At 67.4% G+C, this 54,878-nt stretch carries 55 protein-coding genes, 1 tRNA gene and 3 pseudogenes (2 of these 59 running past the window's edge); 25 read left to right on the top strand and 34 right to left on the bottom strand.

Translation table 11 applies throughout. The features are described 5' to 3' along the window. Positions 1–222, bottom strand: partial view of a DUF7090 family protein gene (locus BMY29_RS17035; RefSeq protein WP_049989476.1) — the beginning only. It extends 357 nt beyond the left edge of the window; 222 of the gene's 579 nt are visible here — the first part of the coding sequence; the start codon lies at positions 220–222; the stop codon falls past the left edge of the window. Positions 223–582: 360 nt separating this feature from the next. On the opposite strand from BMY29_RS17035, the gene BMY29_RS17030 reads away from it, so the two are divergent. Beyond that, complete coding sequence (locus BMY29_RS17030) at positions 583–1,263, top strand: class I SAM-dependent methyltransferase (protein WP_049989477.1); 681 nt, start codon at positions 583–585, stop codon at positions 1,261–1,263. A gap of 274 nt (positions 1,264–1,537) precedes the next feature. Here the strand turns inward: BMY29_RS17030 and BMY29_RS17025 are convergent, their stop codons facing one another. Continuing rightward, the gene (locus BMY29_RS17025) at positions 1,538–2,119 is read right to left on the bottom strand and encodes a DUF1684 domain-containing protein (protein ID WP_049989478.1); all 582 of its coding nucleotides are present in this window, start codon (positions 2,117–2,119) and stop codon (positions 1,538–1,540) included. Between the two features lie 197 nt (positions 2,120–2,316). Further along, positions 2,317–2,556 carry a DUF7127 family protein gene (locus BMY29_RS17020; RefSeq protein ID WP_049989479.1) on the bottom strand — a complete coding sequence of 80 codons (240 nt, stop codon included), beginning with the start codon at positions 2,554–2,556 and terminating at the stop codon, positions 2,317–2,319. A 236-nt stretch (positions 2,557–2,792) separates the two neighbouring features. Between BMY29_RS17020 and BMY29_RS17015 the strand changes: the two genes are divergently transcribed. Beyond that, a complete protein-coding gene (locus BMY29_RS17015; protein WP_049989480.1) occupies positions 2,793–5,165 on the top strand; it encodes an ATP-dependent DNA helicase in 2,373 nt (790 codons plus the stop codon). A gap of 165 nt (positions 5,166–5,330) precedes the next feature. On the opposite strand, the gene BMY29_RS17010 is transcribed toward BMY29_RS17015, so the two are convergent. From BMY29_RS17010 to BMY29_RS16990, 5 genes are all read right to left on the bottom strand, one after another. Further along, positions 5,331–5,531 (bottom strand): hypothetical protein, encoded by a 201-nt coding sequence (locus BMY29_RS17010; RefSeq protein ID WP_049989481.1) that lies wholly within the window; start codon positions 5,529–5,531, stop codon positions 5,331–5,333. Positions 5,532–5,608: 77 nt separating this feature from the next. Beyond that, complete coding sequence (locus BMY29_RS17005; RefSeq protein WP_049989482.1) at positions 5,609–5,920, bottom strand: hypothetical protein; 312 nt, start codon at positions 5,918–5,920, stop codon at positions 5,609–5,611. 80 nt (positions 5,921–6,000) lie between these two features. Next, a complete protein-coding gene (locus tag BMY29_RS17000) occupies positions 6,001–7,176 on the bottom strand; it encodes an ABC transporter ATP-binding protein (protein ID WP_074854828.1) in 1,176 nt (391 codons plus the stop codon). Then, positions 7,173–9,113, bottom strand: coding sequence for an ABC transporter permease (locus tag BMY29_RS16995; protein ID WP_081985476.1), 1,941 nt, complete (start codon positions 9,111–9,113; stop codon positions 7,173–7,175). The genes BMY29_RS17000 and BMY29_RS16995 overlap by 4 nt, the downstream gene beginning before the upstream one ends. Next, the gene (locus BMY29_RS16990) at positions 9,070–10,149 is read right to left on the bottom strand and encodes a thiamine ABC transporter substrate-binding protein (protein ID WP_049990680.1); all 1,080 of its coding nucleotides are present in this window, start codon (positions 10,147–10,149) and stop codon (positions 9,070–9,072) included. The genes BMY29_RS16995 and BMY29_RS16990 overlap by 44 nt, the downstream gene beginning before the upstream one ends. A gap of 178 nt (positions 10,150–10,327) precedes the next feature. Here BMY29_RS16990 and BMY29_RS16985 point away from each other — a divergent pair, with 178 nt between their 5' ends. Beyond that, on the top strand, positions 10,328–10,939 hold the full coding sequence (locus tag BMY29_RS16985; protein WP_049990681.1) for a DUF5518 domain-containing protein: 612 nt from the start codon (positions 10,328–10,330) through the stop codon (positions 10,937–10,939). Between the two features lie 47 nt (positions 10,940–10,986). Here the strand turns inward: BMY29_RS16985 and BMY29_RS16980 are convergent, their stop codons facing one another. Further along, complete coding sequence (locus BMY29_RS16980; RefSeq protein WP_049990682.1) at positions 10,987–12,360, bottom strand: ABC transporter permease; 1,374 nt, start codon at positions 12,358–12,360, stop codon at positions 10,987–10,989. Beyond that, positions 12,357–13,175, bottom strand: a complete 819-nt coding sequence (locus BMY29_RS16975; RefSeq protein ID WP_049990683.1) for an ABC transporter ATP-binding protein — start codon at positions 13,173–13,175, stop codon at positions 12,357–12,359. Before BMY29_RS16975 ends, BMY29_RS16980 begins: the two co-directional genes overlap by 4 nt. 179 nt (positions 13,176–13,354) lie before the next feature. On the opposite strand from BMY29_RS16975, the gene rpiA reads away from it, so the two are divergent. Then, positions 13,355–14,062 carry a ribose-5-phosphate isomerase RpiA gene (rpiA, locus tag BMY29_RS16970; RefSeq protein WP_049990684.1) on the top strand — a complete coding sequence of 236 codons (708 nt, stop codon included), beginning with the start codon at positions 13,355–13,357 and terminating at the stop codon, positions 14,060–14,062. Here the strand turns inward: rpiA and BMY29_RS16965 are convergent. The 3 genes from BMY29_RS16965 to BMY29_RS16955 form a co-directional block, all read right to left on the bottom strand. Continuing rightward, on the bottom strand, positions 14,056–14,490 hold the full coding sequence (locus BMY29_RS16965; RefSeq protein WP_049990685.1) for a hypothetical protein: 435 nt from the start codon (positions 14,488–14,490) through the stop codon (positions 14,056–14,058). The genes rpiA and BMY29_RS16965 overlap by 7 nt on opposite strands. A gap of 61 nt (positions 14,491–14,551) precedes the next feature. Beyond that, complete coding sequence (locus tag BMY29_RS16960; protein ID WP_049990686.1) at positions 14,552–14,980, bottom strand: hypothetical protein; 429 nt, start codon at positions 14,978–14,980, stop codon at positions 14,552–14,554. Positions 14,981–15,130: 150 nt separating this feature from the next. Continuing rightward, positions 15,131–15,298, bottom strand: coding sequence for a DUF1931 family protein (locus BMY29_RS16955; protein WP_008013450.1), 168 nt, complete (start codon positions 15,296–15,298; stop codon positions 15,131–15,133). 300 nt (positions 15,299–15,598) lie between these two features. Here BMY29_RS16955 and larB point away from each other — a divergent pair, with 300 nt between their 5' ends. From larB to BMY29_RS16940, 4 genes are all read left to right on the top strand, one after another. Continuing rightward, positions 15,599–16,357 carry a nickel pincer cofactor biosynthesis protein LarB gene (larB, locus tag BMY29_RS16950; RefSeq protein ID WP_049990687.1) on the top strand — a complete coding sequence of 253 codons (759 nt, stop codon included), beginning with the start codon at positions 15,599–15,601 and terminating at the stop codon, positions 16,355–16,357. 115 nt (positions 16,358–16,472) lie between these two features. Then, positions 16,473–16,622 carry a DUF7563 family protein gene (locus BMY29_RS21250; protein ID WP_173424916.1) on the top strand — a complete coding sequence of 50 codons (150 nt, stop codon included), beginning with the start codon at positions 16,473–16,475 and terminating at the stop codon, positions 16,620–16,622. A gap of 84 nt (positions 16,623–16,706) precedes the next feature. Then, a complete protein-coding gene (locus tag BMY29_RS16945) occupies positions 16,707–16,955 on the top strand; it encodes a GIY-YIG nuclease family protein (RefSeq protein ID WP_049990688.1) in 249 nt (82 codons plus the stop codon). Positions 16,956–17,061: 106 nt separating this feature from the next. Continuing rightward, on the top strand, positions 17,062–18,033 hold the full coding sequence (locus tag BMY29_RS16940) for a DUF8054 domain-containing protein (protein WP_173424920.1): 972 nt from the start codon (positions 17,062–17,064) through the stop codon (positions 18,031–18,033). Between the two features lie 60 nt (positions 18,034–18,093). On the opposite strand, the gene BMY29_RS16935 is transcribed toward BMY29_RS16940, so the two are convergent. After that, a complete protein-coding gene (locus BMY29_RS16935; RefSeq protein WP_049990690.1) occupies positions 18,094–18,699 on the bottom strand; it encodes an NADPH-dependent FMN reductase in 606 nt (201 codons plus the stop codon). 166 nt (positions 18,700–18,865) lie between these two features. Between BMY29_RS16935 and BMY29_RS16930 the strand changes: the two genes are divergently transcribed. Both BMY29_RS16930 and BMY29_RS16925 read left to right on the top strand, forming a co-directional pair. Then, complete coding sequence (locus BMY29_RS16930) at positions 18,866–20,260, top strand: phosphoglucomutase/phosphomannomutase family protein (RefSeq protein ID WP_049990691.1); 1,395 nt, start codon at positions 18,866–18,868, stop codon at positions 20,258–20,260. Between the two features lie 115 nt (positions 20,261–20,375). Next, the gene (locus BMY29_RS16925; protein WP_049990692.1) at positions 20,376–20,750 is read left to right on the top strand and encodes a hypothetical protein; all 375 of its coding nucleotides are present in this window, start codon (positions 20,376–20,378) and stop codon (positions 20,748–20,750) included. 79 nt (positions 20,751–20,829) lie between these two features. On the opposite strand, the gene cysE is transcribed toward BMY29_RS16925, so the two are convergent. The 4 genes from cysE to BMY29_RS16905 form a co-directional block, all read right to left on the bottom strand. Continuing rightward, positions 20,830–21,345, bottom strand: coding sequence for a serine O-acetyltransferase (cysE, locus tag BMY29_RS16920; RefSeq protein ID WP_049990693.1), 516 nt, complete (start codon positions 21,343–21,345; stop codon positions 20,830–20,832). Positions 21,346–21,580: 235 nt separating this feature from the next. Further along, positions 21,581–22,249, bottom strand: coding sequence for a metallophosphoesterase family protein (locus BMY29_RS16915; RefSeq protein ID WP_049990750.1), 669 nt, complete (start codon positions 22,247–22,249; stop codon positions 21,581–21,583). A 94-nt stretch (positions 22,250–22,343) separates the two neighbouring features. Beyond that, positions 22,344–22,748 carry a hypothetical protein gene (locus BMY29_RS16910; RefSeq protein WP_049990694.1) on the bottom strand — a complete coding sequence of 135 codons (405 nt, stop codon included), beginning with the start codon at positions 22,746–22,748 and terminating at the stop codon, positions 22,344–22,346. A gap of 62 nt (positions 22,749–22,810) precedes the next feature. Beyond that, entirely contained in the window at positions 22,811–23,401 is a 591-nt protein-coding gene (locus BMY29_RS16905) for an IMP cyclohydrolase (protein WP_049990695.1), read from the bottom strand. A 124-nt stretch (positions 23,402–23,525) separates the two neighbouring features. On the opposite strand from BMY29_RS16905, the gene BMY29_RS16900 reads away from it, so the two are divergent. Both BMY29_RS16900 and BMY29_RS16895 read left to right on the top strand, forming a co-directional pair. Continuing rightward, a tRNA-Gln gene (locus BMY29_RS16900) sits at positions 23,526–23,598 on the top strand. Positions 23,599–23,726: 128 nt separating this feature from the next. Then, positions 23,727–24,485 carry a rhodanese-like domain-containing protein gene (locus BMY29_RS16895; protein ID WP_049990751.1) on the top strand — a complete coding sequence of 253 codons (759 nt, stop codon included), beginning with the start codon at positions 23,727–23,729 and terminating at the stop codon, positions 24,483–24,485. A 3-nt stretch (positions 24,486–24,488) separates the two neighbouring features. Here BMY29_RS16895 and BMY29_RS16890 read toward each other — a convergent pair whose 3' ends face one another. Further along, positions 24,489–25,907, bottom strand: a complete 1,419-nt coding sequence (locus tag BMY29_RS16890; protein WP_049990696.1) for an oxidoreductase — start codon at positions 25,905–25,907, stop codon at positions 24,489–24,491. Positions 25,908–25,997: 90 nt separating this feature from the next. Between BMY29_RS16890 and BMY29_RS16885 the strand changes: the two genes are divergently transcribed. Further along, the gene (locus tag BMY29_RS16885) at positions 25,998–26,207 is read left to right on the top strand and encodes a hypothetical protein (protein WP_049990697.1); all 210 of its coding nucleotides are present in this window, start codon (positions 25,998–26,000) and stop codon (positions 26,205–26,207) included. 104 nt (positions 26,208–26,311) lie between these two features. Here the strand turns inward: BMY29_RS16885 and BMY29_RS16880 are convergent, their stop codons facing one another. After that, on the bottom strand, positions 26,312–27,355 hold the full coding sequence (locus BMY29_RS16880; protein WP_049990698.1) for an NAD(P)-dependent alcohol dehydrogenase: 1,044 nt from the start codon (positions 27,353–27,355) through the stop codon (positions 26,312–26,314). Positions 27,356–27,526: 171 nt separating this feature from the next. Between BMY29_RS16880 and BMY29_RS16875 the strand changes: the two genes are divergently transcribed. Beyond that, positions 27,527–28,591: an amidohydrolase family protein gene (locus BMY29_RS16875; protein ID WP_049990699.1), complete on the top strand. Its 1,065-nt coding sequence runs from the start codon at positions 27,527–27,529 to the stop codon at positions 28,589–28,591. After that, positions 28,591–29,430, top strand: a complete 840-nt coding sequence (locus BMY29_RS16870) for an iron-sulfur cluster assembly protein (RefSeq protein ID WP_049990700.1) — start codon at positions 28,591–28,593, stop codon at positions 29,428–29,430. Before BMY29_RS16875 ends, BMY29_RS16870 begins: the two co-directional genes overlap by 1 nt. A 52-nt stretch (positions 29,431–29,482) precedes the next feature. Here BMY29_RS16870 and BMY29_RS16865 read toward each other — a convergent pair whose 3' ends face one another. The 3 genes from BMY29_RS16865 to BMY29_RS16855 all read right to left on the bottom strand — a co-directional run bounded on the left by BMY29_RS16865 (position 29,483) and on the right by BMY29_RS16855 (position 33,659). Further along, the gene (locus tag BMY29_RS16865; RefSeq protein WP_074854827.1) at positions 29,483–30,637 is read right to left on the bottom strand and encodes an LEA/WHy family protein; all 1,155 of its coding nucleotides are present in this window, start codon (positions 30,635–30,637) and stop codon (positions 29,483–29,485) included. A 95-nt stretch (positions 30,638–30,732) separates the two neighbouring features. Further along, positions 30,733–31,293, bottom strand: coding sequence for a KEOPS complex subunit Cgi121 (gene cgi121 / locus BMY29_RS16860; protein WP_049990701.1), 561 nt, complete (start codon positions 31,291–31,293; stop codon positions 30,733–30,735). Then, positions 31,293–33,659, bottom strand: a complete 2,367-nt coding sequence (locus BMY29_RS16855) for an ATP-dependent DNA helicase (RefSeq protein ID WP_049990702.1) — start codon at positions 33,657–33,659, stop codon at positions 31,293–31,295. The genes cgi121 and BMY29_RS16855 overlap by 1 nt, the downstream gene beginning before the upstream one ends. Before the next feature lie 331 nt (positions 33,660–33,990). Here BMY29_RS16855 and BMY29_RS16850 point away from each other — a divergent pair. Both BMY29_RS16850 and BMY29_RS16845 read left to right on the top strand, forming a co-directional pair. Continuing rightward, a pseudogene (locus BMY29_RS16850) lies at positions 33,991–35,245 on the top strand (eCIS core domain-containing protein). Between the two features lie 2 nt (positions 35,246–35,247). After that, positions 35,248–36,162 (top strand): DUF7958 family protein, encoded by a 915-nt coding sequence (locus BMY29_RS16845; protein WP_049990703.1) that lies wholly within the window; start codon positions 35,248–35,250, stop codon positions 36,160–36,162. Positions 36,163–36,178: 16 nt separating this feature from the next. Here the strand turns inward: BMY29_RS16845 and BMY29_RS16840 are convergent. Next, positions 36,179–36,562 (bottom strand): annotated as a pseudogene (locus BMY29_RS16840) (DUF6498-containing protein); the annotation flags it as partial. A 251-nt stretch (positions 36,563–36,813) separates the two neighbouring features. Here BMY29_RS16840 and BMY29_RS16835 point away from each other — a divergent pair. Next, a complete protein-coding gene (locus BMY29_RS16835) occupies positions 36,814–37,266 on the top strand; it encodes a universal stress protein (RefSeq protein WP_049990705.1) in 453 nt (150 codons plus the stop codon). A gap of 14 nt (positions 37,267–37,280) precedes the next feature. On the opposite strand, the gene BMY29_RS16830 is transcribed toward BMY29_RS16835, so the two are convergent. Further along, positions 37,281–38,489: an inorganic phosphate transporter gene (locus BMY29_RS16830; protein ID WP_049990706.1), complete on the bottom strand. Its 1,209-nt coding sequence runs from the start codon at positions 38,487–38,489 to the stop codon at positions 37,281–37,283. Positions 38,490–38,696: 207 nt separating this feature from the next. On the opposite strand from BMY29_RS16830, the gene BMY29_RS16825 reads away from it, so the two are divergent. Together BMY29_RS16825 and BMY29_RS16820 are read left to right on the top strand one after the other, a co-directional pair. Then, the gene (locus tag BMY29_RS16825) at positions 38,697–40,247 is read left to right on the top strand and encodes an alkaline phosphatase (protein WP_049990707.1); all 1,551 of its coding nucleotides are present in this window, start codon (positions 38,697–38,699) and stop codon (positions 40,245–40,247) included. A gap of 226 nt (positions 40,248–40,473) precedes the next feature. Then, the gene (locus tag BMY29_RS16820) at positions 40,474–40,719 is read left to right on the top strand and encodes a ferredoxin (protein WP_049990708.1); all 246 of its coding nucleotides are present in this window, start codon (positions 40,474–40,476) and stop codon (positions 40,717–40,719) included. 218 nt (positions 40,720–40,937) lie between these two features. On the opposite strand, the gene mdh is transcribed toward BMY29_RS16820, so the two are convergent. Next, on the bottom strand, positions 40,938–41,852 hold the full coding sequence (mdh, locus tag BMY29_RS16815; RefSeq protein ID WP_049990709.1) for a malate dehydrogenase: 915 nt from the start codon (positions 41,850–41,852) through the stop codon (positions 40,938–40,940). Between the two features lie 183 nt (positions 41,853–42,035). Here mdh and BMY29_RS16810 point away from each other — a divergent pair, with 183 nt between their 5' ends. Further along, positions 42,036–42,482, top strand: coding sequence for a TIGR00725 family protein (locus BMY29_RS16810; protein WP_049990710.1), 447 nt, complete (start codon positions 42,036–42,038; stop codon positions 42,480–42,482). Positions 42,483–42,552: 70 nt separating this feature from the next. Next, positions 42,553–43,332 carry an Sjogren's syndrome/scleroderma autoantigen 1 family protein gene (locus tag BMY29_RS16805; protein ID WP_049990752.1) on the top strand — a complete coding sequence of 260 codons (780 nt, stop codon included), beginning with the start codon at positions 42,553–42,555 and terminating at the stop codon, positions 43,330–43,332. A gap of 47 nt (positions 43,333–43,379) precedes the next feature. On the opposite strand, the gene BMY29_RS16800 is transcribed toward BMY29_RS16805, so the two are convergent. Next, positions 43,380–45,905: a DEAD/DEAH box helicase gene (locus BMY29_RS16800; RefSeq protein ID WP_049990711.1), complete on the bottom strand. Its 2,526-nt coding sequence runs from the start codon at positions 45,903–45,905 to the stop codon at positions 43,380–43,382. Positions 45,906–46,062: 157 nt separating this feature from the next. Between BMY29_RS16800 and BMY29_RS16795 the strand changes: the two are divergent. Beyond that, positions 46,063–46,563: pseudogene (locus tag BMY29_RS16795) on the top strand (TspO/MBR family protein). Positions 46,564–46,650: 87 nt separating this feature from the next. Here the strand turns inward: BMY29_RS16795 and BMY29_RS16790 are convergent. The 3 genes from BMY29_RS16790 to BMY29_RS16780 form a co-directional block, all read right to left on the bottom strand. Then, on the bottom strand, positions 46,651–47,235 hold the full coding sequence (locus tag BMY29_RS16790) for a diacylglycerol/polyprenol kinase family protein (protein WP_049990712.1): 585 nt from the start codon (positions 47,233–47,235) through the stop codon (positions 46,651–46,653). 100 nt (positions 47,236–47,335) lie between these two features. After that, positions 47,336–49,114, bottom strand: coding sequence for a glycine--tRNA ligase (glyS, locus tag BMY29_RS16785; RefSeq protein WP_049990713.1), 1,779 nt, complete (start codon positions 49,112–49,114; stop codon positions 47,336–47,338). Next, positions 49,107–49,961, bottom strand: a complete 855-nt coding sequence (locus BMY29_RS16780) for a CBS domain-containing protein (RefSeq protein ID WP_049990714.1) — start codon at positions 49,959–49,961, stop codon at positions 49,107–49,109. Before BMY29_RS16780 ends, glyS begins: the two co-directional genes overlap by 8 nt. Before the next feature lie 133 nt (positions 49,962–50,094). Here BMY29_RS16780 and BMY29_RS21245 point away from each other — a divergent pair, with 133 nt between their 5' ends. Both BMY29_RS21245 and BMY29_RS16775 read left to right on the top strand, forming a co-directional pair. After that, complete coding sequence (locus BMY29_RS21245) at positions 50,095–50,256, top strand: DUF7556 family protein (protein WP_173424917.1); 162 nt, start codon at positions 50,095–50,097, stop codon at positions 50,254–50,256. A gap of 141 nt (positions 50,257–50,397) precedes the next feature. Continuing rightward, the gene (locus tag BMY29_RS16775) at positions 50,398–50,910 is read left to right on the top strand and encodes a DUF7974 family protein (protein WP_049990715.1); all 513 of its coding nucleotides are present in this window, start codon (positions 50,398–50,400) and stop codon (positions 50,908–50,910) included. Positions 50,911–51,069: 159 nt separating this feature from the next. Here the strand turns inward: BMY29_RS16775 and BMY29_RS21240 are convergent, their stop codons facing one another. From BMY29_RS21240 to BMY29_RS16760, 4 genes are all read right to left on the bottom strand, one after another. Continuing rightward, positions 51,070–51,225 (bottom strand): hypothetical protein, encoded by a 156-nt coding sequence (locus BMY29_RS21240; RefSeq protein WP_173424918.1) that lies wholly within the window; start codon positions 51,223–51,225, stop codon positions 51,070–51,072. A 230-nt stretch (positions 51,226–51,455) separates the two neighbouring features. Then, positions 51,456–52,796: an ABC transporter ATP-binding protein gene (locus BMY29_RS16770; protein ID WP_049990753.1), complete on the bottom strand. Its 1,341-nt coding sequence runs from the start codon at positions 52,794–52,796 to the stop codon at positions 51,456–51,458. Next, positions 52,789–53,952 carry an ABC transporter ATP-binding protein gene (locus tag BMY29_RS16765; RefSeq protein ID WP_049990716.1) on the bottom strand — a complete coding sequence of 388 codons (1,164 nt, stop codon included), beginning with the start codon at positions 53,950–53,952 and terminating at the stop codon, positions 52,789–52,791. The genes BMY29_RS16770 and BMY29_RS16765 overlap by 8 nt, the downstream gene beginning before the upstream one ends. Before the next feature lie 3 nt (positions 53,953–53,955). Next, positions 53,956–54,878 carry the 3' portion of an ABC transporter permease gene (locus tag BMY29_RS16760; RefSeq protein ID WP_049990717.1) on the bottom strand. It continues 109 nt past the right edge of the window, so the window shows 923 of its 1,032 coding nt (coding positions 110–1,032); its start codon lies off the right edge, out of view; it ends in the stop codon at positions 53,956–53,958.

The following is a 54,878-nucleotide window of genomic DNA, read 5'->3' as shown; positions in this document are numbered from 1 at the left end:
GAGAATTTCCGCGCGGTCCTCATCGACGTCGTAGTGCTCGAGTTTTTGTCTGACTTCGCGGGCGGTGGTTCGCGTGGAGACGACGAGGAAGTTGTCGGTGTCGGCTTTGAGGAAATCGGTGTCGATGCGGTCCGTCTCACCGGTGCTCGGATGGAGGAGGAGAACGCCGGTCCCGCCGGGTACCGTCTCCGGGGTCCCGTCGATTTCGAGCCTGTAGTCCATACTGGCGAGAACAACTTTCGGCACTCCCTTAAGCGTGCGGATGTCTCTCTCGGTCGGAACGGTCATCGAACCGTGGAAGAAGGGTCTGAAAACTGGTAAGAGGTGGGACAGTACGACTCACCGAGCGGGGACCTGCATCCGGATGCCCACGGAGTTCGGTCCACGACGACCCTTCACTTCGTATAATTTAGGCCAGCCTAAAGTATCTGTCGGTGGTTCCTGCCCCAGTGAGAATGATCGGGCGAACGCAAGCCAGAGGGGCGGAAGCCAAGCGGACGGGAGCCGAGGGACGGGAGCCGAGAGCGGACCCGGACGGAAACATGCGAACGCGTTTAGTCTTGCGGCCCGCATCGCTCGGACATGAGCGTCCGAGAGGAGTTCGACGACTGGGCAACGAGCGGCCGCGACAAGGGAATGGAAGAGCGCCACTGGCACACCGCCAAACACGCGCTCGCGCGGATGCCCGTCGAACCCGGCGACGTCGTCCTCGATCTGGGCTGCGGGAGCGGCTACGCTGGCCGCGCGCTCTGCGATACCAAGGGAGCAGGCCGGGTGTACGGCCTCGACGGCTCGCCCGAGATGGCCCGCAACGCGGCGGACTACACGGACGACGGCGACGTCGGCTACGTCGTCGGCGACTTCGACGACCTCCCCTTCGCCGACGATTCGATCGACCACATCTGGTCGATGGAAGCCTTCTATTACGCCGCCGATCCCCACCGCACGCTCGCGGAGGTCGCCCGCGTGCTCCGGCCAGGCGGTACCTTCTACTGCGCCGTCAACTACTACGAGGAAAACGTCCACTCCCACGAGTGGCAGGAGTTCATCTCCGTCGAGATGACCCGCTGGGACCGCGAGCAGTATCGCCAGGCGTTCCGCGACGCGGGACTGCACGTCGCCGAGCAGGACAATATCCCGGACCGCGAGATCACGATTCCGAGCGAGGCCGAGTTCCCGACGGAGGACTGGGACACCCGCGAGGAGATGGTCGAACGCTACCGCGAGTTCGGTACGCTGGTGACCGTCGGCGTAGCGCCGTAATCGGCTTCCGCCTCTTCCGCTTTCCCGTTTCTCCGCGCTCCGCGCCGTCCCAACCCCCTCATTTCTACTCGAGCCCGCTGTTCCGGCCGGACAGCCCCTCGCGAGCCGATTGACTCGACTCGAAACGCACCTTTTCGATTCCTGAAATTTACTCGGATCGGTGTGTCGATACCTGAAGGAGGTAGCGGCCGCGGCGATACGCCGTGAGCCACGGTCTCACGTTCAGGTGAAATGACCGCTATCGATCACGAAACCAGGCGGTCGGAAGCCGAAATCACTCGTGCCGTTCGCCGGCCGGAATCGCGACTTCGAGCCAGTTCTCTTCCGGCGGGAGCGGACAGTCGAAGGTTTCGCTGTAGGCGCAGAAGGGGGTGTACGCCAGGTTGAAGTCGACGACGATTTCGTCGCCGTCCGCGAGTTCGTCCTCCGGTGCGAGTTCCATGTACCGACCGCCATCGTAGGTCTGCTGGCCGGTCGTCTTGTCCCGGAAGGGGACGAACAGCGGCTGCTCGTTCGGGCTCTCCTGCTGGTAGGCCGCCAGTTCGAACGTGCCGTCCGCCAGGTCCTCGTCGTCGCGGTCGAGTTCGAATTCGAGGGTCGCAGTTCGGAGGTAGCGCATCTCCCGGCCCGCGGTGGTGTCTACCAGCACGACTTCGGGGTCGTCGTGGACCGTCGCGGTCGCGGTTACTCGGTAGTCCGAATCGGGGTCGAAGTACTCGAGGCCGTCGAAGTCGTCGCGGTCCTCCGGCGGGATCGGCGACTGCGGGTGATCGGCGAAGAACTCGTCTTTCTCGGCGCGTTTCGACTCGAGTTCCGCGCGCCAGCTATCGACGTCGATGGAGTCGGTATCGCTCATATCCGTGTTAGTCAGCGGACCGTGGAAGGCGTTGTGCTTCCGGTCGGTCGTCGAGGATGTCGTATCCGCCGGGAATAGACCGCCAATCGGCAGGGACGACCGATACGACCGTTGCAGGTGAAACGGCGGGCGAACCGACCGGAGACCGTGCGCGCCTGCGAAGCGGTGCGGCCGCTCCGCTCGACCGGCGGTGACCGCTACTCTTCGATCGTGAGCACGCCGTTGCGCGCGACGACGTTGCTCGCTTCGGGCGGGAGTTCGAACTCGAACTGCTCGCCGCCCGCGACGATGATCGCGGTCGAGCCGAGGACGTCGACCTCGATGTCCGCGGCCGCGTTGCCGAAATCGACCGCGATGACGCTGCCGTCGTCGTATTCGAACGTGCGGACGACCAGATCGTCTCGATCAGCGTTTTCGAGAGAGGTGGGGACCTTCATACCGTCGATAGGTGCCCGATCAAGTAAAGGCACACGCTGGCAACGGCCGACCGGTCCCCGCCGTCGGGAGCCCGCCGGTATTCCAGCTCACAACCGCTGTGTACCCGTATTACGAGGGCAATCAGTTCGAGCGAGCGACCGCGCCGCCGTCCGATAACGGCCGCACGTTTTTGTACCGGGACGCGGCCACTCCAGTCCGTCAACGCTATGGACGACCGACGATGAGTACGGCAGGAATGACGAACTGGCGGACGGTGTTCGGCCACGAGCACCCGTACGACCCGCAGGTCGACGGCATCGAGACCGCTATCGATACTGCACGGGACGGCGGCTACACCGTCATCGAGGGGGCCTGTGGCACCGGGAAAACGATGATCGCGCTGACCGCGGGGATCGACCTCGTACGCGATCCGGACACCGACTACGAGCGCGTGCTGGTGCTGACGAGCGTCAAACAGCAACTGCACCAGTTCGAGGCCGACCTCGAGACGATCAACGAGAACCTGCCCGCCGACTGGGACCCGGTCTCGGGATTGACCCTCGTCGGGAAGGCCGACGTCTGTCCGTACAACCGCGAGGGCGCGGCCGGAATCGACGACGGCAACGTCTACGACCGCTGCGAGACCCTGCGGGACCGCACCCGCGACCTCACCGGCGAGGGCGGCGACACGACCGCACAGAATCTGGCTGCCCGCGCCCGCAGTCAACAGATCGGCCTGGCCGACAGCGGCGACCGGTCCCGAAGCACCTTCCTCGAGACCGCGGGCGAACCGACGCCCTACCCGCCCGACTTGCCCGAGTACGGCGAGGGCGGGCCCGTCGGCGCCGAGACCGAGTACTGTCCGTTCTACGCGCAGTACCTCGAAGACCTGCCGGACGACGAGGAGGGAGACGCGGTGGAAGCGGTCCCGTACGACTTCACCGACGCCGGCATGGTCACGCCGGAAGAGCTGGTCGCCCGCTCGGTGAAACACGGCACCTGTCCACACTCTGTGATGGGTGCGGCGCTGGGCCACGTTGAGGTCGTCATCGGGAACTATTACCATGCGTTCGATCCGCGGACCGTGGGCTCGTTCACCGGGGCGCTGCTCGACGACTCCACGTTCGTCGTCTGCGACGAGGCCCACATGCTGGAACCGCGCGTCCGCGATCTGGTCAGCGAGGGGGTCGCCGACACGACGCTCCGGGACGCCGAGACCGAACTCTCGCGGGTCATCCAGCCGATCAAGGACGAGCGCGAGGGCCGGCAGGTGGAGGGCGGGTCGAAGACCGCCGACGCCGACCTGGTCCGCGGAGAATTGAACGACAGCGACGTTTCTTACGAAGAACTCAACCGAACGCTCGAGTTCGTCCGGGATCTCCGAGCGGAACTCGACCGACGAGTCACCGCCCACCTCGACCGGAACTACAGGGGGTGGCAGTCGAATCTGAACGACCTCGAAGACGAGGAGCTCCCTCTCCGTGATCCGAAAGCACCCGCCGAGGACGAACTCACCGAGTGGGCCCGAAATGCGGGCTACGGCGACGCCGACTGGGTCCGCGCCGAGGCCGTCGGCGCGGTCGTCCAGCGGGTGTTAAACGAGGCCGAAGACGAGGACCGGACCCGTGCCGCGCCCGCCGTCGGCCGCGTGCTCGGCGAGTGGTACCGCCGCGGTCACACCGACTACTTCCGGGAGATCGAACTCGAGCGCACCTGGGACGACACCGAACCCGCCGACTCGTGGCGACGGGCCTACAACGCTCGCCTCTCGCTGCACAACTGCGTCCCAAGCGACGCCATCGGCGATCGCCTCGGGACCTTCGGCGGTGGCATCCTGATGAGCGCGACGCTCGAGCCGATTGACGCCTTCACGGAGGTCACGGGCCTCCAGTACCTCGCCCGCGAGGAGGACCGGCCGGTCGTCGAGCGCCGGTACGGGCTCCACTTCCCCGCAGAGAATCGCGAGAGCTTCGCAGTCGCCGCGCCGAAGTTCACCTACGATAACCGAGGCCGTCCCGGCGAGGAGAACCCGACCAGAACGCACTACGCCGACGCGATCGCGACGGTCGCTCGCCTCCCCGGTAACGTCCTCGTCGGCATGCCGAGTTACGCCGAGGCCGAGTGGACCGCCGGCGTGCTCGAGGACCGCGTCGAGAAGCCGGTTCTGTTGGACGCCGCCACCGACGACGAGACCACCCAGTCGCTCAAAGCCGAGTTCTTCGCCGGCGGCGGGAAGGTGCTCGTCACCAGCCTGCGGGGCACGCTGACCGAGGGCGTCGACTACAGCGGCGACCGCCTGGCCGCCGCGGTCGTCTGCGGCGTCCCGATCGTCAACACCTCGAGCCCCCGCACCGAGGCCGTCCGCCGGGCCTACGACGACGCGTTCGGCGACGGCTTCACGTACGCGCTGACCATCCCCGCGGTCCGGAAGGCTCGCCAGGCGGTCGGGCGCGTCATCCGTTCGCCCGAGGACGTCGGCGTGCGGGTTCTGCTCGACGAGCGGTACGCTCGCGAGAGCTGGGACTCCGTCCGTCCGTACCTGCCCGATGACGGGGAGTTCCAGGCCGTCAGTCCCGACATGCTCGACGTCGGACTCGAGCGGTTCCGATCGCGGCTCTCATCGCAGTAACGAGTACCGGGGTGTCTCCGATTCGTCTACGGGCCGGAGGACACGTTCGCGGGCTTCGTTCGGATCGCCGCGCCGCTGCAGCTGCTGTCGATCGTGACCGTGCTCGGAATCGCGTTCTTCTGGAGGACTTCGAGGACCGTCCCGATCAGGAAAAGGGAGAGCAGACTACTCGTCCGCGTCCGCTTCCAGTTCTCCGTTCGTTTCGACGTCGACCAGGTCGCCCGCGTCCGCATCGACGGCCTCGGTGCGCAGCTGGTCGGGCTCGGGTTCGTCGCGCCGTTCGAGCGCCTCCGCGAGTTCCCGCTCTCGCTGGCGGCGCTCGGCGTCGTGAGCCTTTTTCGTTCGACCGGATTTCGTGTGTGCCATCAACTATCACATTACGGCGACCGGGATAATTCTATGCCCGGTCAGTGCCACTGTCACTCGCCTGTCGGATCGGTCCGTCACCGCGAGCCGGCCAGGCGATACGGACGGAGCGCGGCCTTGTTCGGGACGACCCGGACGAGCGTCGACGCCGGCTTGTACGCGACGCGCTCGGTCGGTGACTTTGCCGCGACGAGCTTCCAGAAGCCTGGCGAGTTGAATCGGAATCGGCACAGCCCCCGCTCGTCCGTTCGCGCCGATTTCGACTGCGTCTGGACGATGGCCCCCTCGACGGGCTGCCGTCGGTTATCCCGAACGCGGACGGTGATTTCGTCCCCGACCGCCACCTCTCGCCGTTCGACGTCGATCCGGAGCCGTCGGGTTACATGCATGCAGATAACTACCACGACCGGGTCGAAAAGCAACGACTTGCGCATTCTGGCTTGCTGGATCAACCAGCTCGCCCGGCGGGCTACCGGGTCGAGACGACGTGGACGTCCTCGGGCGCGAACCCGACCGTTAGTTCGTCTCCGTCGGGCACGTCCGGCAGCCGGAGGGCGATCTCGCTGCCGTTCCACCGGCCGTTGACCCGAACGGTCTCGCCGAGGAACTCGGTGGTCTCGACGGTCACCGTCAGCCGGTTACGGTCGGCGGTCGGAGAGAGCGCGCCAGGCCGCACGCAGAACGTGACCCGCTCGGCGTCGCCGACGTCGGGCAGCGCCGGCAGCGCGAAGGGCTCGCCGTCGACGGCGACTCGCGCGTACTCGCCGTCGCCGGTCGCGAGGCCGCCGTCACCGTCGCCGTCACTGTCGCCCCCGTCGCCGTCGCCGGTCGCGAGGCCGCCGTCACCGTCGCCGTCACTGTCGCCCCCGTCGCCGTCGCCGGTTCCGTGGTAACTCCGTCCTCGATCCCGCACGCGGCCGTCGAAGACGTTGTTGTCGCCGACGAACTCGGCGACGAACCGCGTCGCGGGCTCGCGGTAGATCTCCTGGGGCTTCCCGACCTGTTCGATCCGGCCGTCGGCCATCACCGCGAGCCGATCCGAGATCGCCAGGGCCTCCGCCTGGTCGTGCGTGACGTAGATGGTCGTGATGCCGAGTTCCGACTGGATCCGCGTGACCTGCCGACGCAGCGATTCCCGGAGCCTGGCGTCGAGCGCGCTCATCGGCTCGTCGAGCAAGAGGAGGTCGGGGGCCGGCGCGAGCGCGCGGGCCAGGGCCACCCGCTGGCGCTGGCCGCCCGACAGCCGTTCGGGATCGCGGTCGCCCATCCCCTCGAGGTCGACTAACGCGAGCAGTTCGGCGACGCGCTCGTCGACGGTCGTTCCCTCTGGGGGCTCCCGGAACCGCAAGCCGTAGCCGACGTTCTCGGCGACGCTCATGTGTGGGAACAGCGCGTAGCTCTGGAAGACGACGCCGACGTCGCGCCGCTCGGGCGGCACGCCGGCCATCTCCCGGCCGTCGAAGCGCACGTCCCCCGCGGTCGGCTCCTCGAAGCCGGCGATCGTTCTGAGGGTGGTCGTCTTGCCGCACCCGGAGGGGCCGACGAGGGTGAAGAACTCCCCGTCGCGGACGGTGAGGTCGACGTCCGCGAGCGCGACGGTGCCGTCGTATCGCTTCGAGACGCCGTCGAGGGTGAGTCGGGTCACCGCTCGAACCTCCCGCCGACGCGGTCGACGACGACGAAACTCGCGGCCGTGACGACGAGCAAGAGGGTCCCCATGGCGATCGCGGGCCCGGAGCGGCGACCCAGGTAGCGCTCGACGGCGACGGGCATCGTGTACGCGTCGCTCCCGCTGGCCAAAATCACCGTCGAAGAGAACTCGCCGATCGAGATGGCGAACGCGAATGCGGCCCCGGCGACGATCCCGCTCGCTACCAGCGGTAGTTCAATATCGACGAGCGCACGGTACCGGGAGGCCCCCAAGGCGCGAGCCGATTCGACCATCGCGGGGTCGAGGCTCGACAGCAGCGGCGAGACGTTCCGCGTCACGAACGGGTAGGCCGCGACGGCGTGGGCGGCGACGATCGCGACCGTCCCCGTCACCTGGAACTGCCAGCCGCCGGGCAACGAAATCCCGAACACCAGGCCGCGGAGCAGTCCGATCCCGAAGACGACGCCGCTGACCGCCAGCGGGAGCATCGCTACGGTGTCGACGAGTGCTCCCCAGCGGCCGGCGCGGGCCGTCACCACCGAGACGACCACCCCCATCGGCACCGCGACGGCGAGCGTCGCGACCCCGAAGAGCAGCGAGTTTCGGATCGCGACCCACGGCAGCGTCTGGTAGGACGCCCCCTCCAACTGGCGCTCGAGCAGGAACGCGTAGTGGCGCAGCGTCAGCCCGCCGCCGTCCGTGAAACTCCCGGCGACCAGGCTGGCCATCGGGCCGACAAAGACGACCAGGGCGACCAGCCCGTAGCCGACGATCGCAAGCCGGCGCGGCGACAGCGCGGTCCGGAGATCGGGAAAGAGCGGGTCCCGCGGCGGCGGGGACGCCGCCCGCGCCAGGCCGGACTGCGCGGACTCGTAGCGGAGGTAGGCGTAGGTCAGCGCGAGCGAGAGGAGCGTCTCGAGGACGGCCAGCGTCGCGGCCTCGCCGTAGGCCAGCTGGCGGACCCGGTCGTAGATCCAGACCTCGACGGTCGCCAGCTGGAGTCCGCCCAGCGCGAGCACGATGGGGAACGTCATGAACGTGAAGATGAAGGTCAGCAGCGCGCCCGTGAAGACGGCCGGCAGCAGCTGCGGGACGACCACGTCACGGAACGCGCGGCGGGGACTCGCCCCCAGACTCCGGGCGGTTTCGACGGTCCGGACGTCGACGGACTCCCAGGCGGCGACGGTCACACGCGCGACCAGCGGCGCGTTGTAGAAGGCGTGGGCGACGATCACGATCGCGAGCGGATTCCACTCGACGAAGGGGTACGGGCCGAGTCCGACGAGTCCGAGCACCCCGTTGAGCGTCCCCGCGCGCCCGAACATCGCGTAGAAGCCGACCGCAACCATGATCCCCGGCAGCACGAACGGGAGGATCGTCAGCGAGCGCAGTATCCGCCGCCCGCGGAACTCGTAGTTCGCCAGGATAGAGGCGGCCGGCAGCCCGAGCGCGACGCTCGCGATCGTCGACAGCGCGGCCTGGTAGGCCGTGAAGCCGAACAGCCCCTTGCGGACCGGCGGCGCGTCGACGTGCACCCACGGAACCGGCAGGTCGAGCCCGGGAACCGGCGACTCGAGCGAAATCGAAATCGAGACGGCGGCGAGCCAGGCCGCGAGCGCCTCGAGGTGGCTGCGGATCGCGAACGGCTCCGCGATGACCTCCGCGAGCACCCCGAAGTAGAACGGGTCGGTGAGGACGTCGGCGAAATGTGTCAGCGTCACCGCTCCCTCGGCGCGGACGGCGTCGACGAAAACGGCGCCGACCGGAAGGTAGAGCATGACCGCGAGGACGGTCGCGGTGGTCAGCGCTGTCAGAGCGAGCGCGTGGCGCTCGAACCAGGCGCTCGCAGGGACGCCGACGCGGAACCGATCCGAAGTCGCCACGGTCCTACTGGCCGGCGAACTCCCGCGCCCACTCGTCGACCCATTCATCGACGGTCCCCCGGAGCTGATCGTAGCCGACCGTCACCGCCTCCGACGGCTCGTGGGCGTATCGATCGAACTCCTCGTCGAGGTCGACGTGGTCGTCGGCGACCGCGGGGAACTGGACGTTCCGCTGCGCGATTTCGGCCTGAGCGTCGTCCGAGAGGACGAAATCGAAGAACTGGTAGGCTCGATCGACCGCCGCGGCGTCCTCGAAGATCGCCATCCCCTCGGGATTGGCGTACCCCTGCCCGTCGGGGAACGCGATCTGGTGGCGGCCCATGTCGTAGTCCGCGGCGCTGGCGAACACCTGGTCGGTCGAGTAAGAGACGACCATCGGTCGCTCTTCCTCCATGTAGGCGCTGTTGTAGGACTCGTCCCAGTCGTCGAGAATCCGGACGCCGTTGGCGTCGAGATCGCGCCAGTAGTCGAGGTAGCCGTCCTCGCCGTAGGCGTCGATCGTCCACAGTAGGAACGCGCGGCCGGGGTCCGAGGATTGGGCGTTCTGTGCGAGCAGCGCGTCCTCGTAGGCCGGCTCGGTCAGGGCGTCGAGCGACTCGGGTTCGTCGACGACGTTCTCGTCGTAGACGAGGCTGATGTACCCCGTGTCGTAGGCGAGGACGCGGTCGTGGGGATCGCCCATGTCGAGGCCGTCGCGAATGCGGTCGGCCCGGTCGAGCCGGTCGCGATCGAGTTTCCGAAAGAGCCCCCCTTCGCCGAGAGCGTCGTCGATCCGCGCGAGTTCGTCGACGTTGAGGCCGAGGTAGACGTCGGCGTCCGGCGCTTCCCCGCTTTGCTCGCGCTGGATGAAGCGGTTGGTGCCGTTTTCCGGCGTCTGCCACTCGAGTTCGGCGTCGGGGTACTCTTCCTCGAAGGCCTCCTTGAGCCACGGTCCGGCGGGATCGTTCCCGTCGACCATCGAATCGTAGGTAGCGACGCGGAGCGTATCCTCGTCACCGCCGCGTTCACCGTCCCGAGTCAGACAGCCGGCGACTCCGGCGAGTGCAGTGCCGCCGAGCGCACCGACGAAGGTTCGTCGTCTCATTACACGGTGGTTACACTGGGTGGTCTTAAGCGGCGTGATCGGTCGGCGCGACCGCCGGGCGGCGAATCGCGGCTCGCGGCCGACTGAACCGGTGCGTTCGGAGGTCATCGGTCGCGGACGCCGCGGTCCGAACCCATAGACCACAGACACTTTTCTCCCCGCCGCCCGTTGGGTCACTATGGTCCGTGGCCGAACCATCGTCAACGCGGTGATTGGCGCCGTCGTCGGCGTCGTCCTCTCGTTCATCCCGTTCTCGACCGTGCTCGGCGGCGCCGTCGCGGGGTTCCTCGAGGGCCCGAACGAGCGGGCCGGCGCGGTCGCGGGCGCCCTGGCCGGCGCGATCACGTTCGTTCCGTTCGCGGGGATCGGCTTTCTCGCGCTCGGCTTCCTCGGACTCGGCCTGGCCGGCGGCGTCCCCTTCGAGGGGGTCGCGGTACTCTCGTTCGTGATCGTCGGCGCCGGACTCTTCATCCTCCTCTATACCGTCGGCCTGTCGCTGCTCGGCGGCTATCTGGGCGCGTACCTCGCGCGCGAGTACCCCGATTACCACCGGCGGAGCCGGGAGACCGTCGGATTCGGCGCGGAGTCGGATCGAACCACCGACACGACGCCGACGCGGGACCGCGAGTTCGGCCGGGAGTCCGACTCCGTGTCGGAACTGGACCGTACGAACTCGATCGACCGCGAGGACGACCGCTACGGAGGGCGGGACCGAAATCGGGAACGGGAGCGAGAGCGGGATCGAGATCGGAATCAGGGCCGTGATCGCGGTTCCGATCGCGAGACGTAATCTTCTCCGCGTCGAGACGCCGCCGCGGAGTCCGACCGCCAGGCCGGTCACTCGTACCGGAGCGCGTCGATCGGATCCGTCCGCGCCGCCCGCCAGGCTGGATACAGCCCGGCGAGGATCCCGACGACCATCCCGACGACGATCGCGAGGGCGACGTACTCGAGGGGATAGACCAGCGGGAGGTCGACGTACTGCGCGCCGAGGTAGCCGGCGAGCAGTCCCAGGCCGGTTCCGAGAATCGAGCCGATTACGCCGAGGATCACCGACTCGGTGAGAAACAGCCCGAGCACGTCGCGGTTCTGCGCGCCGACGGCTTTCATGATGCCGATCTCGCGGGTTCGCTCGGTGACGCTGACGAGCATGATGTTCGCGATGCCGATCGAGCCGACCAGCAGGGAGATGGCCGCGATTCCGACGATGAAGTTCCGTAGGAGGTCCAGGACGTCCTCGAGTTGCTGGAGCAGTTCGGTGCTCGTCTGAAACTGCACTTCGAGGTCGTCGCCCATCAGGTCGCTCGCATCGGATTCGTCGCTCTCGAGGTAGGTCGTCGCGCTCTCGCGGGCGGCGTCGACGTCCGCCTGGTCGGCCGACTCGGCCTCGATGATGATCGCGAGGAAGCGCGCGTCGTCGTTGGCGCCGTCTCCGTCGCCGCCATCGCCGTCGGCGTTGCCGCCGGATTCGGTGGTGCCGTCGCCGCCACCGCTGCCGTCACTCCCATTGCCGCCGTCACCACCGTCACCCCCACCACCGCCGTCGAACCCCAGCCCCGTCGCCTGCTCCGTGTAGTAGGGATCGGTCGGCACGTAGACCCGCGGCGAGGACTCGAACCCCTCGAACGGGCTCAGCCCCTCGCTGGTATCGGTGATGCCGACGACCTCGACGGTCGCGCGCTCGCCGCCGAGCAGCGTCACCGTGAGCTCGTCGCCGACGGTGGCGTTCTCCTCGAACTGGTTCGCCGCGGCGGGGTTGAGCACCGCCTCCCGTTCCCCCTGCTCGAATTGCCTGCCCTCGGCCAGGCGATCCTCGCGGATGTACGACGGCCCCGAGGCGACCAGCCCGTTCCCTTGGGCAACCTGCTCCTCGCCGTTCGAGATCGCCTGCGTCTGGAGCGTCGCGTAGCCGTAGGCCGCCTCGACGTCTTCGAGGTCCTCGACGGCCTCGAGATCGTCGTTCGTGAACACGGGCTGTGCGCCCGCCAGCGGCCCGCCCTCGGCGTTCGGTTCGGCGGCCCAGCCGTAGACGTTGCGCTGATCGTCGGGGCTGATGTCCCCGATGACGCCCGCTTGCAGGCTCGCACCCAGCGTGACGAAGGCGATCACCGCCGCGATGCCGATCACGATCCCCAGCGTCGTCAGCGCCGACCGGAGCTTGTGCCCGCGGATGGATCGCCAGGCGAGTCGAAGGCTCTCGAGGAGATTCATTCGGCGTCGCCTCCGCCGCCGTCACCGTCTTCGTCTCCGCTCCCGCGTCCCGTTTTCCGGTCCGGTGGCGGTCCCGCCTGCGTCCCCGAGCCGCCGGTCCCGGGTTCGGCCGCGGTCCCGGCTCCGTCGAGGGTCTCAATGCGCTCGATCGTCCCGTCGAGTAAGTGGACGATCCGGTCGGCCCGCTCGGCGACGTGGCGCTCGTGGGTGACGACGAGCATCGTCGTCCCGGCGCTGTGGAACTCGTCGAAGAGGTCCAGGATGTCCGCTTCGGTGTCGGTGTCGAGGTTGCCGGAGGGTTCGTCGGCCAGCACGATCGCGGGGTCGTTGACCAGCGCCCGAGCCAGCGCCACCCGCTGGCGCTGGCCGCCGGACAGTTCGTTGGGCAGGTGGTCGGCCCGATCGGCCAGGCCGACGCGTTCGAGGAGGGACCGCGCCCGCTTTCGGCGCTCCGTCCGGCCGACGCCCTGGAACAACTGCGGTAAGGCGACGTTCTCGAGGGCGTTCAGCCGCGGCATCAGGTTGAACGTCTGGAAGACGAAGCCCACCTCGGTCCCCCGAAGGCGGGTCCGTTCGCGGTCGCCGAGCGTCCCGACCTCGCGTCCGCCGACGACGACGTCGCCCGCGGTCGCCGTGTCCAGACAGCCCACGAGGTTCATCAGCGTCGACTTTCCGGAACCGCTGGGCCCCATGATCGCGGTGTACGAGCCTCGGGGGACCTCGAGCGAGACGCCGTCGAGCGCGTGAACGGGTTCGCCGAGCTGGTAGGTCTTGCGGACGTCCGAGAGGGAAACGGCGGTACCCGAACTCGCCATGCGCGTTCGACGACGGACGCTCCAAAAAAGGTTCGGCGCGCCGTCGACCCGTCGTCTGCACCCCGAACGAAATCGACCGGGTCGACGGCTCCTCTCCACCCCGCGGCGGTCCGGGCGCTGTCCCGTTCGGCCGCGGACAAGCTACAACGTTTTTCCCGTCGCCGCTCGCTTGCACACGCATGAAGACGGCGGGCGGCTCCGACGCGGCGAAACGACAGGCCGGCGAACGCGCTGCCGAAGCGGTCGAAGACGGCTTCGTCGTCGGTCTCGGTACCGGCTCGACGACCGCCTACGCGATCGAAGCGATCGGGCGGGCGGTCGACGACGGCCTCGACGTCCGGGGGATTCCGACATCCTTCCAGTCCCGACAGCTAGCGCTCGAGGTCGGAATTCCGCTGACCGACCTCGATGCGGTCGACGGCGTCGACCTGGCGATCGACGGCGCCGATCAGGTGGTCGACGACGCGGACACGGCGACCGACGGCGCGCTGATCAAGGGCGGCGGCGCGGCCCATGCGCGTGAGAAACTCGTGGATGCGGCGGCCGACCGATTCGTCGTCGTCGCCGATCCCTCGAAGCTGACCGACCGACTCGACCGCTCCGTGCCGGTCGAAGTGCTCCCGGACGCACACACCGTCGTGGCCGACCGCGTTCGGGAGTTGGGCGGCGAGCCGACGCTCCGCGACGCCGAGCGCAAGGACGGACCGGTCGTGACCGACAACGGCAACCTGGTGCTCGACTGCGCGTTCGGCCCGATCGGCGACCCCGACGACCTGGCGACGCGTCTCTCGCGAATTCCGGGCGTCGTGGAACACGGGCTGTTCGTCGGCCTGGCGGACGCGACGTACGTCGGAACCGACGACGGGGTCGAGGTTCGGACCTACTGAGCGCCGAGACCGGCGTCGAGGCCGCTCGCACCGTCGTCGGTCGGCGCGTCGGCGGTCGCGGCGAACAGCCCGAGGGACAGGTACACGGCCCCCAGGAGACGCGTCGCCGGAACGACCCACGACTTCACCTCGAGGTCGTCCGGATTCTCGTAGGCCGATTCGAGGCCGAACGCGAGGGCGGCTCCGGGCGCCAGGGCCATCGCGACGCCGAACACGCCCAGCGGGACCCGAAGCTCCGCCAGGCTCTCGTCGTCGCGACCGAGCAGCCAGAGGAAGAGGAGGGCTTCGAGTCGGGCCATCGGAACCGTCCAGGCCCGCAGTCGCCCGGCGTCGGGATTCTCGAAGGCGAGGCGTTCGCCGGGTTCGATGATCCGTCGCGGTGCGACGAGCTGCAGCAGTCCGAAGCCGATCGCCAGCGCTCGGTTCATACGTGCCATTCGCTCACGTCGATCAAAAGTCTCGCCCCCGGCGGACGACCGCGAGCGGTGCTTACGACGGCAGATCAGCGGCCGCGTCGTCGTCACCCTTCGACGCGTCGTCCGTCGAGCGCGAGAGCAGCGTGACGGTCAGGTAGAGCACCCCCAGCAGCCGCGCCGCGGGCACGACCCACGGCTGCAACTCGAGATCGTCCGTGTTCGCGTAGACCAGGTGCTGGCTGAGTTCGATGATCGGCCGCGGGACCAACACGAGGACCAGGCCGGCGAGTCCGAGCAGCGTGCTGACGAGCGTCGACCCCTCCCGGCCGCGGACGAGCAGCCAGACGAAGATCAGCCCCTCGATGCGGGCGCCGGTCAGCGCCAGCGGTCGTCGCTGGGTCTCGTCTGGGTTTCGCAGGCCGATCCGTTCGCACATCCCGATCACCGGCTCCGGTTTCACGATCTCGAGGAGGCCGAAGCCGATTAGGAGTCTGCGCAACATACCCCGCCGTATCACAGCGAGTGGCAAAAAACTCGAGCCGGCACACGGTCAGTTGCCGACCGGAACCGATCTCGGTATCGATAGCGGACGGGGATCGCTAGCTGCGCCGCTACCGAGTAGCGGCCGAAAAAATCGTTCAGGTGGCGTCCCTTACAGGTCGCGGGGCTGGACCGTCTTCCGGTCGTTGGCCTCCGCGCGTCGGGCGGCATCGTCGAGCAGCTCGGAAACTTCCTCGTCGAGTGCGTCGTAGAAGTCCGAGGCAACGTTTTTGTCATCGAGCGCTTCCTTCACGGCGGCTTTGACAATAAGGTCTGCCATACGGTGTACCCGTTTCGCGTTACCCCATATAAGGGCTTTGGTTGTGGACGGAAATACGGGGGTTGCAGGGGTTGATTCGCCCGTTTCGGAGGCCATAATCACCGGAAAGTATATGACCGATGAATCGCCGGCAATGATTTCACCCGATACGAGAGGGGAAATTTGGCTCGCGCGCGGTGTTGGACGGGTCGCGCGCATGTTCGACGGTCCAACCGTCGACGCATCGCGCCGATCTCCGCTCGATCTCGAACTGATCTGCCAGGGCGACGGATTCGAGTACGTCGCCCCCCGAGGTCGGGTATGCGCGAACTCCTCAAGGCCGTCGCCGACGGCTCGTTGTCGCCGGCGGAGGCCGAAGCCGAACTCAGAGGATACGTAACCGGCGACGCGGGTCGGTTCGACGCAGCCCGCGATCAGCGCCGCGGCATTCCGGAAGCGATCTTCGCCGAAGGGAAATCCGATGCGCAGGTCGCTGCCCTCGCCGAGACTGCACTCGAAACGACGGGGCGGGCGCTGCTTACCCGCGTCTCCGAGTCGCACGTCGAGGTGCTCGAAACGCACCTCGCGGACGCGTTCCCCGACGCGGCGATCGATCGCCGTAGCACGACAGTCCGCGTGACCGCGGCCGACTACGAGCACCCGTCGCTCGACGCGACGGTCGCCATCGCCACGGGCGGCACGGTCGACGGGCCGGTCGCCGACGAGGCGGAACTGGTCTGCGTGGACGCGGGCACGACCGTCGACCGGATAGACGACATCGGCGTCGCAGCCCTCGACCGGACCCTCGACCAGGCGGCTCGACTGCGCGAGGCGGATGTGGTGATCGTCGCCGCCGGCCGGGAGGGGGCCCTCCCGACGGTCGTCGCCGGCCTGGTCGACACGCCGGTCATCGGGGTGCCGGTCGCGAGCGGCTACGGCCACGGCGGCGACGGTGAAGCGGCACTCGCCGGACTACTCCAGTCCTGTACCGTGCTATCGGTCGTCAACATCGACGCAGGGTTCGTCGCGGGCGCCCAAGCGGTCCTGATCGCGCGTGCCATCGACGCCGCTCGCGACTGAGACCTCTTTCTGAGAAAAATACTTTTCACAATCGAAAAACCCAAACAGCGTGTGGAGAAAGTTATTTATCCTGCCGCGCAATAGCTTTAGGTACCGGCTCCGGCCGGTGTGACCAATGCCCAAGTGTGACCACTGCGGTGCGCACGTCTCCGAACGGTTCGCGCGCGTCTTCGCCGACGAACGCGGTGAGATTCACGCGTGTGTCAGCTGTTCGGCGAACGCCGGAATCGCTGAAGCCGCGAGAGAGCGCGCTCGCGGTGCCTGACGCATCGTACCTGACGACCACACGCCCCGCTGGGCGCCCACTGGGACGTGACGCTTTTTGCGGTTCCCCGTTATCCAACGGCCGATGGCCGATCACGTCGTCTACGTCCTCGAGTGTGCCGACGGCTCGCTGTACACCGGCTACACGACCGACCTCGACCGCCGCGTCGCGGAACACGACGCGGGGGAAGGCGCGAAATACACACGCGGGCGCACGCCGGTCGACCTCCGCTATCACGAGCGGTACGACTCCCGGTCGGCCGCGATGTCCCGTGAGTACGAGATCAAGCAACTGAGCCGCGCCGAGAAGGAACAACTCGTCGGCCTCGAGTGACCGACCGACGGGATGCGTGCGAGTGCCGCGGCTCCCAACCGCCGCTATTATCTCGCCCATCATGCCCGAAAAATAGATGTGTGTTGGACGTGATACCAATCTCGAGATGCAACCCGACGTCGTCGACGATCTCAAGGACCCCGAATATACCGGAGAGAACCGGTGTGAACCCTGTACCGTCCTGAACCTCGGCATCGCGGCAGTGGTCAGCTCCGCCGTCGCGCGCAAGTCTCGACTCGGCGGCCTCTTCGCCGCCGGCGTCTCGATCGCGCTGATCTACCTCCGCGGCTATCTCGTCCCGGGCACGCCGACGCTGACCAAGCGTTACCTTCCGCCCGAAGTCCTGCGCTGGTTCGGCAAGGACCCCGTCCCTGACGTCGCGAGCGGTCTCGGCGCCGTCGATACTGCGTCGGCAGCTGCTACCGGATCCGACCGCGACCGGTCCGAATCCGATCGGACGGCCGGCACGGGCGAGGACGACGAGACCGTGGCAGCCGGCGACGGTGCCACGTTCGACGAGGCCGCCGTCGATACCGCCGAGCCCGACGAGCGAGCGGCCCTCGACCTCGAGACGTTCTTCCTTGAGCAGGACATCCTCGAACCCTGCGACGATCGGGACGACCTCTGTCTCACCGACGACTTCGAGGCCGCCTGGTTCGACGAGATCGAGCCCCTCGACGAGTCGGGCGTCGATGTCGCGGCGGCCGTCGACGCGTTCGGCTTCGACGCCGACCCCGACGAGTTCGAACTCGATGAACGGGACGACGCGCGACACCTGCTGTCCCAGTCGGGGGCGGCGGGCCGGTGGCCCTCGCGGGCCGCGCTGCTGGCGGACGTCGCCGCCAGCCGCGCGCTCGCCTCGTGGGTCGACGACTGGAACGCCGCCGATCCCGAAACGAAAGGCGAGGTGCTCAACGGGCTCCGGATGTTCCTCGAGACGTGCCCGTCGGGCGGCGACGTCCGGATGGGCGAGGAGGTCGTCGAGTCCTGCTGTAGCTCCCACGAGGTCGTCGCTATCACCTGCGAGGAGACGGGCGAACGGCTCTTCGAGCAGCGCCTGGCCGACGTCGACGCCTGATCGCCGCCCGAGGCGCTACCGGCCATCGGCACTAGAACCGGACCAGTACCGGACGGACGCTCAGTCGTCCGCGTCGGCCGCCGCGGACCGCGAGGAGGTCACGCTGGGGTCGATGAACGCGTACTCGGCGATCATCCGACCGAGTTTCTCGACGCGCTCGCGCAGCGCCGGATCGCGGAACCGACGGCCGTCGATCGCGTCGGGGTCGCGCTCGAACTTCTCGGACGCGCTTCTGAGCCCGACCTGGTGGGGAAGGACCCAGCCGTGGACGCCGCGGACGGTGATTCGCAGGTGATCGAGCGTCGACCCGTAGCTCCCGCCGCCGGCGGTTGCGAGGAGACCGACGGTCGTGTCCTCGTACTCGTCGAACCCGCAGTAGTCGTGAAAGTTCTTCAGCGCCCCCGAGTACGAGCCGTGATAGACCGGCGTCCCGAGGATGACGGCGTCGCCCTCGCGAACCAGGCGCGTCGCCGTCTCGGCGTCGCCCTGTTCTCGATCGTCGACGTCGGGGTCGTAGACGGGGAGATCGTACTCTCGCAGGTCGAGCAGCGTCGTCTCGGCGCCGGCCTCGTCGGCCGCTTCGAGGGCGTACTTCAGGGCCGTCCGCGTGTAGCTCTTTTCGCGGAGGCTGCCGCTGACGGCGACGACGGAGGGAGCGGGTGTCATATAATCGACGTACGCAGCCGATTCGGAAAACGTCGTTGCTCGCACCGCTGACAGAAATTAGCGTTGGAAACAGAAGCGAACAGCAGCGTCCTCGGGCCGGGCCGCCCCGCCGTCTTCTCCGCCCGCCAGCGTCGCTTTTTTCGCGCCGGGTGTCGACCACCGCACCATGGAGACGATCAGCTTCGGCACCGACGGCTGGCGGGCGACGCTCGACGAGTTCACGGCGCCCCGCGTTCGAATGGTGGGCCAGGCGGTCGCGACGTACCTCTCCGACGAGGGACTCGAGGGGCCGGTCGCGGTGGGGTACGACGCTCGAGAGACCTCTCGCGGGTTCGCCGAGGAACTGACGCGGGTGCTGTGTGCCAACGGCTTCGACGTCCTGCTCTCCGAGCGGGACCGGCCGACGCCGCTGATCGCCCACGCAATTGTCGATCGGGACCTCGCCGGCGGCCTGGTGATCACGGCCTCGCACAACCCGCCGGAGTACAACGGCGTGAAGTTCATTCCCGAGGACGGCGCGCCGGCTCTGCCGGACGTGACCGACGCCATCGCAGAGCGCCTGGCCGAACCCGAATCGCTTCCCGAGGAAGAACACGGTACGGCTCGCGAGGTCGATTTCGCCGAGTCGCACGCCGACGCCGCCCTCGACTTGGTCGAGTCGATCACCGGCAGCACCGACCTCTCGGGGCTGCCCGTCGCCTACGACGCCATGCACGGCAGCGGTCGCGGGACGACCGACGCTCTGCTCGAGCGCGCGGGCGCTGACCTCGATCGGTTCCGGTGCGAGCGGGATCCCGACTTCGGCGGCGGAGCGCCCGAACCCGCCGCCGAGAACCTCGAGGCCCTGATCGAGGCCGTCACGGGCGACGACGGCGCGGTCGATCTCGGGATCGCCAACGACGGCGACGCCGACCGCATCGCCGTCGTCACACCCGAACGGGGCTATCTCGACGAGAACCTCTTCTTCGCCGCGCTCTACGACTACCTGCTCGAGAGCGAGTCCGGCGCGGCGGTCCGCTCGGTCTCGACGACGTTCCTCATCGACCGGGTCGCCGAGGCCCACGGCGAGTCCGTCCGCGAGGTTCCCGTCGGCTTCAAGTGGGTCGCCGAGGCGATGGCCGACGGCGACGCTCTGGTCGGCGGCGAGGAGTCCGGCGGCTTCACCGTTCGGGGTCACGTCCGTGAGAAGGACGGCGTCCTTCTGGCCGTGCTCGCCGCCGCGATGCACGCCGAAGAGCCGCTGGACGACCGGGTCGACCGGCTGCTCGACGAGCACGGCACCGTCGTCCAGGACAAGATCAGCGTCGCCTGTCCCGACGACGAGAAGGGGCGTGTCCTCGACGAACTGGAAGGGGAAATCCCCGAGACCGTCGCGGGGACCGACGTCGAGGGCGTCAACACCGCCGACGGCTTCAAACTCCAACTCGCCGACGGCTCGTGGCTGTTGATCCGCCCGAGCGGGACCGAGCCCGTCCTGCGGGTCTACGCCGAGGCCGCCGACGAGGACCGGATCGGCGACCTCCTCGCGGCTGGCCGTGACCTGGTCGAACCGCTGGTCTGAATCTCGACGCGGTCGCTGGCGGTTCCCCTCGCGTTTATCCAGGTCCGATGGGAACCTACGCCACGTTGCGTTTTCCGGGCCGGCCTTTATTCCGGCCGCTGTCGACGGGACGGGCATGAGCGGACGCGATCGATCCGAGGACGCGGCCTACACCGAACTGACGCCCGACGCCTGGCACCAGGACGACGAGGGCAACTACTACATCGACTGTCCGGAGTGCGGTTCCGCGGCGACGCTGATGAACGTCGTCAAACACGGCCGGTGCAACGGCTACCTCGACCAACAGGAGGGCGAGACCGAACTCGACGAACAGGCGATGGACTGCACCGCGAAGCTCTGGTTCGAACTCGGCTACGTCTCGGACCCCGACGCGGAGATGACCGACGACGCCGTCGGCGAGTCCGCCAGCGAGGCCGAGACCGAGGAGGGTGTTCCCGCGTCGGAGCAGCCGCCGGGAACCGACGGGACGGTGAGCGACGACCAACAGTAACAGTACGAAACCAGCAATAGCGACGGCGACGAGGACGATCCGCACGGGTCGGTCGAGCGCCGATTTCGCCTCGTCCCCGTCAGTCGACTCGCTCCGCCGGGACGCCGATGACGGTCGCGCCCGGCTCGACGTCGCCGGTGACGACCGAGCCGGCGCCGACGGCCGCGTCCTCGCCGATCGTGATATCGCCCAACAGCGTCGCGTTAGCACCTAACTGGGCGCCGTCCTCGACCGTCGGATGCCGCTTGACGGGTTCGTTGGTGTCCCCGCCGAGCGTGACGCCGTGGTACATGTGCACGTCGTCGCCGATCTCGGCTGTCTCGCCGATGACGACGCCCGTCCCGTGATCGATCGTCACGCGTCGGCCGAGCGACGCGCCCGGATGGATCTCCACGCCGGTCAGCCAGCGCATCAGGTGCGAGATCAGGCGGGCGACCAGGCGACCCCCGCGGCCGCGATTCCACAGCCGGTGAGCGAGCCGGTAGCCCCAGACGGCGTGCAGGCCCGGATAGCACAACAGGACTTCCAGCAACCCCTTGGCCGCGGGGTCGCGCTCGTACATCGCTCGGATATCCTCACGCACGCGTGTAAACATCTGTATCGAAGCTCCTCGCGGCAGCGGTCTCGACGCGACGCCGGTGCGGTCTCCTCGACAGCGACGGGAACGCACGCGCCAGCGAGCGACACCACCGGCCCACGGCGTGCCGAGGACAGTTCCGGACGGTACACGCAGTGGCACCGGTGCGTACCATATCCGACCGTAGCGGCGGGTGCGGTGTAAAAGGATTCGTTTTCGGCGCCGCTCTCCGCTTGGTTGCCCACCTCGCGGCTCACTTCCCGCGGGCCAGGCGGGTCCCGATGCGCGTCGGCAGTCCCGCGTCGTCGACGGCGTCCTGAACCGCCTCGACGTCGTACTCGACGCGGTGGGTCTCGACGGTCAGCGCGTCGAGGTCGAGCACCGCGTACCCCGCTCGCGGGTCCCCGTCGCGGGGCTGGCCGACACTGCCGGGATTGACGACGATCCCCTCCGCGAACCGTTCGACGCCCTGGACGTGGGTGTGACCCAGCACCAGCACGTCCTCGTCGCCGAGCAGTCCCGGCGAGAATTCCGACGGATAGGTGTATCGCGCGTAGCGATCCGGATCGTCCGGATGGCCGTGGACGAGTTTTACCCGGCCGTCGCAGGCGGTGCGCTCGGCGGGCAGCGACTCGAGCCAGGCCAGTTGCTCCTCGCCAAGCCGTCGCTTCGCGTGCTCGACGCCCGCGCGAGCCATTCCGTTGAACCGGAACGGCGTGTCCTCGACGACTGCGGCGTCGTGGTTGCCCATCACCGTCGGCACCGCCCGCTCCCGCAGTTCGTCGACGCACTCCGCGGGCCAGGGGTTGTAGCCGACCACGTCGCCCGCGCACAGCAGTCCGTCGACCGGCGGCATGTCCTCGAGAACGGTCTCGAGGGCGACCAGGTTGCTGTGGACATCCGAGATGAGTCCGACCTTCATGCGCATGAGTAACAGTCGCGAGGGGTTTGTAGGTTGGCCGCCGACGACGGCAGTGCGCGATGTACGACCCGCAATCCGCGGCGGTCTACGGACGCTAGTCGGACGCAGTCACGAAATGCGATCGGCCCGTCTCGACGGCGACGACTGCAATCGTTCCGAGCACGCCGCCACAGGCGAAACTGATCCCCGTCGTCGTCGACACGTGCAGGGACACGAGAACGGCCGAGACGAAAAACACGAACGCGACGATGGTAGCCGCCCGCCCCGTCTCTCCGATCGCGCGAACCCAGGCCCCGATTCGCGAGCCGATCGACGTGGCGGCGGCCGGCCCCGTCGCGATCGAGAACCCGACGAATCCGACGGCGACCGCTCCCCAGACGACCGTTTCGGCGGTCCCGAGCTTCCAGATTGCCCACGCGGCGAGCGCTACCGCGAACGCGACACGACGTCGCGTCGGCGTCTCGTCGGCTGCCCGGCCGGAGGTGATCGTGGCGGCCATCACGCAAGGAATAGATAACCAGCTGAATAAAAGCGGTGCTCGTTCCGACCTCGACCGCAGTCTCAATCGCCGTTCTCGATCGCCGTCTCGAACCCGTCGTCGGTCCTGGCGATGCCGGCCGCACAGACCGCGTGTTCGAACTCGTAGTCGTAGACTTTGCTCGCTGCGGCCGCCGCGCTTTCGGCATCGAGTTCGAACGGCTCGGGGGCGTTCTTCTCGTAGGTCGCGACCAGCGTCGGCTCGTCGACGGTCTCGACGAGCAGCGCGTCCTTCCGGACCGTGCCGATCAGCGCCTGGCCGTCCGACCCGATCGTCGCCGCGATCCGGGGCGTGTCGTAGTCGTCTTTCTCGTAGTCCAGCGCCAGCAGGCTCTCCGCCAGGGCGTCCCGGGCGGGGTAGCCGAGTTCGAGCTTCTCCGCGATCGGATCGACATGCGAGCCGTTACCGAACGCGGCCGTCTCGCCCGTCGGGGTGTCGACGACCCGGAGGCAGTTGTACGAGACGTAGGGGTTGTCGGTCTCGGGGGCGTCCTCGGTGGGACCGACGGTGAGCGCCTCGTCTCGGGCAGTGATCTCGCGGTTCGGGAACGATCGTGAGGAGACGCGGTACGCGCCGACCTCGGGGCCGACGACGACGAATCGTCCGACGTACATACTCGACGATGCTCCCGGTCGGCGCAAGTAGGTGTCGGTCTCTCACGGCGGTGTGGGGGGCCGTTGCAGACCGCGGTAAACTCGCAACGCTTACAAGGGGCAACCGTCTATCGTCGAGTGCAGCAGTCCCATGGGGTAGCGGCCAATCCTGAAGCCTTCTGGGGGCTTCGACCCAGGTTCGAATCCTGGTGGGACTACTCCTCCCGTTCTTTCGATTCGAGTTCTGGCTGACCGCTGTCGCTCGGTTTCCAGTTGAAACGAAGGGGTTCGGCTAACGGCGACGTCACCAGAAACACTATCTCTCCGTCGTCGCTAGATGGAGTATATGAACCGACGGACGTTCCTCGCTGTCGGAGGAACTGCGACTTTCGGAGCCATCGCCGGCTGTCTCGGCGGTATTGGCGGCGACGCTGGTGGAAACGCTGACGGATACGGTCCGGAACCGGAGACGGCGCCCGAAGAACGCTCGATCGACACGAGCGCCTACGAGACGCAGGCGTTCGACGGCGTCGACGTTCCGTTGGCCCCGATCGACGACGTCTTCTACTGGTATCAGCGTCAGGAAGCACGAGTGGCCGACGCTCGCGGATCCAGTCAGTACGAGAACGCTCATATCGCCGGCGCTGCGCTGAGCACCGCACCGCCGCGGACTCCCGACGACGATCCCATCGACGACTGGTCCAAGAGCGATCGAATCGTGACCTACTGCGGCTGTCCACACCACCTCTCCGGGTTGCGTGCCGCGGCGTTAATCGACGACGGATACGAGGAAGTGTACGCGCTCGACGAGGGATTCCAGGCGTGGATCAACCGCGGCTACCCGCTGGAAGGCTCGGAAGTCGACGAGGACCGGGCGACCTACGAGATTCAGGGCCGGTCCAGTCCCGATTACGCCGGCGAGATGGTCCGACTCGAGCAAGTCGACGTGGAGCGTCTGGAAGCCGCCCCGATCGCCGACGACGGCTCGTACACGCTCCAGCTTCACTACTCGGGCTCGACCGATTCCCGGTTCCGCGTCGAGGCGCCCGATTACACGGTCGAGGGAACGCTCGAGGAACTGACGAGCGACGTAGTCACCGCCTAAGTCTCACGCGTTCTCCCGTTCGGAGGACCCGTACGCACCGTTTCGTTCGAGCTCGCCGCGCTTTCGCAGGACCTCCGGCGTGCGACAGATTCCCGGCGCGCCCGTCACTTGCGGCACCGTACAGTTGTTGCAGCTCTCGCAGAGCACCCGCGGACTTTCGCGCTCGCGCTTCCGTTCGGACTCCGATCCGTTTCCGGGTTCGGTCTCGTTTCCACCTCCGAGCAGTCGCGCCCCCAGGCGCGGCTCGGCGTAGAAGGGCCTGGCCAGGCCGACCATGTCGCAGGCCGCTCCTTTGTTCCCATCGCTTTCCTCGACCCCGCCGCTCGCGCCGAGCAAGCGATCCATCTCCGCCCGTTCCCGGATCCCGCCTTCCGCGAGGACGGGGATCGACACCCGGTCGCGGACTCGTCGGCAGAAGTCCTCGTTCCAGGCCGGCTCGAAGTCGTACTGAAATGATTGGAGTCGGTTCGCCAGGGCGACCAGCCGTCGCCTGGTCGGTCCCCCGAAGGCCGCGTCGTACTCCTCGCGAAGCGCCTCGTTCGCCCAGGCGCGCTCGGGGTGCTCGCCGCGGACGATGCTCATGTCCCAGACGACCGAGGTCTGGACGGGGACGACGGCGTCGTAGCCGATCCTCTCGAGCCGGCGGGCGATCTCGACTCCGTCGTCGAGCGAGAGCTTCCGGCGGACGATCGGCGAGGGCGGCGCCGGCGTCTCGGCCGGCACCTTGGTCAGCAGGGGCACGTCGCCCGCGCGGTCGCGGATCTCGTCGTGGACCAGCGCGAGGAACTCGAGGCGGGCCTCGGGGGAGCCGCCGAACTCGTCGCCTCGCCGGTTGTAGAACGGCGACAGGAACTGCTGGACGATTCCCATGTTCGCGCCGGCCAGGTGGATCCCGTCGTAGCCGGCGTCGACGGCGTTCGCCGCCGCGCGACCGAAGTCCGCGGCCAGGTCGTACACCTCCGCGGTGGTGAGGACGTGCGGGTCGTAGTCGAGAAAGCCTAACCGATCGAGCAGTCGTAACTGCCGCGGCGGCTCTGACACCGCGAGCTGTTCGAGATCCGGATGGGCCGCGCGGTACTCGGCGTGCCAGGTCTCCATGCTCCGAAGGCCGCCGTGTTCGAGTTGGAGGACGATCCGGCTCCCGTGGTCGTGGATCCGGTCGGTCAGTCGCGAGAGCCGATCCACGAACTCGGGGTCGTGGACGCGGGTCATCCCCGGCGCGGCACAGCCACCCTCCCCGCGGACGATCGTCGCGCCCTGGCAGACGAGTCCGACACCCGACGCCGCGGCGGGTTCGAGGTCGTCGATCAGCGTGTCGACCGCGTCCGGCCCGTTGCCCGCACACTCGAGCAGCGGTGCGCGGTAGAGCCGGTTGGGGACCGTCATCCCGCTGATTTCGAGAGGATCCTCGAGGGTGACCATGCAGGGCGTATCACGCGCCCTCACAAGAGCGTAGCGCCGGTCGGGAGGAACGGCTAAGTAAGTGGGAAGGTAACACACAACATTGAGGAGATGTCCGCCGAAAACGACCCCATCACGGATCCGCCCGCGTGTTCGGGCTGTGGCACCGAGATGGAACTCGCCGCCGAGGGGACCATGAAGACCGTCCCGGTCATCGGCGACGAGGTCGAGTTCCAGCAGTTTAGCTGTCCCCGGTGCGGTCAGGGGACCCGGTTCGAACGGAGCGGTCCCGACGACGAGTGGTCGCGACCCGTCGGCTGAGCGGTGACGAGACGCGTCGGCTCCCGAACGCCGTCGGGCGGACGTATCGTCCGAAAACAACGCTGTCTTTTTCCGAACCGGCGAGCCGCTCCGGTTCGGTCGCGTCAGGGCGGGAGGACGACCGCGCGGCCTTCGATCTCGTTGTGCTCGAGTCGTTCCGCGACCGTGTTGATCTCGTCTAAGTCGTGGCGCTCGGTGCGCAACTCGACGTCGCCGCGATCGACGAGCGCGACGAGTTCCTGTAGTTCGGCGTACTTCCCGACCAGGGTCCCCCGGAAGGCGAACTCGCCGTCGACCAGCGCCTGGCTCGGCTCGTGGATGTGCCCGCCGTAACCGACGATGTGGTGGTCGCCGCCGGCGGCGACGATCTCCGGCGCCAGGCCGGTCGTCTCGTCGCCCCCGACGAAGTCGACGACCTGCTGGGCGCCCTCGTCGTCGGTCAGGTCGGCGACGATATCCGGGAGGTTCTCCTCGGCGGAGTTGACGGTGTGTCGGGCGCCCAGGTCTTCGGCCAGGTCGAGCGCCTCGTCCTTGATGTCGACGGCGACGATGTCAGCGGCGCTCATCGCGTCGAGACACTGGAGACCGATGTGGCCGAGGCCGCCGACGCCGATGACGACGCAGGTGTCGCCGGGGTTCAGTTCGTCGACCGCCTTCTTGACGGCGTGGTAGGCCGTGATGCCCGCGTCGGCGTGGGGCGCGATCTCAGTCGGGTCGACGCCGTCGGGCAGCGGGATCACCGCGCGCTCGTTGGTCTGGAGGAACTCCGCGAAGCCGCCGTCGGTCGTGAGACCGTTGAACGCGCTGTTCTCGCAGTACATGTCCTCGCCGAGCCGGCAGGGCCGGCAGATGCCACACGTCTGAACGGGGTGGCAGATGACGGGGTCGCCCTCCTCGACTAAGGTCACCTCGTCGCCGGTCTCGACGACGATCCCCGCGTTCTCGTGGCCGAGCGTCATCGGCAAGTCCTGGGGCGCGTAGTCGGCCCACATCCCCTCGATGATGTGGTTGTCCGTCTGGCACCACCCCGCACCTTCGACCTCAACTAGCACCTGGTCGGACCGCTCGAGATCCGGACGGTCGACCTCGTCGATCGAGAGCGCGTCGCTCATCTCCTCGGTGTACTCGTGGAGCCTGGCTGCTTGCATGGTAACACACCTCACTTCACCGTAGGACGTGATAACGTTCCCCCAGGGTATCGCATCGCGGACACGTTCGATGCGAGACCGCCCGTATTGAGCCGTAACGGTAACTCTCCGTGGAAGTCTACCTATCTATAAGAAAGAATCATGTGGGATGGTATTGATTCCCACGATGGGATGTACCAGCACAACGGAGAGGAGATCTTCGTCATCGACGGCCACGTGCACCTGTGGGACGCTACGGAGGAAAACATCGACCACCGAGGCGGCGAGGAATTCATCCAGTGTTTCTACGACTACCACACGACGTTCACCCCCGAGGAACGCCAGTGGAGCCTCTCGGAGTACCGGAAGTACGGCGCCGATCGGATGGTCGAGGACCTGTTCGCCAACGCGGCCGCCGACATGGCGATCTTCCAGCCGACGTACCTCACCGACTTCTACGCGGAGGGGTTCAACACCACCGAACAGAACGCCGAACTCGCCACTGAGTACCCCGAGCGGTTCGTACTCAACGGCACCTTCGATCCTCGCGACGGCGACGAGGGCCTCGCGTACCTCGAGGAACTCCACGAGAAATACGACGTTCCCGGCGTGAAGCTCTACACCGCCGAGTGGCGCGGCGACTCGAAGGGGTGGCGCCTCGACGACGATGCAGCCTTCGAGTTCCTCCAGAAGTGTGCGGACCTCGGTATCGAGAACATCCACGCCCACAAGGGCCCGACGATCCGGCCGCTGAACCGCGACGCCTTCGACGTCGCCGACGTCGACGACGCCGCCTCGTCGTTCCCAGAACTCAACTTCATCGTCGAACACGTCGGCCTTCCGCGACTCGACGACTTCTGCTGGATCGCCGCCCAGGAGAACAACGTCTACGGCGGCCTGGCCGTCGCCGCGCCGTTCGCCCAGAACCGACCGGGCAAGTTCTCGGAGATCATGTCCGAACTCCTGTGGTGGCTCGGTGAGGACCGCGTGCTGTTCGGCTCGGACTACGCGCTGTGGAACCCCGACTGGCTCGTCGAGGAAGTCATCGAGGCCGAGTTCCTCCAGGAACACCGCATGGAGTACGGCGTCGAATGGGACGTAGAAACCAAGAAGAAGGTCATGGGCGAGAACGCCGCCGAGCTCTACGACATCGACATCGAGGCGAAGCGCCAGGCGTTCCAGGACGACGAAATCAGCCAGGAGTTCGGGCTCGAGGACCACTACGCGAGCGAGGAACCCGCGCCCGCGGACGACTGATGACCGCACGCGACTCCGACGGCTCCGCCCCGAGCGCTCCCCCCGCGCGGGCGGCCGTCCGCGACCGATTGGACCGCGTCACCGATCCCGAACTCGACCGCTCGATCGTCGCCTTAGAGTACGTCGACGCGATCGAGATCGAGGGCCGACGCGTCAGCGTCGACCTCACGCTCCCGACCGCCTGGTGCTCGCCGGCGTTCGCCTGGCTGATGGCAGTCGACGCCCGCGACGAGGTCGAATCCCTGCCGGCGGTCGAGGAGGCGCGGATCACGCTTCACGAGCACATGCACGAGGCGGAGATTACCCGCGGCGTCAACGAGCGCCTCTCCTTTGCCGAGGCGTTTCCGGACGCCGACGGCGACGTCGAGGCGGTCCGGGCGGAACTCGACGAGAAGGCCCGCGTCGCCCGCCAGTACGACGCGGTCGAGGCCCTCCTCGATGCCGGCCTCGATCCGGCGGCGATCGTTTCGCTCCGACTGCGCGACCTCGGAACCGACGAGACGACCGACGCGCCTGACGCGACCGACGCAACCGATACGGCCGACGGGAGCGAGACGCTCGCCGTCTACGTCGCCGATCGCTCGTTCGCCGTCACCGTTCCGACGGCGCCGATCGAGCGCTACTTCGAGAAGGCCTGCGAGACCGACCTCGTTACGGGACTGGACGACGTTCTGTTCCGGACGCCGGAGGGCGAGCCGATCGATCCCGACGACTTCGAACTCGTCCACCAGCGTGGCCGACTCGCGAAGGTCAACATGTCGAGCCAGGGCGGTATCTGCGACGGCCTCCGCGAGGCCAGGGAAGGTCGGCTCGAGGGCCCCGGCACCGCGGACGACTAACCGCGCGTCCGCGGACGCGGTCCGTCTCGTTTCTTCGTCCGATCGGGACGAGTTACGACGCTCGGGACGCGACCGTCGCCAGGCCGTCGCTCGACTCCGTCGATTCGGACTCGGTCTCGGCGCCGGCCCGATCGTCCGTCGAATCCCGATCCTCGAACGCCGCGTCGTCGGGCGCGGCCCACGGAGCCAGCGTACAGTCCTCGCGCTCCAGGCCCGCCGCTTGATCGACGAAGATGTCGGTCCGCAACTCGTACGTGCAGTGAATCGCGTCCTCGTCGTCCGGAATCGTCCGCGTCTCGCCGTTGATCTGCATCGCCAGCTGCGCGCGCATCTCGGCGTCGGTGACCTCCTCGTTGTCGGCGTGGGTCGCGAACCAGGCGGCGACGTCGTCGTTGTCCAACTCGGCGACGAAGGTGATCTCCCGGCTCGACTGCGGCGGGATCGTCGCGTCGTCGGGTCCGTCCCGCACGTCCACCTCGTGGGCGTCCCAGTGGGCGACCGTGACCTCGTTGAACACCATCTCGCCCGTCAGCGCGGGGGTCGGCAGCGGGTGGGCGTTCGGGTTGTGCACGTCGAACGTGAGGTGGAGTTCGGTCCGGTTCTCGGTCACGGCGCCCCACTCGGCGTCGGTGTCCCGGATCTCGACGGTCGGCTCGACCGTCCCGGTACCGGCGCCGCTCCCGACCGGCGACAGCGTGTGTTCGCCCTCGAACTCCGCGAGCGACGCCGCGATCATCGGCTCTAACTCGGTTGCCTTCTCGTCGGTGTAGGTCCCCGACGGCGACCCCGACAGCGGGCCGACGTCGACGTGGGCCGTCGTCTCGACGGCGAGCTCGCTCACCTCGTCGTTCCGGATGTGCGAGGCCCACCAGGCCGGAAGCCGCTGATATCGCAGATCGGTCCGAAGCTCCGTCGTCGTGTTGCCCGACGGCACGGTGACGTCGTCGGCTGAGCCCGACGCGAGGTCGACGTCGTTCATCGCTATCGCGTAGTCGATCCTCGTATCGCCGAGCGAAAATCCAGGGTTGGGGTTGTCGATCCAGACCGTCGTCAGCACCTCGATCTCCTCGTCGGAGACCTCGCCCCAGGCGTTGTCTTCCAGTCCCGCGTCGGGAACGCCGATCACCCCTGCGGCGAAGAGCCCGCCGAGGGCGGCCGCGATCCCGACGATGACCGCGAGTCCGATTCGAACAGCCGTCGGTCGCATACGTCCCACCAGGGACGGCGCCGAAATATACTATCGGCTTTTCGGATTGTTCCCTTATACCGATACGACGCCGACCGTCGAATCGAGGGTCGGTGTTACTTCTCGACGTCGAGCAACGCGACCCGCTCGCGGACTACCGCCGACAGCGTCGCGTCGGTGGCCCCGCGTTCGGCGTCGGTGATCTCGAAGAAGTCGCACAACGTCTCGTCGTCGCGGGTCTCGAGCGTCGGCGTTCGGTCGACGAACGCGTCCATCGTCTCGAGGGCCGCGATCGCGCCGTTCTCGTCCGCGGTGGTGCGGTCGGTTCCATCGCCGTCAGCGGCGGTCTCGTCGTCACTAGCGTCGCCTGGCCACCCGTCGACGAGGATCACCGCTCGCGTCTCGCCCTCGGCGACGCCCATCTCGAGCGCGCGGTCGATCTGCCGGCGGCCGGCGGCGTACAGTAGGATCTCGACGGCCCGATCCCGGGCGACGTTCTCGCCGCGGTCGATGGCCCGGTCGGCCAGGTCGACGGCCCGCTCGAGGTGGCGGCGGTCGGCGACGTATCCGGCGTCGAAGGCCTGAATCGTCACGCCGTGTCGGTCGCCGATCTCGCCGAGGGCGGCCACGAACGCGTCGAGATCGTCGATCGCCAGGCGGCATTCGAGCAGTTCCATTAGAAGTCACCCAGGCTGGACTGGCTGTCGTCCGCGTCGGCGGCCTCTGCCTTGGTCGCGTCGGTCGCTTCGTCGCTGTCGTCGGTGCTCGCGGTCGCGCTCTCCGCTTCCGTGGCGCTTCCGGACGCGGCCTCGACGCCGTCCATCGACGGATCGTCGCGGCCGGCGTTCTCGAGGATGTTCTCGGCCGTCTTCTGGCCCTTGAGCGCGTCGAGAACGACGCCCTTGTCCGCGGTCCGGAGGTCGGCCGGCGTCTCGATGCCCCGATCGTAGAGGCTGCGGGCGCGCTTGCGGCCGACGCCGCCGACCGAGACGAGTTCCAGGAGTTCCTCGCCGACGCCGTGTTCGGCGCGGGCGCGGGCCTCCCGGACCGCGACGGTCCACTCGCTGTCGATCTCCGCGGCCAGGGACTCGGCCGCGCCGAGCAGCCACTCGGCGGTGTCGACCTTCCCGCGGAGGTCGCCGGGACCGATCTTGTACCGGTCGGTGAGCTGCTCCTCGTCGGTCTCTTCCGCCCAGTCCTCGAGCAGCTTGCCGGTCTTGAGCGCGGCGAGCCAGTCCTCGAAGCGGTCCTCCTCGAACTCGCTGGGCGCGTCGCCGAGCAGTTCGGCCTCGCGCTCGTAGTAGAGTTCGCCGAACTGCTCGTCCTCGCCCGAACGCAGGTAGAGCTCGTACATGTCCGGCGTCCGCGAAACCAGCTGGTAGAGCCCGAGCGCGGTCGGGCGCTCGTCGGCTCGTTCGAGTCCATGGACGATCTCTGCGGCGCTCATCGGGTCCAGATAGAGCCGCGAGACGGTGTGGCCGAGGCTGGTGGCCTCGAGTTCCTCGTCGCCGCTCTCGCGGTCGGCGAGGTCGGCGGCGGAGGTGAACGCGCCGTCGTCGCCGCCGGCGTCGCTCGCACCGCCGGAGCGCTCGACGAAGTCGTTGCGCTCGAGGTAGTCCAGTACGTCGTCGGTCACCCGTTCGAGCCGGCCCGGCTCGCTGGACTGGCTCGCGTAGAGGGTGGCCTCGAGGAACTCGAGCAGTCCCTCTCGCGTGCGGGCGAACCCGGAGGCGACGGTCGCCAGCACGTGTGTCCGGAGCGCGGGCTCGGCCGCCAGTTTCGAGCGAACCGGCTCGGGATCGGCCCAGACGTAGCGGTCGAACAGCTCCTCGCTCTCGTCGTGGCTCTTGGCGAGCAGGACGGCCTCGCCGTAGGGGTCCAGCCCCGGCCGGCCCGCCCGCCCCATCATCTGGTGGACTTCAAGCACGTCCAAGGGGGCCATTCCGCCCGCACTGGAGTCGAACCGCCGCCAGTCGCGGACGATCACGCGGCGAGCGGGCGTGTTCACCCCGGCGGCCAGCGTCGGCGTCGCCGAGATCACCTTCAACAGGCGGTCGCGGAAGGCGTCCTCGACCAGGCTCCGCTGGGTGCTCGAGAGGCCGGCGTGGTGGAAGGCCGCGCCGCGTTCGACGCAGTCCGCCAGGTCCGTACTGGTCTCGGTGTCGCTGTCCTCGCGAATTTCGTCGGCCAGGTCCGCGAGTTCGGTCTGCTCCTCGGCGGTCAGTTCGCGGCTCGAAACCTGGCCCAACCTGCGGGCGGCGGCCTCGGCGTTCCGCCGGGAGTTGACGAACACGAGCGAGGAGCCGCCCTCCTGGAGGATGTCGCGGACGAGCGCGGCCTCTTGTTTTTCCGAGCCCTGGACCGGCACTTCCCTGGTCGAGCCGTCGTCGAAGTTCAGGGCGTTGCCGTAGTGGACCCCCATCTGGAGGTCGATCGGCCGCCAGTCGGTCTCGACCAGTTCGGCGTCGAGCCAGGTGGCGATCTCGTCGGCGTTACCGACCGTCGCGGAGAGTGCGGCGACCTGTAGCTGGGGGTTGAGCTTGCGAAGTTTCGCGAGAGTCACCTCCAGCGTTGGGCCGCGGTTGCGGTCGTCGATGAGGTGGACCTCGTCGCTGACGACGCAGGTGAGATCCGAGAGCCAGTCGGCCCCGTTGCGCACGAGCGAGTCGACCTTCTCGCTGGTCGCGACGATGATGTCTTTCGTCGCGAGCCAGTCGCTGGTGCTCTCGTAGTTGCCGGTCGTCACGCCGGCCGTGACGCCGAACTCCTCGTAGGCTTCGAACTCTTCCTTCTTTTCGCTGGCGAGGGCTCGCAGGGGGACGATATAGAGCGCCTTCCCGCCGCGTTCGATCGCCGACAGCATCGACAGCGCGGCGATCATCGTTTTCCCGCTGGCGGTGGGGACGGCGGCGACCAGGCTGTCACCGTCGGTCGCGCCGGCCTCGACCGCCTCGGCCTGGGGCGGGTAGAGTTCCTCGATCCCCTCCTCCCGGAAGTGGTCGGTCGCGCCGGGCGGGAGCCCCGTCAGCTCCTCGATATTCATTGTCCGTCCTTGGCGCGTCCCGCGGTTTAAACTGTCGTCTCTCGTCTTCCCGTCTCTCGTTCGGACGGCCCCGCACAACGCTCGACTCGAGTCCGTAATCGTCGCTGGCTCATCGTAGGGGACTCATCGTCTGGGAACGGTCCAGTATCAGGGCCAGGAGTCGTCGAATCGAACACTATGCACGTACGTTTCGATTAAACCTGCAGACTATCGACCAAGGATCAAACGTGAGAAATATTTATGTTATATTAAGATAAAATTGGAGAAAATGAATAGGTGGACCAGCAGCTGGCGCGGACGTCTCAGAAACGCCACACGAGAGGGGGGATAGATGCGCGAGAAGAAACGACGCGATCGGAAGTCGTCGAAATCGGACGCCGACGAGTCGACGATCGAGAGCCAGTCGTCCGAGCAGACCGAGTCGTCACGGCGACGTGACGGCATTCAACGGACGCCGTCGGAACAGCCGCCGGTGACGCAACCCGCCCCGACATACCCGCCCTCGGCGCACCCGGCCCCCGCGACACCGGAGCCCGCAACGCCAGAGCCCGCAACGCCGGATCCGGCGACCGTCCCCGGTGGCGTCGCGGTGCCGTCACCAAGTGAACGCGCTCGACGCAAACGCGAACGGAACATCCAACGCTCGATCGAGGGCACCGATACGTCCCGTGACGAGGTCACCGACCAGGTACTCGAGGTCATCGGGAGCGGCGGCATGCCGCTGGATTTCAGCCTGCAACGCGCCCTCGAGGAGCGGATGGACGCCGACTTCTCGGACGTCCGCATTCACACGGGTGCAAACGCCGCCGAGGCCGCCGACGCGATCGACGCAAAAGCGTTCACCTGCGGCAACGACATCGTGTTCAACGACGGCGAGTATGATCCCGAATCGCCGGGAGGGGCAGCACTTGCTTGCTCACGAACTGGCCCACGTCAAACAGCAGACTGGGACTGCGATCAGCATGATGCCCCAAGAGGGCGCCGATCTCGAGATCGACCCCGATCCGCAGTTGGAGCGGGAGGCCGATGAAGCGGCCCAAGAGGCGATGTCAGGTGAGGAACCGCTGGTCGTGAATAGGATGGGGACCGATGTTCACATCCAGCGAAAGGACTGGAACGCAGGCCCGTCGAACGTGGAATGCTTGTCCACCGGCGAGGGCCCGGGATTCGTTGCAGGGAAAGTCGGCGATCTGACAACCAAAACCTACCGGTTGACTCAGGACGAGTTAGTGGATCTCGTCGAGAAAGTCGATACGCCGGATGAACTGCCCGCTTATATCGACGAGAACGATGTCGACGCCTCGAGTCGACTTCAGGACACGATGGGAAGTGGGTTCAAGGGTGCGACCACCGACTGGAAAGTGGGATCGATGACTGGCTCGGTTGCCGGACCGGTCGTCGCTGCCGGCGCTGGCCTCGCCGCAATGCCCATCGGCTACGTCTTCGCCACGCAATTCGGCGATACCACCGCCGACGAAATACAAAACCGCCTTCGTGACCTACTCGATCTCAATACCGATCAAGAGTTCGAGACGGACGAAGCGAAAGACGACGAATCGTGGAAAGACAAACTCACTGGGTGGTAGGTATGCAAGCAACAATCAAGAAAGAAGATGATGATGGAATGGGAATTCAGGTATTCGATACTAATGATATCGAGCATAAACTCGCTATGGACTTTAGCGGGGAGGTCCACCTCCATGAGCAGGACGGCTACCCAGACACTCCAGCAGAACGTACGACAGAGGAGGGCGAGTTTGTCTCTCAAGTTCGTCAGTATGCAAAGTACTACGTTGCCCAAGAGACCGACTACAACACGGTCCCATGGGATCTCAACCCGGACCGATTCGAGACAGTTCGGCAGGCGTTGGCACCCCTTTCGAGTGTGGAGATCAAAGAGTGGTTCGGCGACCTGTTGGCCCAGAGTCTGAGCCACTATCGCGATGATCCGGATGTCGACACTGGCGGTATCTCCCGACCGCACGACCTGCCTGCGGACAAGATCGGGCCGGAGGATGCGGTGTTGTACAAACAGGAGATCTACCTCGACGACGACGATCGACTCGAGGCGGTCTCGGGAGTGCTGATCACCTATTACGTCGCAAAAGGGGAGCGGACGACGGTCCGCTACGGCGAGACGCCCGACCGCGATCCCGACGCGTGTGTCGAAGTCTCTCCCGCCCCACTGGTCACTCCGGAGCCGTTCCGTGACTATCTCGTCTACAACCTGCGCTGCCAGATTCGGGATTGCTATGTCGGCATGGGTCTGGAACCACCCCAACAGTACAAGGTACTCGGTCCCGGTCAGTACCGCTTTACCGGAAAGTACCAGCATTTCGACTGTTACCCCAAGTACTACAACTACGACGCGGATATCCCCGGCTACAGTCACGAATTCACCCCCGAGCTCCCCATTTCGAAGGAAGAACTCGGTGGCCTCGTCGATCCCAAGAGTGGCCAATCCATCTATTCCCAGATCAAAGGGGCGCTGTTCAGCAGATAGTCGACAGCCCGCTATCTCACCTGCAATCGTCACTTAAACAGATCCATGGATCGTATGGGCGCGAACAGTACGAGAAGAGCTGGTACCCGACGAGGACCACGGCCGCGAGGGCGACGACGTCGAGGCTCGCCGACTTAAGCGTCATCCCGTCGGCGAACGGAACGACGAAGATGAACCCGTCAGCGAACAGCCATAGGCCGGCGTAATTCCGGACGAGCGCGGTTGCAACCGTTCGGTTCGACTCGCCGACGTACGATTCGGGCCGCTCGCCGTCGTCCTTCGTCCACGACCGGATGCCCTCGGGATCGTCGGTCCCCTCCGCCCGGTGGATCTTCGCCGCGTAGACCGCCACGACGACGCCGGTTTCTAGCCGGTAGACGAGCAGGAGGACGTGCGCCTGCCAGTCGTACCACTAGATCGCGGCCACCAACACGACATTCGCGAGGATGACCCCGACGAACGCTGCCTGTGACCGCTTCCACGACGAGCGCACACGGCGGTGTACGCGCGGTACGACCTGTCAATATACCGGTTCGAATCGTCGGCTGCGCAGAGATCACGCGCTCTCGATACCCTGTCGTCGCGAGCCGATCGAGCGACGTGGCGTGTGCGCGTCGGTAGACCGATGCCGCCGGCGACCGAAGACGGCGTATGGCCGACTCGGATCCCGACCACGTCCTCGTCCCCACGCTCGGCCGCCCGCGCGAGGACGAGGCCCTCGCGTACGCCCTCGAGACGTTTCCCGACGCCGACGTCACCCTGCTGACCGTCGTGACGCCGCTGGACGCGCCGCTCAGCGAGGGCAGCGTCCTCGAGCGAAGCGAGGTCCGGACTGATCAGGCGCGAGACAGCGCGACCGAACTGCTCGAGTCGGTCCCTGAGTCGACGGCGGCGGACCGCGTCCGGATCGAGACGGTCGAGGGCCGGCCCGGGAACGTCGTCCCACGATACGCGTCCGAAGAGGGGTTCGACCACGTCGTGATGTACGGCTCCGGATCGGGGCCCGGATCCGGGTCGACGGGATTCGTCAGGCGGTTTCTCGGTCGCGGCATCGCGGCCACGGTGGTCGAACGCACCACGCGGCCGGTGACGGTGCTCGAGTAGGACGCTCGCACGGGTCAGCCGCCGATCGCCGTCGCGAGCAGTCGGTACAGTCCGTAGCCGACGAGGACCGAACTCCCGAGGGTCAGCAGCCAGAAGGCGATCGTGACGCCGATCTTGCGCCGCGAGACGCCGGCCGAGCCCCCGGCCAGGCCGCCGCCGATGACTCCCGAGAGGACGATGTTGTTGAGCGAGATGGGGATGCCGAGTGCGATAGCCAACTGCGCGATGATAAAGCCCGGTACCAGCGCCGCGATCGATCGCCGCACGCCGAGTTGGGCGTACTCACGGGAGGTCGCCTGCAACAGCCGCGGCGCTCCCATCCAGGCGCCCGCGAGGATGCCGACTGACCCGAGCCCGAGCAGGACGATTCCGGGTAACCCGAGCTGGGTACGAAAGAGGTTCTCGAGCGGGCCGGTCGCGAGCCCGACCTGCGAGCCCCCCGAGGAGAAGGCGACGATACTGCCGAGCACGAGCAGGAACGAGCGGATCCCCGACTCGACGGAGACGAGAACGCGCTTGCGAACCCACGAGAAGACGAGGGCCCCGGCACCGATTGTCACGAGAACGGTGCCGAGATCGACCCCGGCAGCGACGGTCGGCCCGCCGCCGAACTGCCTGGCGACGAAGCTCGCGAGGGTCCCCTGATCGGCTGTCGGATCGGGGATCACCCCGAGCCGGACGTTGGCGACGATCGCGCCGACGACGCCGGCCAACAGCGGAACCCCGAGCGTCTCCGGGACGTCGTCGCGTCGCAGGATCGTCGCCGTCGCGTACGCCAGGCCGCCGGACATGATCGGCACCAGTGCCCAGAAGATGGCGAGTCGCCGGTAGGTGGCCATCGCCGGCTCGCCGCCCAGCGAGAGCCCGACGCCGACCATCGCGCCGGTCGTCGCGAACGCGGCCGGGATCGGATACCGCGTGTAGATGCCGATCGCCATGAAGGTCGCCGCCGTCAGCAGACCCGCGGTGGCCGCGAGCGGCGTGATCGCGACGCCGTCGATGAGGGCCGCGCCGACGGTCTCGGAGATGCTCCCGCCCTGCATGAGCGCGCCCGCGGCCGCGAGCACCCCGATGACGAACGCCGCCCGCATCGTCGAGATCGCGTTCGCACCGATCGCGGGGGCGAACGGCGGCGAGTTGCTGTTCGCGCCGAGGACCCACGCCATGAACAGACAGGTGAGAACGGCGGTCCCGATGAGTATCGCGGACGACGGTGCGACCATTCGGTCTCGTACCCGCTCGTTCCACGACCGACTGGAAAAACGTCTCGGGCCCGCGAATCGCTCGAGCGCCCCGTGATCGCCCGGCCCGGTACCGTCTCGTTCGCAGCGGCTCCATCGATTAGTATTCCCTGTCCCGATTCGTTCAGTGATTTATCAACAACCGACATAAAAAATAATAAGCGAGTTCGTGGGGGCTTCGAACGCGCTATGCGACGACGGCAATTCGTCACGGCTCTGGGTGCGACCGGACTGCTCGGCGCGACCGGCGCGCAATCGAACGCCGGTCGCCGGGGAGGCGACGTCGAGAACGTAATCTTCCTGATCGGCGACGGGATGGGGTTCGATCCGATCGAAGTCACGTCGGTCGTCTGCGGCGACCTGTCGCTGCAGTCGATGACCGGCGTCGGCTACACGCGGACGAACTCTCGCAGCGGCGAGGTGACCGACTCCGCGGCGGCCGGAACAGCGCTCGCGACCGGCCACAAGGCGTACAACGGGCAGCTCTCGGTCCGCGGTGACGCGGACGACGACGATCCGCTGCCGTTGCTGACCCAGCTCGAACTCGCGCAGGCGCGGGGCAAGGCGACCGGCCTGGTCTCGACGACGCGGATCACCCACGCCACGCCCGCCGCCTTCGCCTCGCACGTCCCCGACCGCGGGATGGAGGGGGCGATCGCCGAACAGTACGCCGAGAGCGACGTCGACGTGCTCATGGGCGGCGGCCGCCGCGAGTTCGACGACGACCTGCTCGACCGGATGCGGGACGCGGGCTACGAAATGCTGTTCGACGCGAGCGACCTCGAGTCGGCAAGCGGCGACAGGCTGCTTGGCCTGTTCGCCGACGGCCACGTCCCCTACACGCTCGACCGCGACGAGTCGATTCCCTCGCTGCCCGAGATGACCGCCGCCGCGGTCGACCGTCTGGAGGCGAACGACGACGGCTTCTTCCTGATGGTCGAGGGTGGCCGCATCGATCACGCCGAACACGGCAACGACGTCCAGACGACGGTCGCCGAGACCGAGGAGTTCGACGAGGTCGTCTCCTGGGTGCTCGACTACGTCGAAGACCGCGACGACACGCTCGTCGTCGTCGCCTCCGACCACGAGACGGGCGGCCTGGCGACCGGCAGCGACTACGGATCGCCGATCGACGTCGAGGCGATCCGGAACGCGCGGGCGAGCAACGCGGCCATCGCCGAGACCATCGAGGACGGCGTCCCGGTTCGCGACGCGGTCGAGGAACGCGTCGACGTCGACCTCACCGACGAGGACGTCGCGCGCATCGAGGACGTCGTGGGTGCCGACGACCCCTACGCGCTCTCGAACGAGTTAGGGGCGGTCCTCTCGGAGCACCTCGGCGTCGCGTGGGCCTCGGACGTCCACACCGGCCCGGCCCAGACGGTCATGGCCGCCGGTCCCGACGTCGAGCCGTTCGACGGCTGGGTCCACCACACCGACCTCTCGGTAACCGTCGCCGCGCTCGTGCTGTTCGGCCGCCTGGCCGACGTCTCCGAGGACGACCGGGGCGCCTGGGAGCGCGAGATCGTCAGGAACGGTCCGAAGGGCCGTCGCGACGCCGCGCTCGCCCTCGAGTACGTGGGTCCCGTCACCGACGACGTGACTGACGCGCTCGACGTCGACGGAAACGGCGTCGTCGATTATCGGGACGTCCTCGCTGTTCTCGAGGGCGAGGCTCCGTCCCCGGCGACGCGGGCCGGTCGCCGTCGCGAGGCGCCCCACTCGGTCCACGACGTCTAGACCGCCTCGCCGGCTCGCAGCACCGCGGCTTCGTCTTCGTTTCCCCTCCGACCGCGTCGGGACCGCCCTGTAGCGGGCGTCGGACGGCGCGACGGTGCTCACCGTCCACGGCGTCCCGGCCGCGTCCTCGTATTCGAAGTGGAAACACCGGCGCGCGAGACGAGACCGGTGGTTCACGGATCGAACGACCGCTAACGATTTACGGAGATCGACCTAATCCCCGCCCATGAAAGTCGAATTCGACGAGGACACCTGTATCGGGATGTTCCAGTGCGTCGCCGAATGGGACGCCTTCGAGGAGAACAAGTCGACGGGGAAGGCCGACCTCGCGGACAGCGAGGAGGTCGAGGACGGGATCTTCGTCCGTGAGGTGCCCGAGGACGCGGAACTCGACGCAAAGTTCGCCGCCCGGACCTGCCCTGTCGACGCGATCAAAATCTACGACGACGACGGCGAACAGCTGATCCCGTGAGGAACTGCTGAGAGATCCTCGTTTGTTCGGACTCTCCCCTGCGTCTCAGCCGCACGGACATCGTTCTACTGCCGCTGATTCGGTTGCTCGAAGGATAGCGACGCACTCCGGGGGTCGAGCGCTGGACGGTCGACGCGCGACCGGATCGAGACCCGTCGGCGAGTGCGAACCGACCCCCTGGACTGTTGACTGCGAAAAAACCGGAACGACGGACTCGACTACGCGATTTCGTCGTACTGGTCCGAGAGCTTCTCGGCGGCCTCGCCGAGCTGGTTGCGCTCGAACTCGGTCAGGTCCCACTCGACGATCTCCTCGACGCCGTTCGCGCCGAGCTTGACGGGAACGCCGAAGGCGGTGTCCTCGTGGCCGTACTCGCCCTCGAGCGTGACGCTCGCGGGCAGCACTTCGCCCGTGTCGCGCAGGATGGCCTCGACCATGTGCCCGACGCCGGTCGCCGGCCCCCACTGGGTCGCGCCTTTCTTCTCGATGACGTTCATCGCCGAGGTCTGGAGCTCCTCGAGCAGTTCCTCCTTCTCGTCCTCGTCGAACTCGAGGTCTCGGCCGTTGACGCGGACCTTCGAGAAGACGGGAACCTGGGCGTCGCCGTGCTCGCCGAGGATCGTCGCCTCGACGTTCTTGACCGGCGCGTCGAAGCGCTCGGAGATGACGTAGCGGAACCGGGCGGAGTCGAGCCGGCCGCCGAAGCCGATCACTTTCTCTCGGGCCCGGTCGCCCGACTCGTAGAGGTGACGGTTGAGCAGGTCGACGGGGTTCGACGTCGTGACGGTGATGAAGTCATCGTTGTGCTCGGCGATCGAGGAACCGATGTCCTCCATGATGGGCGCGTTGTCGCCCGCCAGGTCGATCCGCGTCTGGCCAGGCTGGCGCGGGATGCCGGCCGTGATGACGACGACGTCCGAGCCCGCGGTGTCCTCGTAGCCGCCCTGCCGGATCGTCGTGTTCGAGTCGTAGGCCGCGCCGTGGTTGGCGTCGGCGGCCTGGCCGATCGTGTCGTCTTCCTTGTCCGGAATATCGACGAAGACGAGTTCGTCAGCGATGTCCCGAAGCGCGATATTGTAGCCTGCGGCGGCCCCGACCGTGCCGGCCGCGCCGACCACGCTAACTTTCGTCATACCACGTAAATGTGCACCTGCCCCCGCGTTAAATCCGTCGAAACCACCCGCTTCAGACGGTTTGACGATGTTGGTGTCGACGATCGTCGAACGGTGAGACCGTGAGCCGGACTACCGCGACCCGACCCCACCGATTCGCGCCGATATCGAACCGCCCATAGCCGGCGCCGTTGACGTTCCGATATGCGCGTCAGCGTCATCGGCGGCGGCACGATCACCGACGACCAGGCGGCCCGCGCCGAGGCGGTCGGTCGCGAACTCGGCGCTCGCGGTCACACGGTCGTCTGCGGCGGCCGCGGCGGGACGATGGAAGCGGTCTGCCGCGGCGCGAAGGCCGAGGGCGGAACGACGATCGGCATTCTACCCGGCGAGCGCCGCGAGGCGGCCAACGACTACGTCGACGTCCCGATCGCGACCGGGATGGGCCACGCCAGGAACGCCCTCGTTCCGCTGAACGGTGACGCCGTGATCGCGCTAGCGGGCAGCGCGGGGACCCTCTCGGAGATCGGCTTCGCGCAGATCTTCGAGCGACCCGTCGTCGGCCTCGGCACGCACGACGTGCCCGGCGTTCGGGTCGTCGAGACGCCCGAAGCGGCCGTCGACGCGGTCGAGGCGGCCGACGAGACGTAGTCGCGACCGACCCGCATCACGAGCCGCCGCTGTCGTAGCTTTTTCGACGGGCCGACACCTCTAGATGGACATGAGCGACTTCGACAAGGAAGCCGAGCGCGAGAAACTCCGCGAGAAGTACGAACGCGACAAGGAAGAGCGCCAGGCGACCCAGCGGATGAGCGATCTGCTGCTCAAGGGCGCGACGATGACCAACGCCCACTGCGGCACCTGCGGCGATCCGCTGTTCCAGATGGACGGCACCACCTTCTGTCCCAGCTGTCACGGCAACCCCGATGCCGTCGAGGGCACCGATCTCGAGGCCCAGCCGGCCGAGGACGGGGAAGCGGGGGCGGGCGCGACGGCCGACGATGGTGTCGACGCCGCCGCTGAGACCGCCGACCAGGCCGATCCCGACATACCGACCGACTCCACGGCTGTCACCGAGGCCGAGTCCGGGTCCGGGTCCGGATCGGGGGACGCCGGCCAGGCGGGCTCCGAAATCGACGTCGAGCCGACGACCGATCCCACCTCGGCGACCGGCCAGCGAAACGAGGAGCGAGGGACCCCCTCGCGGGCCGACGCGAACGCGTCGAGCGACTCGACCGTCGATCGGCAGCCGCGCTCGACGGCAGCACAGCCGACCGCCGGGTCGGACTCGTCCGACAGCGGGTCCGTACGTTCCGCTCGTCGCGCCCCCGCGTCGAGTCCGCCGTCGGTCGACGGCGACCTCGAGACCGCCCGCGACGCGCTCGTCCGGACCCTCGAGAAGTTCGCCGAAGAAGCCGCCGCGACGGACGATCCGCGCTACGCGAAGGAGTGTCTCGAAGCGGCCCGCGAGGCTGGCGAGACGCTGTCGACGCTTCGCTGAGAACTGGGACCGTCACGATCGACTCCCGACATGGGACCGGGAGCGACCTATCCAGCGTAGTCGCTCCCGACGACGTCCCGGATCCGCTCGGCGGTCACCTGCCCGACGCCGTCGGCGTCCTGCAACTCGTCTTCGGTCGCGATCATTACGGCTTCGACCGTCCCGAACTCCTCGAGCAACGAGCGCGCGGTGACGGGACCGATTTCGGCGATCGAGGCGACGACGTACTCCTGCTGTTCGCTCAAGGTCTTGCTGCCCTTCTCGCCGTGGACCGACACCTCCCTGTCCGAGAGGTCCTGTTCCCGGCCGGCGATCACCGCCAGGAGGTCGGTCGTGTCGGCCTCGCTCTCGGTCCGCAGCACGCTCGCGCCGAAGTCGACCGCGAGGCTCGAGAGCGCCCCGCGGACCGCGTTCGGGTGAATGTCTCGCTGTTCGTACAGTCCGTCTCCCTCGACGATCACGATCGGCCGCGAGTAGTGGCGGGCCATCGCACCGACCTGGTCGAAGATCGACCGGTCGCCGCCGACCAGGGAGTCGACGAAGTCAGCGACGGACTTGCGCTCGACGACGACGCGGTCCGAGCAGATGTAGTCGCCGACGTCGAGCGTCTCGAGGCGAACCTCCATCTCCTCGCGCCGCGAGAGGTCGCGGGCGATGTTGGCGTCCATCTCCCGCTGGTCGGCGACGATCTCGACGGCCTCGCCCTCGGCGTGGGGTTCGTGGGTCTCGACGGACTCAGTGTCGCTGCTCCCGTCCCCATCCGTGCCCGCGTCGTCGTCTCCGCCCGCAGTCGGTTCGTCGCCTGGCGCGTTCTCGTCTCCGTCCCCGTCCTCGTCCGTCTCCGATTCGGTAAAGTCACGCAGTCCCGACCGTGTCGAACCCCCTTCACTTCCACTGGAGGAATCGCCGACGTCACCGGAATCGGCGCCTTTCTCGTTCACTTTCACGTCGCGCTTCCCGTCGGCGTCCTCGCCCTCGAAGTCCGCCAGCGACTGCTGGGAGTCGTCCAGTTCTTCCTCGAGGTCGTCGGCCATCCCCTTCAAGTCGCGTAGCTCCGACTCCATCTCCTTCTCGCGGCGCCGGGAGATCCAGAAGTAGGCCTCGTCGCGGGTGTCCTCGGCCATGAGGACGACGACTCGACCCTCAGACTGGCGTCCCGTCCGGCCCTTCCGCTGGATCGAGCGAATCGCGGTCGGGACCGGCTCGTAGAACAGCACCAGGTCGACCTCGGGTACGTCTAGTCCCTCCTCGGCGACCGACGTCGAGACGAGCACCTCGAACTCCCCGGCGCGGAATTCGTCTAAGACCTCCTGCTGTTCTTTCTGGGTCATCCCGTCGGAGCCCTCGCGGTCGCCCTGACCGACGAACCGCTTCGCGTCGACGCTCTCCGCGAGGAAGTCCGTCAGCGCCTCGGCCGTGTCCCGCGACTCCGTGAAGACGATCACGCGCTCGCCGCCCTCGAGCCCGAGCGTCTCGGCGAGCAGCATCCTGGTCTTGCGGTACTTGGGATGAATCTCGTCGAAGTTCTCGGCCTTCCGCATCGCCTCGCGGACCCGCGGGTCCGAGACCATCCGCTGGCTCGCCTTCGACGCGCCCGAGGAGCGCGCCTGGTTGCGCTGGCGCTCGAAGTATCGCCGGACCGCTTCGACGCTCTGGGTCTCGACGAGCGTGACGGCCTGGCGGAGCTTCATCACCTCGGCGTGGATCGACATCCCCTCGAACCCCTCGGACTGGTCGTTGTTGATCAGCTGCTGGAGTTCGGCCCGCATCCGGTTCAGGTCCTTCTGGGACTGGTCGGGTTGGGTCGAACTCGCCACGCCCAACTCTTTGAGCTTCTCGAGGCGTTCCTTGATGACGTCGTTTAACGCGTCCCGGATCTCGAGGACTTCCTCGGGGAGGTCGATGCGCTCCCACTCGACCTCGGTGTCGTGGGTGAACTCGTCGACGTCGGCGTCCTCCTCGGTCATCACCTCGACCTCGTGAATGCCGAGGTTCTCGCAGACTTCGAGGATGGCCTCCTCGTCGCCGCCGGGCGAGGCGCTCATGCCGGTCACGAGCGGCTCGCGAGCGTCTTCGTGGTAGCGCTCGGCGATGTAGTTGTAGGCGTAGTCGCCGGTCGCGCGATGGCACTCGTCGAAGGTGCAGTGGGTGACGTCGGATAGCGAGATCCGGCTCCCGACCAGGTCGTTCTCGATCACCTGCGGGGTGGCCATCACCACGGTCGACTCCTCCCAGAGGGCGGCCCGCTCGTCGGGGCTGACGTCGCCGGTGAAGACGACGATCTCCTCGTCGGGGATCTGCAGTGCCTCCCGGTAGAAGTCCGCGTGCTGCTGGACGAGGGGCTTCGTCGGGGCGAGCATCAGCGACTTCCCGCCGGCCTCCTCGAGCCGGCGTGCGGTGACCAGCAGGCTGACCGTCGTCTTCCCCAGCCCGGTGGGGAGACAGACGAGGGTGTGGTCGTTCGCGGCCGTGCCCGCGAGTTTCAGCTGGTAGAGTCGTCGCTCGAGAAAGTCGGGTTCGAGTAGCGGATGCTCGATAGACGGCGGCTCCGCGTCCTCGTCCGTCGCTGCCATTACGGGGCGTTCATCCCGGCTGTGAATAAGGGTTCGCGTATCGCGGTGAAAGTGAAACGTCGGACGGGCGGCCGATCGATCGCGTTTGCGCGGCTCCGGGCAGTTCGTTCGCGCCCGGCGGTCACCGGTATAAGTCCGCTGGCGTCCTATCGGCGGTATGGAAACCGGAACGCTCACCGACCGCCGACCGGACGCCGGGTCGATCCTCACCGCGATCGGGTTCGTCGCCCTCGTCAACCTCGTCGGCGCGGCGCCCAGCGCCGTCGCCTCACCCGATACGCCGTGATTCCGCGCGCTCGAGAAACCGTGGTTCTACCCGCCCGACCTCGCGTTCCCGGTCGTCTGGACGCTGCTCTTTACCCTGCTCGGGATCGCGCTGTGGCTCGCCTGGCGAAGCGACGCCGACGGCCGCCGCCTGGCGCTGGGACTGTTCGCCGTCCAGATGCTGTTCAACGTCGCCTGGACGCCGGCATTCTTCGCGCTCGAGGCGCCGTTGCTCGCGCTCGGGATTGTCATCGTCCTCTGGCTCCTCGTCGCGGCAACTGTCGTCGCCTTCCGTCGGGTCGATCGCCGCGCCGCGGCGCTCCTCGTGCCGTATCTCGCGTGGATCACCTTCGCGGCGGTGCTCAATTTCGAACTCTGGCGACTGAACGCCTGAGTGGGCGCTCGCCATCTTCGCTCGGCCAGCACGGCGCACAGAACCGCTCCGTCGCATCCCGACCGCGGAGGCGGGCGCCGGACGCGGTCACGCCGGCGCGAACTCGAGAACCAGGTACGCCAGGACGGCGGCGTAGATCGGGATCGTCAGGTTGTCGTCGACGATGTAGCTGCGGATCTCGAGGGTGACGCCGTCGGCGATCGTCGCGCCGAGGGCGGCGACCAGCGCCGCCGCCAGCGGAAGGAACGGGATTGCGATCACCGTCGAGACGAGGAACATCGTGATCAGCACTTTCGGCGACTTGATCCGCTGGAGCGTGTTGTCCGAGACCGTGCCGCTAATCGGGTCGCCGAGCGCGAGCATCAACATTGCGGGAAGCGCGATATCCGGTTCGAAGGCGACCACGACGGCGGCCATGCTGATCAGGTAGAGCGCGTAGGCGGCGGGGTTGTCCTGCTCGTACTCGCGAGTGAGCACGTCGTAGAGCCGCCAGTCGAGGCCGATCTGCAACCGGATGAACTCGAGGACGAGCGCCCCGGCTGCGAGAACGATCATGAGGACCCGAAACCGGCCCCAGGTCAGCCCGAGATCGAGAGCGTCGGCGAGCAGATAGAGCGCGACCAGGCCCGAGCCGCTGGCGTGGACGAGTCGCCGCTTCAGTTCGTCGGCCATCACGTCGAGCCTCGGGGGATGTGACCTTCAGTCCGTCGGTTAGTTCTCCCGAGCGCTATATATTATATAAAAGATCCGCGGGGTCGGGGCCGTCCGTGGCCTACTCTTCGAGGTCGTCGAACGCGATGTCGCCGGCGCGCAGCGCCGACAGCGTCTCGGGGAGGTCGTCGATTGGCAGGCGCTTCTGGGCGGTCGTGTCGCGCTCGCGGACGGTCACGGCCTGATCGTCTACGCTCTCGTAGTCGACGGTCACGCAGAACGGCGTGCCGACCTCGTCCTGGCGGCGGTAGCGCCGGCCGATGTTGCCCGAGTCGTCGTAGGTGACCGACAGGCCCGCCTCGCGCAGGTCGGCGGCGATCTCCTGCGCTTCGGTCTCGAGGTCGTCGTCGCTTTGCAGCGGGAAGACGCCGACGAAGGTCGGCGCGACCTCCGGCTCGAGTTCGAGGTAGGTCCGCTCCTCGCCGTCGACCTCGTCCTCGCGGTAGGCGTGGTGGAGGACGGTGTAGACCAGGCGGTCGACGCCGAAGGAAGGCTCGATCACGTGGGGCGTAATGTGCTCGCCGGCCTCAGTCTGTTCCTCGACCGCGAAGCCGGTCTTCTCGACGGGGATCTCGTTAGTCTCGCCCTCGAGATCGACCGCGACGGCGTCACCGTCGAAGGCCGAGCGATCGCGGGCCGCCAGGTCCTCGAGCTTCTGGACGACGGTCTGAGCGTCGCCGCCGAACTCGGGACCGAGGTAGCTCATGTCGGGGTCGACCGTGGCGCGCTCGACGGTCTTAGGTTCGTCGTACTGCTTGAAGATCGTGAACCGATCGCCGGAGTGATCGCCGTGCTTCGAGAGGTCGTAGTCGCCGCGGTGGGCGAAGCCGGCCATCTCGATCCAGTTGCCGTCGATCTCGCTTTCGGCGTCCCAGCAGTCGCTGGCGTAGTGGGCCCGCTCGCCCGAGAGGTGCTGGCGGAACCGAAACCGGTCCATGTCGACGCCGACCGCGTCGTACCACGGCTTGGCGACGCCGAGGAAGTACGCGACCCACGGACTGGTGATGACGCCCTCGTCGACAGCCTCGCCGATCGTCGTCTCGATCTCCGCGCCGTCCTCTGCCTGCTGCTCGTTCGCCGGGTAGAGGGTCACCTCGACGTCCTCGACGCCCGAGAGGTCCGGCTCGTCGGCCTCGGGGTCGATGAAGTACTCGAGTTCGGCCTGGGTGAACTCCCGGGTCCGGATGATCGAGCGCCGCGGGCTGATCTCGTTGCGGTAGGCGCGGCCGATCTGGGTCACGCCGAAGGGCAGCTGGTTGCGCGCGTACTCCTTCAGCCGCGGGAACTCGACGAAGATGCCCTGTGCTGTCTCCGGGCGCAGGTAACCCGGCTGGGAGTCGCCGGGGCCGATGTTCGTCGCGAACATGAGGTTAAAGGCCTCGACGGCCTGGCCGGCCAGGCCCGCGCCGCAGTTCGGACAGACGAGTTCGTACTCGGCGATGACCTCCTCCACTTCCGGAATGGGGAGGCTCTCGGCGTCCTCGTACTCCGTCTCGTCCTCGACGACGTGGTCCGCGCGGTGGCTCTCGCCGCACTCCGGACATTCGACGAGCATGTCGTCGAAGCCGTCGAGGTGGCCCGACGCCTCGAAGACAGGCTCGGGCATGATCGTCGGCGCGTCGATCTCCATGTTGCCCTCGGCGACGGCGAAGCGCTCGCGCCAGTCGTCCTCGACGTTGCCCTTCAGGGCCGCGCCCTGGGGACCGAAGGTATAGAAGCCGCCGACGCCGCCGTAGGCGCCGCTCGACTGGAAGAAGTAACCCCGCCGCTTGGCCAGTTCGGTCAGTTTTTCGCTCGTCGATTCGTCCGGGCTCGCGTCCGCATGTTCTTGCTCACTCATAGAGTGCCTCCAGAAGATCGACGTCACAGATGATGCCGACGAGCTGTTCGCCCGTCACCATCGGGATCTGCTCGATGTCGTGGTTGATCATCCGCTGTGCGGCTTCCTGCAGCGACGTGTCGGCCGACGCGGTGACGATGTCGTCGCTCATGAACTCCCGGACCGGGCCCGTCGGGATCTCGATGTCCCGCGTGGGGAGATAGCGGCTTCCGACGGCCTTGATCCCCTCCCAGGACCAGTCGTCGTCCTGGTCGGCGAAGTTGTCGCCCGTCTCCTCCTCGCCCTCGACGATCCGGGCGACGTCGATGATGTCGACCTCCGTCAGGACGCCGCTCATCCGCCCGCCGTCGCCCAGCGCGACGGTGTAGGGGACGTTCGCGTACGAGAGTTCGCGCTCGGCGACGGTCAGGGGCGTCCCCTCGTAGGTCGTGTTCACGTTCTCGCTGGCGTAGCCCTCGACGGTGCCCTCGGTTTCCTGATCGCCCGCCGCGATCGCGTGGATCACGTCGGTCACCGTGACGATGCCCTCGAACTCGCCGTCGACGACGGGGACGCGACGCGCGCCCTCCTCGACCATCGTGCGCGCGACGTCCTCGAGGCTCGTCCCGGCGGTCGTCGTCGGGACCTCCTCTTCCATCAGCATGACGAGTTGGTCCTCGTCCGGCTGTTCGATCAGGGACTCTCGCGAGACCAGGCCGCGGTACTCGAGCCCCTCGTCGATCTCCTTGACGACCGGGACCGAGGAGAACGGCCGCTCCTGCAGGTACTCGAGCACGTCGGTCCGAGTGCCCGGCAGTTCGACGGTCACCACGTCTTCGCGGGGCGTCATCGCGTCGGCCACGTTCATATCCCGTCGGTACGGCGAAAATGAGTATAAACCCAGTGTTTCATACGCCGGTACGCGTCCGATTTCCGATCGGTATCATTATCGGACAGTTCGATTCGATGACTTTATATGCACTTGAGTGACAGTCACATACATGGCGACGAACCCCCACGCCATGCCGTCCGACGATACCATCGTCGGTTCGATCGATTCCACGGCCGCGAGCGACGAGTACGTCATCGCAGATATCTCCGCCGACGGCGCCTGGTTGTCGATGGAGGCTGACGACGCGCCGACGCTGCCGGCCTGGCGATAACTGGGGGTGGGGATTCGGATTTTCGCGCGGCGTCGCGGGTTTCGCTCCGTTCGGTCGCGAACGGTCGCGCCCGACTCCGCGCGCTGTACTGTGCCGCGACCGACCCGTACCGTTTTGGCGTCCGCGCCGTTCGTGTCGCTCATGCGCGGTTCTCGACGCCGACGGGACGCGAGCGACGTCGACGCGTTCGGATTCGACGGCGACGGCTCGCGGCGCTCCGTTGTCACGTTCCTCGCGGGCCTGGTCCCGCCGGCGGTCGCGCGCCGGGCGGTCACCGTCTCCGTCGCGACCGATCGGGACGTCTACGAGCGCGACGACCCGGTCGAAATCACCGTCGAGTTCGCGAATCGGCTCCCCGTTCCGGTCGAACTCCCGACGCCCCGTCAGCGCCGGTGGGGCTGGAGCGTCGACGGCGAACTCGAAGCCAGCGACGAGCGCCGGTACACCCGGGAGCGGCCCGCCTCGTTCGGCTTCCGCGGCGGCGAGCGAAAGCGCGTCTCGGTGACGTGGAACGGGCGCTTCGAGCGCGTTCGGTCCGGTGACAGACGGGAGTCCGTGCTTCCGGAACCAGGCGATCACGAGATCCGAGCGTTCGTCGCGACGCGCGAGAATCGGGCTCGGCCCGGCGACTCGACGACGATTACGATCCGCTGAGGGCGTCGCTATCGCGTCGAAAGAGACGTGTGACCGAGAGCGACGGATCGTCGCTCCCGGGAGAGAAATCGTCGGTCGTCCGCAACTCGCCGTGTGGTCTCGGTTCCCGCGGTGCGGAACCGGTGTGCGTCGTGCATTCTCGGTGGCGCTCCGTCCGACTTATCCAGTCAGGATGCCGCCCGCCGGTGCCTGCGTGTCGGGACGGCCGGTTTCGCTCGTCTGCACGCCCGAGAACGAGGGCGAGTGCTCGATCGTTCGCTGTACCTTCGCGCCGAATTTCGTGTGCGCTGCGAGGATGGCGAGTATCTTACTCATACACGAGTTAATAATGGCGTCATCACCTTAAGCATTTTTACGATGAACGATCGTGTTGGATAATCTCCGTTCGAAGATTAGTGAACGAGTCGCACGATCTCATTATTTCTCGTCGGTCATCGACCGGTCCGTATGTAAAAACGTCAGGGCCGGCGAAGATGGCGCTCTCCGTCGATTTGGTTCCGCCCTCCTTCGCCCTCGCTTATCGAATCGCCGCTCCGCCGCTCCCGTCACCGATGAAGATGGCACGCCGCGAAGTGCGTCCGCTCTCCCTCCCCGTACTCGGTCTCGAGTTCGTAGGCCGGCCGCTCGCGCGCACAGACGCTCTCCTCGGCGAAGGACTCGAGCAGGAGGTCGGTCGCCGCCGCCCAGCGCTCGGATTCGTCGTCGGCCTCGCGACCGGCCCCGCCGTCGGTCGCAACGAGTTCGATCGCTTCCTCGACGATCGAGCCCGCCTGGCCTCGCGGAAGCGCGCCGTCGAAGAACTCGGCCTGAATCTCGGCGGCCGGCATCGGTTCGAACGTCCGCCGTTTGACCGCTCGCATGAACGCTCGCGTCTGGGCCCACTCCTCGTCGGTCCACTCGTACTGGTCGGGGGCGATCAGGCGGGGACACCGCGTCCGGAACCGGCAGCCGGAGGGCGGATCGGCCGGGCTCGGCACCTCGCCCTCCAGAACGCCGCGGGCGTCGCTCCGTCGGGGATCGGGAACCGGTATCGAGTCGAGCAGCGCGCGGGTGTAGGGGTGCTGGGGGTTCTCGAACAGCTCCTCCTTGTCGGCGAGTTCGACGATGTGGCCGAGGTACATCACCGCCACGCGGTCGCTGATGTGGCGGATCACCGAGAGGTCGTGGGCGATGAAGAGGTAGGTGAGTCCGAACTCCTCCTGGAGCCGTTCCATCGTGTTCAGCACCTGCGCCTGGATGGAGACGTCCAGCGCGGAGACGGGTTCGTCGCAGACGACGAAGTCGGGATCGACCGACAGCGCCCGCGCCAGGTTGATCCGCTGGCGCTGGCCGCCGGAGAAGGCGTGGGGGTACCGGTTGTAGTGGCGCGGGTCGAGCCCCACCTTCTCGAGGAGGTTCTTCGCGCGGGCCTCCCGCCCCTCGTCGTCGAGCATCCCGTGGGCCCGCATCGGTTCCTCGACGATCTGGCCGACCTTCATCCGCGGATCGAGCGACGACTGGGGGTCCTGAAAGATCATCTGCATGTCCGAACGCGTCCGCCGAAGCTCCTCCCCGTCGAGGTCGGCCAGATTCTCGCCCTTGAAGTAGATGTCCCCCTCGGTCGGTTCGAGCAGCCGCAGGATCGTCCGCCCGAGCGTGCTCTTGCCGCAGCCGGACTCGCCGACCAGGCCGAGCGTCTCGCCTGGTCGGATCTCGAGCGAGACGTCGTCGACCGCCTTCACGAGTCCCGGGTCGACGGTGAACGGCGGAAACCGATCCGGGTCGTACTGCAGGCCCGCGAATAGCCCCGACTCCTGGGAGAAGTACTTCGTCACGCCGTCGAGTTCGAGCAGCGGACCGTCCCCGGCGTACCCGTCGTCGTCGCCCAGGCGGATGCCGCTACTCACGCCGGTCACCTCCGCCGTCGGCGCCGTCGGTTGCGTCGGCGGCCGGGTTCGCCGCGAGTTCCGACTCGGGTTCGTCGTCCCCCTCGGTCCCCTCGAGCGGCGGGCTCTCGTCGTAGCCGACGTCGAAGGCGTCGTGTTTCACGCAGGCCGCTCGGTGGGGCTCGCCGTCGGCGTCGGCGACGACCTTCGACTCGGGATGGACCCGCTTGCAGACCTCTCGAGCGTGGGGACAGCGCGGGTGGAACCGACAGCCGGGTGGCGGGTTGATCGCCTCCGGCATCACCCCCTCGATCGGCTCGAGGTCCTCGACGGTCCGGTCGGGCCGTGGAATCGAGTCGAGCAAGGCGTTCGTGTAGGGATGGTTGGTGTCGTAGAACAGGTCGTCGACGGGCGCCTGCTCGACGATCTCGCCGAGGTACATCACGTTCACCCGGTCGCAGATCTCCGCAACGACGCCCAGATCGTGGGTGACCCAGATGAAGCTCGTCCCGTACCGCTCCTGGAGTTCGTCCACGAGATCGATGATCTGGCCCTCGACGGTGACGTCCAGGGCCGTCGTCGGCTCGTCGGCGATGATGAGGCTAGGCTCGCAGGCTAAGGCCATCGCGATGAGCACGCGCTGGCGCATCCCGCCGGAGAACTGGTGGGGATACTCCTCGTAGCGCTGCTCGGGATCCGGAATCCCCACTTCACGGAGCATTTCGATCGCCTCCTCGCGGGCCTCGTCCTCGGGCAGCCCGCGGTTGAGTTCGATGAACTCGCGCAGTTGGCCGCCGACGGTGAAGACGGGGTTGAGCGACTCCATCGGGTCCTGAAAGATGACGGCGATCTCGTTGCCGCGAATCCGGGTGCGGATCTCCTCGTTCGAGAGCATGTCGTCGCGCTTCCGTAACTCGCCGTCGGGACCCTCCTCGAGGCCGAAGATGGTCTCGCCCTTGTAGGTGATCTCGCCGGCGACGATCTCGCCCGGGCTCTCGACGAGCCGCAGCAGGCTCATCGACGCGACGCTCTTGCCCGCGCCGCTCTCGCCGACCAGGCCGACGATCTCGCCCTCGCGGACTTCGAAGGAGATGCCGTCGACCGCGCGCACTGTTCCTGCCTCGGTGAAGAACTGCGTTTTGAGGTTCTCGACGCGAAGGAGTGGTTCGGAGCTCATGGATTAGTCTTCGATTCGGGGGTCGAGGGCGTCCTGCAGGCCGTCGCCGAACAGGTTGAAGCCCATGATGGTGATCATGATCGCCAGGCCGGGCCAGATCGAGAGCCAGACGTTCGAGTGCATGTAGCCGTGGGAGACGTTGAGCATCTGGCCCCAGTCGGGGGTCGGCGGCTGCGCGCCGTACCCGAGGAACGAGAGCCCGGCGACGATGAGGATCGTTACGCCGATCTGGAGCGTCGCGTACACCAGCACCGGCGCGAAGCTGTTCGGGACGACGTGTCGCATGATGATCTCGCGGTCCCGCACGCCGGCCGCGCGGGCCGCCTCGATGTAGTCCATCTCGCGAACGCTCAGGACCCGGCTTCGGATGATCCGGGCGAAGACGGGGACGAACGCGATCCCGACGCCAAGCACCGCGTACCAGATGTTCGCACCGCCGACGAAGACGGTGAAGACGATGATGAGGATCAGCGGCGGGATCGCGTAGACCGTCTCGACGACCCGCATCAGGACGTCGTCGACCCGGCCGCCGTAGTAGCCCGCGACGGCGCCGACGATCGTCCCGCCGGCCAGGCCGATGACCGTCGAGACGATCCCGACGAACACCGACACCTGCGTGCCGTAGACGATCCTGGTGAAGTAGTCCCGTCCGGTATGGTCGGTCCCGAGCGGATGGTCGAGCGTGCCGCCCGCCGGCAGCGGATTCCACGACTGCTCGGCCAGCGGGAAGTACGGCGGCAGGTGCTGTCGCCCCTCGCCAGGCGGCGGGATGTGCGTAGGGTGGTCGAAGATCGGGAGCAGCCTGGCGAACGTAAAGTCCGACAGGAGCCCGAACGTGAGCAGGGAGAGATTGCTGTCGACGACGGCGTAGATCGCGACGAACAGCACGAACGAGACGATGTACAGCCCCCAGCGGGCCGTCGTGT

It is taken from the genome of Natrinema salifodinae, assembly GCF_900110455.1.
Taxonomy (GTDB): Archaea; Halobacteriota; Halobacteria; order Halobacteriales; family Natrialbaceae; genus Natrinema; species Natrinema salifodinae.
This window is presented reverse-complemented; position numbering and strand designations above follow the sequence as displayed.

Coding starts and splice junctions, on each gene's coding strand:
- BMY29_RS17030 (WP_049989477.1), top strand. CDS start 583: ATGAGCGTCCGAGAGGAGTTCGACGACTGGGCAACGAGCGGCCGCGAC.
- BMY29_RS17025 (WP_049989478.1), bottom strand. CDS start 2,119: ATGAGCGATACCGACTCCATCGACGTCGATAGCTGGCGCGCGGAACTC.
- BMY29_RS17020 (WP_049989479.1), bottom strand. CDS start 2,556: ATGAAGGTCCCCACCTCTCTCGAAAACGCTGATCGAGACGATCTGGTC.
- BMY29_RS17015 (WP_049989480.1), top strand. CDS start 2,793: ATGACGAACTGGCGGACGGTGTTCGGCCACGAGCACCCGTACGACCCG.
- BMY29_RS17010 (WP_049989481.1), bottom strand. CDS start 5,531: ATGGCACACACGAAATCCGGTCGAACGAAAAAGGCTCACGACGCCGAG.
- BMY29_RS17005 (WP_049989482.1), bottom strand. CDS start 5,920: ATGCATGTAACCCGACGGCTCCGGATCGACGTCGAACGGCGAGAGGTG.
- BMY29_RS16995 (WP_081985476.1), bottom strand. CDS start 9,113: ATGAATGGGTCGACGAGTGGGCGCGGGAGTTCGCCGGCCAGTAGGACC.
- BMY29_RS16990 (WP_049990680.1), bottom strand. CDS start 10,149: ATGAGACGACGAACCTTCGTCGGTGCGCTCGGCGGCACTGCACTCGCC.
- BMY29_RS16985 (WP_049990681.1), top strand. CDS start 10,328: ATGGTCCGTGGCCGAACCATCGTCAACGCGGTGATTGGCGCCGTCGTC.
- BMY29_RS16980 (WP_049990682.1), bottom strand. CDS start 12,360: ATGAATCTCCTCGAGAGCCTTCGACTCGCCTGGCGATCCATCCGCGGG.
- BMY29_RS16975 (WP_049990683.1), bottom strand. CDS start 13,175: ATGGCGAGTTCGGGTACCGCCGTTTCCCTCTCGGACGTCCGCAAGACC.
- rpiA (WP_049990684.1), top strand. CDS start 13,355: ATGAAGACGGCGGGCGGCTCCGACGCGGCGAAACGACAGGCCGGCGAA.
- BMY29_RS16965 (WP_049990685.1), bottom strand. CDS start 14,490: ATGAACCGAGCGCTGGCGATCGGCTTCGGACTGCTGCAGCTCGTCGCA.
- BMY29_RS16960 (WP_049990686.1), bottom strand. CDS start 14,980: ATGTTGCGCAGACTCCTAATCGGCTTCGGCCTCCTCGAGATCGTGAAA.
- BMY29_RS16955 (WP_008013450.1), bottom strand. CDS start 15,298: ATGGCAGACCTTATTGTCAAAGCCGCCGTGAAGGAAGCGCTCGATGAC.
- larB (WP_049990687.1), top strand. CDS start 15,599: ATGCGCGAACTCCTCAAGGCCGTCGCCGACGGCTCGTTGTCGCCGGCG.
- BMY29_RS21250 (WP_173424916.1), top strand. CDS start 16,473: ATGCCCAAGTGTGACCACTGCGGTGCGCACGTCTCCGAACGGTTCGCG.
- BMY29_RS16945 (WP_049990688.1), top strand. CDS start 16,707: ATGGCCGATCACGTCGTCTACGTCCTCGAGTGTGCCGACGGCTCGCTG.
- BMY29_RS16940 (WP_173424920.1), top strand. CDS start 17,062: ATGCAACCCGACGTCGTCGACGATCTCAAGGACCCCGAATATACCGGA.
- BMY29_RS16935 (WP_049990690.1), bottom strand. CDS start 18,699: ATGACACCCGCTCCCTCCGTCGTCGCCGTCAGCGGCAGCCTCCGCGAA.
- BMY29_RS16930 (WP_049990691.1), top strand. CDS start 18,866: ATGGAGACGATCAGCTTCGGCACCGACGGCTGGCGGGCGACGCTCGAC.
- BMY29_RS16925 (WP_049990692.1), top strand. CDS start 20,376: ATGAGCGGACGCGATCGATCCGAGGACGCGGCCTACACCGAACTGACG.
- cysE (WP_049990693.1), bottom strand. CDS start 21,345: ATGTTTACACGCGTGCGTGAGGATATCCGAGCGATGTACGAGCGCGAC.
- BMY29_RS16915 (WP_049990750.1), bottom strand. CDS start 22,249: ATGAAGGTCGGACTCATCTCGGATGTCCACAGCAACCTGGTCGCCCTC.
- BMY29_RS16910 (WP_049990694.1), bottom strand. CDS start 22,748: ATGGCCGCCACGATCACCTCCGGCCGGGCAGCCGACGAGACGCCGACG.
- BMY29_RS16905 (WP_049990695.1), bottom strand. CDS start 23,401: ATGTACGTCGGACGATTCGTCGTCGTCGGCCCCGAGGTCGGCGCGTAC.
- BMY29_RS16895 (WP_049990751.1), top strand. CDS start 23,727: ATGAACCGACGGACGTTCCTCGCTGTCGGAGGAACTGCGACTTTCGGA.
- BMY29_RS16890 (WP_049990696.1), bottom strand. CDS start 25,907: ATGGTCACCCTCGAGGATCCTCTCGAAATCAGCGGGATGACGGTCCCC.
- BMY29_RS16885 (WP_049990697.1), top strand. CDS start 25,998: ATGTCCGCCGAAAACGACCCCATCACGGATCCGCCCGCGTGTTCGGGC.
- BMY29_RS16880 (WP_049990698.1), bottom strand. CDS start 27,355: ATGCAAGCAGCCAGGCTCCACGAGTACACCGAGGAGATGAGCGACGCG.
- BMY29_RS16875 (WP_049990699.1), top strand. CDS start 27,527: ATGTACCAGCACAACGGAGAGGAGATCTTCGTCATCGACGGCCACGTG.
- BMY29_RS16870 (WP_049990700.1), top strand. CDS start 28,591: ATGACCGCACGCGACTCCGACGGCTCCGCCCCGAGCGCTCCCCCCGCG.
- BMY29_RS16865 (WP_074854827.1), bottom strand. CDS start 30,637: ATGCGACCGACGGCTGTTCGAATCGGACTCGCGGTCATCGTCGGGATC.
- cgi121 (WP_049990701.1), bottom strand. CDS start 31,293: ATGGAACTGCTCGAATGCCGCCTGGCGATCGACGATCTCGACGCGTTC.
- BMY29_RS16855 (WP_049990702.1), bottom strand. CDS start 33,659: ATGAATATCGAGGAGCTGACGGGGCTCCCGCCCGGCGCGACCGACCAC.
- BMY29_RS16845 (WP_049990703.1), top strand. CDS start 35,248: ATGCAAGCAACAATCAAGAAAGAAGATGATGATGGAATGGGAATTCAG.
- BMY29_RS16835 (WP_049990705.1), top strand. CDS start 36,814: ATGGCCGACTCGGATCCCGACCACGTCCTCGTCCCCACGCTCGGCCGC.
- BMY29_RS16830 (WP_049990706.1), bottom strand. CDS start 38,489: ATGGTCGCACCGTCGTCCGCGATACTCATCGGGACCGCCGTTCTCACC.
- BMY29_RS16825 (WP_049990707.1), top strand. CDS start 38,697: ATGCGACGACGGCAATTCGTCACGGCTCTGGGTGCGACCGGACTGCTC.
- BMY29_RS16820 (WP_049990708.1), top strand. CDS start 40,474: ATGAAAGTCGAATTCGACGAGGACACCTGTATCGGGATGTTCCAGTGC.
- mdh (WP_049990709.1), bottom strand. CDS start 41,852: ATGACGAAAGTTAGCGTGGTCGGCGCGGCCGGCACGGTCGGGGCCGCC.
- BMY29_RS16810 (WP_049990710.1), top strand. CDS start 42,036: ATGCGCGTCAGCGTCATCGGCGGCGGCACGATCACCGACGACCAGGCG.
- BMY29_RS16805 (WP_049990752.1), top strand. CDS start 42,553: ATGAGCGACTTCGACAAGGAAGCCGAGCGCGAGAAACTCCGCGAGAAG.
- BMY29_RS16800 (WP_049990711.1), bottom strand. CDS start 45,905: ATGGCAGCGACGGACGAGGACGCGGAGCCGCCGTCTATCGAGCATCCG.
- BMY29_RS16790 (WP_049990712.1), bottom strand. CDS start 47,235: ATGGCCGACGAACTGAAGCGGCGACTCGTCCACGCCAGCGGCTCGGGC.
- glyS (WP_049990713.1), bottom strand. CDS start 49,114: ATGAGTGAGCAAGAACATGCGGACGCGAGCCCGGACGAATCGACGAGC.
- BMY29_RS16780 (WP_049990714.1), bottom strand. CDS start 49,961: ATGAACGTGGCCGACGCGATGACGCCCCGCGAAGACGTGGTGACCGTC.
- BMY29_RS21245 (WP_173424917.1), top strand. CDS start 50,095: ATGGCGACGAACCCCCACGCCATGCCGTCCGACGATACCATCGTCGGT.
- BMY29_RS16775 (WP_049990715.1), top strand. CDS start 50,398: ATGCGCGGTTCTCGACGCCGACGGGACGCGAGCGACGTCGACGCGTTC.
- BMY29_RS21240 (WP_173424918.1), bottom strand. CDS start 51,225: ATGAGTAAGATACTCGCCATCCTCGCAGCGCACACGAAATTCGGCGCG.
- BMY29_RS16765 (WP_049990716.1), bottom strand. CDS start 53,952: ATGAGCTCCGAACCACTCCTTCGCGTCGAGAACCTCAAAACGCAGTTC.